This is a genomic window from Nocardiopsis sp. TSRI0078, assembly GCF_001905145.1.
Taxonomy (GTDB): domain Bacteria; phylum Actinomycetota; class Actinomycetes; order Streptosporangiales; family Streptosporangiaceae; genus Nocardiopsis.
The window spans coordinates 113,560-171,230 of the sequence record NZ_LWLB01000034.1 but is presented as its reverse complement, the minus strand read 5'-3'; the positions used below and the strand labels follow the sequence as shown (position 1 = coordinate 171,230).

Annotated in this window: 40 protein-coding genes, 3 tRNA genes and 1 pseudogene (2 of these 44 only partly in view); 8 read left to right on the top strand and 36 right to left on the bottom strand. The window is 69.4% G+C overall.

Features of this window, described 5'->3' with window-relative positions:
- On the bottom strand, positions 1 to 993 hold the 5' portion of the coding sequence (gene leuC / locus A6A08_RS21995; protein WP_073704529.1) for a 3-isopropylmalate dehydratase large subunit. It extends 414 nt beyond the left edge of the window; the window shows 993 of its 1,407 coding nt (coding positions 1-993); the start codon lies at positions 991 to 993; the stop codon falls past the left edge of the window.
- Positions 994 to 1,146: 153 nt separating this feature from the next.
- Between leuC and A6A08_RS21990 the strand changes: the two genes are divergently transcribed.
- On the top strand, positions 1,147 to 1,833 hold the full coding sequence (locus A6A08_RS21990; protein WP_073704528.1) for an IclR family transcriptional regulator: 687 nt from the start codon (positions 1,147 to 1,149) through the stop codon (positions 1,831 to 1,833).
- A 116-nt stretch (positions 1,834 to 1,949) separates the two neighbouring features.
- Here A6A08_RS21990 and A6A08_RS21985 read toward each other — a convergent pair whose 3' ends face one another.
- The 8 genes from A6A08_RS21985 to A6A08_RS21950 form a co-directional block, all read right to left on the bottom strand.
- Positions 1,950 to 2,870, bottom strand: coding sequence for an AlpA family transcriptional regulator (locus A6A08_RS21985; RefSeq protein ID WP_073704527.1), 921 nt, complete (start codon positions 2,868 to 2,870; stop codon positions 1,950 to 1,952).
- A gap of 161 nt (positions 2,871 to 3,031) precedes the next feature.
- The gene (locus tag A6A08_RS21980; protein WP_073704526.1) at positions 3,032 to 3,292 is read right to left on the bottom strand and encodes a hypothetical protein; all 261 of its coding nucleotides are present in this window, start codon (positions 3,290 to 3,292) and stop codon (positions 3,032 to 3,034) included.
- Positions 3,293 to 3,558: 266 nt separating this feature from the next.
- A tRNA-Glu gene (locus A6A08_RS21975) sits at positions 3,559 to 3,634 on the bottom strand.
- Positions 3,635 to 3,742: 108 nt separating this feature from the next.
- A tRNA-Glu gene (locus A6A08_RS21970) sits at positions 3,743 to 3,815 on the bottom strand.
- A gap of 50 nt (positions 3,816 to 3,865) precedes the next feature.
- Positions 3,866 to 3,937, bottom strand: a tRNA-Gln gene (locus A6A08_RS21965).
- A 152-nt stretch (positions 3,938 to 4,089) separates the two neighbouring features.
- A complete protein-coding gene (gene gltX, locus A6A08_RS21960; protein WP_073704525.1) occupies positions 4,090 to 5,544 on the bottom strand; it encodes a glutamate--tRNA ligase in 1,455 nt (484 codons plus the stop codon).
- A 64-nt stretch (positions 5,545 to 5,608) separates the two neighbouring features.
- Positions 5,609 to 6,634, bottom strand: a complete 1,026-nt coding sequence (locus tag A6A08_RS21955; RefSeq protein WP_073704524.1) for a GDSL-type esterase/lipase family protein — start codon at positions 6,632 to 6,634, stop codon at positions 5,609 to 5,611.
- A gap of 99 nt (positions 6,635 to 6,733) precedes the next feature.
- Positions 6,734 to 7,534: a fumarylacetoacetate hydrolase family protein gene (locus tag A6A08_RS21950; RefSeq protein WP_073704523.1), complete on the bottom strand. Its 801-nt coding sequence runs from the start codon at positions 7,532 to 7,534 to the stop codon at positions 6,734 to 6,736.
- A 353-nt stretch (positions 7,535 to 7,887) separates the two neighbouring features.
- On the opposite strand from A6A08_RS21950, the gene A6A08_RS21945 reads away from it, so the two are divergent.
- The gene (locus A6A08_RS21945) at positions 7,888 to 8,676 is read left to right on the top strand and encodes a DUF3152 domain-containing protein (RefSeq protein WP_073704522.1); all 789 of its coding nucleotides are present in this window, start codon (positions 7,888 to 7,890) and stop codon (positions 8,674 to 8,676) included.
- A gap of 128 nt (positions 8,677 to 8,804) precedes the next feature.
- Here the strand turns inward: A6A08_RS21945 and cimA are convergent, their stop codons facing one another.
- The 10 genes from cimA to gatB all read right to left on the bottom strand — a co-directional run bounded on the left by cimA (position 8,805) and on the right by gatB (position 26,109).
- On the bottom strand, positions 8,805 to 10,415 hold the full coding sequence (gene cimA / locus A6A08_RS21940) for a citramalate synthase (RefSeq protein WP_073704521.1): 1,611 nt from the start codon (positions 10,413 to 10,415) through the stop codon (positions 8,805 to 8,807).
- A gap of 206 nt (positions 10,416 to 10,621) precedes the next feature.
- Positions 10,622 to 11,701: a TSUP family transporter gene (locus A6A08_RS21935; RefSeq protein WP_242422802.1), complete on the bottom strand. Its 1,080-nt coding sequence runs from the start codon at positions 11,699 to 11,701 to the stop codon at positions 10,622 to 10,624.
- Between the two features lie 148 nt (positions 11,702 to 11,849).
- Positions 11,850 to 12,965 carry a branched-chain amino acid aminotransferase gene (locus A6A08_RS21930; RefSeq protein ID WP_073704520.1) on the bottom strand — a complete coding sequence of 372 codons (1,116 nt, stop codon included), beginning with the start codon at positions 12,963 to 12,965 and terminating at the stop codon, positions 11,850 to 11,852.
- A gap of 212 nt (positions 12,966 to 13,177) precedes the next feature.
- Entirely contained in the window at positions 13,178 to 14,242 is a 1,065-nt protein-coding gene (locus A6A08_RS21925) for a 3-isopropylmalate dehydrogenase (protein WP_073704519.1), read from the bottom strand.
- Between the two features lie 784 nt (positions 14,243 to 15,026).
- On the bottom strand, positions 15,027 to 16,616 hold the full coding sequence (serA, locus tag A6A08_RS21920) for a phosphoglycerate dehydrogenase (protein ID WP_073704518.1): 1,590 nt from the start codon (positions 16,614 to 16,616) through the stop codon (positions 15,027 to 15,029).
- A gap of 167 nt (positions 16,617 to 16,783) precedes the next feature.
- Positions 16,784 to 17,779 carry a ketol-acid reductoisomerase gene (gene ilvC / locus A6A08_RS21915; RefSeq protein ID WP_199867014.1) on the bottom strand — a complete coding sequence of 332 codons (996 nt, stop codon included), beginning with the start codon at positions 17,777 to 17,779 and terminating at the stop codon, positions 16,784 to 16,786.
- A gap of 73 nt (positions 17,780 to 17,852) precedes the next feature.
- Positions 17,853 to 18,377 carry an acetolactate synthase small subunit gene (ilvN, locus tag A6A08_RS21910; RefSeq protein WP_073704516.1) on the bottom strand — a complete coding sequence of 175 codons (525 nt, stop codon included), beginning with the start codon at positions 18,375 to 18,377 and terminating at the stop codon, positions 17,853 to 17,855.
- A gap of 20 nt (positions 18,378 to 18,397) precedes the next feature.
- Positions 18,398 to 20,158: an acetolactate synthase large subunit gene (locus A6A08_RS21905; RefSeq protein WP_073704515.1), complete on the bottom strand. Its 1,761-nt coding sequence runs from the start codon at positions 20,156 to 20,158 to the stop codon at positions 18,398 to 18,400.
- A gap of 1,285 nt (positions 20,159 to 21,443) precedes the next feature.
- Entirely contained in the window at positions 21,444 to 24,149 is a 2,706-nt protein-coding gene (locus A6A08_RS21895; protein WP_073704514.1) for a bifunctional diguanylate cyclase/phosphodiesterase, read from the bottom strand.
- A 463-nt stretch (positions 24,150 to 24,612) separates the two neighbouring features.
- Positions 24,613 to 26,109 carry an Asp-tRNA(Asn)/Glu-tRNA(Gln) amidotransferase subunit GatB gene (gene gatB / locus A6A08_RS21890; RefSeq protein WP_073704710.1) on the bottom strand — a complete coding sequence of 499 codons (1,497 nt, stop codon included), beginning with the start codon at positions 26,107 to 26,109 and terminating at the stop codon, positions 24,613 to 24,615.
- Between the two features lie 298 nt (positions 26,110 to 26,407).
- On the opposite strand from gatB, the gene A6A08_RS21885 reads away from it, so the two are divergent.
- Positions 26,408 to 27,592, top strand: coding sequence for a thioester domain-containing protein (locus A6A08_RS21885; RefSeq protein ID WP_073704513.1), 1,185 nt, complete (start codon positions 26,408 to 26,410; stop codon positions 27,590 to 27,592).
- 404 nt (positions 27,593 to 27,996) lie between these two features.
- Positions 27,997 to 29,217 (top strand): thioester domain-containing protein, encoded by a 1,221-nt coding sequence (locus A6A08_RS21880; RefSeq protein WP_073704512.1) that lies wholly within the window; start codon positions 27,997 to 27,999, stop codon positions 29,215 to 29,217.
- 147 nt (positions 29,218 to 29,364) lie between these two features.
- On the opposite strand, the gene A6A08_RS21875 is transcribed toward A6A08_RS21880, so the two are convergent.
- The gene (locus A6A08_RS21875; protein ID WP_242422798.1) at positions 29,365 to 30,198 is read right to left on the bottom strand and encodes a CPBP family intramembrane glutamic endopeptidase; all 834 of its coding nucleotides are present in this window, start codon (positions 30,196 to 30,198) and stop codon (positions 29,365 to 29,367) included.
- An 877-nt stretch (positions 30,199 to 31,075) separates the two neighbouring features.
- Between A6A08_RS21875 and A6A08_RS21870 the strand changes: the two genes are divergently transcribed.
- A complete protein-coding gene (locus tag A6A08_RS21870; protein ID WP_073704511.1) occupies positions 31,076 to 32,335 on the top strand; it encodes a thioester domain-containing protein in 1,260 nt (419 codons plus the stop codon).
- Between the two features lie 906 nt (positions 32,336 to 33,241).
- On the opposite strand, the gene gatA is transcribed toward A6A08_RS21870, so the two are convergent.
- The 7 genes from gatA to mnmA all read right to left on the bottom strand — a co-directional run bounded on the left by gatA (position 33,242) and on the right by mnmA (position 43,189).
- On the bottom strand, positions 33,242 to 34,741 hold the full coding sequence (gene gatA / locus A6A08_RS21865; protein WP_073704510.1) for an Asp-tRNA(Asn)/Glu-tRNA(Gln) amidotransferase subunit GatA: 1,500 nt from the start codon (positions 34,739 to 34,741) through the stop codon (positions 33,242 to 33,244).
- A 2-nt stretch (positions 34,742 to 34,743) separates the two neighbouring features.
- On the bottom strand, positions 34,744 to 35,043 hold the full coding sequence (gene gatC / locus A6A08_RS21860; RefSeq protein WP_073704509.1) for an Asp-tRNA(Asn)/Glu-tRNA(Gln) amidotransferase subunit GatC: 300 nt from the start codon (positions 35,041 to 35,043) through the stop codon (positions 34,744 to 34,746).
- Between the two features lie 85 nt (positions 35,044 to 35,128).
- On the bottom strand, positions 35,129 to 37,177 hold the full coding sequence (locus tag A6A08_RS21855) for a bifunctional diguanylate cyclase/phosphodiesterase (RefSeq protein WP_073704508.1): 2,049 nt from the start codon (positions 37,175 to 37,177) through the stop codon (positions 35,129 to 35,131).
- A gap of 584 nt (positions 37,178 to 37,761) precedes the next feature.
- Positions 37,762 to 39,978: an NAD-dependent DNA ligase LigA gene (ligA, locus tag A6A08_RS21850; protein ID WP_073704507.1), complete on the bottom strand. Its 2,217-nt coding sequence runs from the start codon at positions 39,976 to 39,978 to the stop codon at positions 37,762 to 37,764.
- Positions 39,979 to 40,031: 53 nt separating this feature from the next.
- On the bottom strand, positions 40,032 to 41,075 hold the full coding sequence (locus A6A08_RS21845) for a methionine synthase (RefSeq protein WP_073704708.1): 1,044 nt from the start codon (positions 41,073 to 41,075) through the stop codon (positions 40,032 to 40,034).
- Positions 41,076 to 41,283: 208 nt separating this feature from the next.
- Entirely contained in the window at positions 41,284 to 41,910 is a 627-nt protein-coding gene (locus A6A08_RS21840; protein WP_083609224.1) for a DedA family protein, read from the bottom strand.
- A gap of 190 nt (positions 41,911 to 42,100) precedes the next feature.
- A complete protein-coding gene (mnmA, locus tag A6A08_RS21835) occupies positions 42,101 to 43,189 on the bottom strand; it encodes a tRNA 2-thiouridine(34) synthase MnmA (RefSeq protein ID WP_242422797.1) in 1,089 nt (362 codons plus the stop codon).
- Positions 43,190 to 43,547: 358 nt separating this feature from the next.
- On the opposite strand from mnmA, the gene A6A08_RS21830 reads away from it, so the two are divergent.
- A complete protein-coding gene (locus tag A6A08_RS21830) occupies positions 43,548 to 44,711 on the top strand; it encodes a DUF695 domain-containing protein (RefSeq protein WP_073704505.1) in 1,164 nt (387 codons plus the stop codon).
- A gap of 254 nt (positions 44,712 to 44,965) precedes the next feature.
- Entirely contained in the window at positions 44,966 to 45,910 is a 945-nt protein-coding gene (locus tag A6A08_RS21825) for a hypothetical protein (protein ID WP_242422795.1), read from the top strand.
- 443 nt (positions 45,911 to 46,353) lie between these two features.
- Here the strand turns inward: A6A08_RS21825 and A6A08_RS21820 are convergent, their stop codons facing one another.
- The 9 genes from A6A08_RS21820 to A6A08_RS21785 form a co-directional block, all read right to left on the bottom strand.
- Positions 46,354 to 46,584, bottom strand: coding sequence for a hypothetical protein (locus A6A08_RS21820; RefSeq protein ID WP_073704504.1), 231 nt, complete (start codon positions 46,582 to 46,584; stop codon positions 46,354 to 46,356).
- 130 nt (positions 46,585 to 46,714) lie between these two features.
- On the bottom strand, positions 46,715 to 47,722 hold the full coding sequence (locus A6A08_RS21815) for an STM4015 family protein (RefSeq protein ID WP_073704503.1): 1,008 nt from the start codon (positions 47,720 to 47,722) through the stop codon (positions 46,715 to 46,717).
- A 115-nt stretch (positions 47,723 to 47,837) separates the two neighbouring features.
- On the bottom strand, positions 47,838 to 49,265 hold the full coding sequence (locus tag A6A08_RS27735; RefSeq protein WP_158069298.1) for a PQQ-binding-like beta-propeller repeat protein: 1,428 nt from the start codon (positions 49,263 to 49,265) through the stop codon (positions 47,838 to 47,840).
- 24 nt (positions 49,266 to 49,289) lie between these two features.
- Positions 49,290 to 50,843 (bottom strand): DUF262 and DUF1524 domain-containing protein, encoded by a 1,554-nt coding sequence (locus A6A08_RS21805; RefSeq protein ID WP_199867013.1) that lies wholly within the window; start codon positions 50,841 to 50,843, stop codon positions 49,290 to 49,292.
- Positions 50,844 to 50,859: 16 nt separating this feature from the next.
- Entirely contained in the window at positions 50,860 to 51,366 is a 507-nt protein-coding gene (locus tag A6A08_RS28320; protein ID WP_199867012.1) for a DUF262 domain-containing protein, read from the bottom strand.
- A gap of 637 nt (positions 51,367 to 52,003) precedes the next feature.
- Complete coding sequence (locus tag A6A08_RS21800) at positions 52,004 to 53,428, bottom strand: PQQ-binding-like beta-propeller repeat protein (RefSeq protein ID WP_143181820.1); 1,425 nt, start codon at positions 53,426 to 53,428, stop codon at positions 52,004 to 52,006.
- A gap of 38 nt (positions 53,429 to 53,466) precedes the next feature.
- Positions 53,467 to 55,950: a hypothetical protein gene (locus A6A08_RS21795; protein WP_073704502.1), complete on the bottom strand. Its 2,484-nt coding sequence runs from the start codon at positions 55,948 to 55,950 to the stop codon at positions 53,467 to 53,469.
- A gap of 39 nt (positions 55,951 to 55,989) precedes the next feature.
- On the bottom strand, positions 55,990 to 56,316 hold the full coding sequence (locus tag A6A08_RS21790; protein WP_073704501.1) for a hypothetical protein: 327 nt from the start codon (positions 56,314 to 56,316) through the stop codon (positions 55,990 to 55,992).
- 318 nt (positions 56,317 to 56,634) lie between these two features.
- The gene (locus A6A08_RS21785; protein ID WP_073704500.1) at positions 56,635 to 56,937 is read right to left on the bottom strand and encodes a hypothetical protein; all 303 of its coding nucleotides are present in this window, start codon (positions 56,935 to 56,937) and stop codon (positions 56,635 to 56,637) included.
- Between the two features lie 14 nt (positions 56,938 to 56,951).
- Here A6A08_RS21785 and A6A08_RS21780 point away from each other — a divergent pair.
- Positions 56,952 to 57,671 (top strand): annotated as a pseudogene (locus A6A08_RS21780) (type ISP restriction/modification enzyme); its annotated part runs 195 nt beyond the window's last position; the annotation flags it as partial.

The following is a 57,671-nucleotide window of genomic DNA, read 5'->3' as shown; positions in this document are numbered from 1 at the left end:
CCCGGCCCGGAGGTCCATGTAGGCCAGGGCCTTCTCGGCGGCGGCGCGGGCGGAGGGGTCCTCGAAGGAGGCGGGGTCGGGCACGGAGGCGTCCAGCGGCACGCCCTGGCCGGGGTTGGTGCCCCAGGTGACGAACGGGCTGAGCTCGTCGGCGTCCAGGACGACCTCGGCGTCGAAGACCGCGTCCTCGTCCGTGCGCAGGCTCTTCCAGTACTCGACGGCGGCGTCGAAGTCCGCGCCCTGCGGGGCGTGCGCGCGGCCCCTGACGTAGTCGAAGGTGGTCTGGTCCGGCGCGATCATCCCTGCGCGCGCACCCGCCTCGATGGACATGTTGCACACGGTCATACGGGCTTCCATGGACAGGGCCTCGATGGCCTCGCCCCGGTACTCGATGACGTAGCCCTGGCCGCCGCCGGTGCCGATCTTGGCGATGACCGCGAGGATGATGTCCTTGGCGGACACACCCGGCCTGAGCTGACCGTTCACGGTGACGGCCATGGTCTTGAAGGGCGACATCGGCAGGGTCTGGGTGGCCAGGACGTGCTCGACCTGGCTGGTGCCGATACCGAAGGCCAGGGCGCCGAACGCCCCGTGGGTGCTGGTGTGGCTGTCACCGCAGACGATGGTCATGCCGGGCTGGGTCAGGCCCAGCTGGGGGCCGACCACGTGCACGACGCCCTGCTCGATGTCGCCCATCGGGTGCAGGCGCACGCCGAAGTCGGAGCAGTTCTTGCGCAGTGTCTCGACCTGTTTGCGGGAGACGGGGTCGGCGATGGGGGCGAGCAGGTCCTGGGTGGGGACGTTGTGGTCCTCGGTGGCGATGGTCAGGTCCGGACGGCGCACGGACCGGCCTGCCAGGCGCAGGCCCTCGAAGGCCTGGGGACTGGTCACCTCGTGGACGAGGTGGAGGTCGATGTAGAGCAGGTCCGGCTCGCCGTCGGCACGTCGGACGACGTGCTCCTCCCAGACCTTCTCGGCCATCGTGCGTGCCATGGGCGGTCGCCTCTCTCGTGTCATCTCGGGCGCGTCTCGTGTTGGTGCCCCGCGCGGACTTCGGCTCGACTTGCATTCCATATTTCGAGACGGCAATATCAAGCCATGGACAACTCTAGCTCATCCAGCGGCGTCGGTGTCCTGGACAAGACAATGTCCGTCCTCGACGCCCTGGAGTCGGGACCGGCATCTCTGGCCCAGTTGGTACAGATCACCGGCCTGGCCCGGCCGACGGCCCACCGCCTGGCCGTGGCGCTCGAACGGCACCGCATGGTCACCCGCGACAGCCAGGGCCGCTTCGTCCTGGGCCCGCGCCTGGGCGAGCTCTCCATCGCCACCGGCGAGGACCGGCTGCTGGCCGTGGCCGCCCCCGTGCTGGTGCAGCTGCGGGACCTGACCGGGGAGAGCGCCCAGCTCTACCGCCGCCAGGGCGACCTGCGGGTGTGCGTGGCCGCCTCCGAGCGCAGCAGCGGCCTGCGCGACACGGTGCCGGTCGGCAGCGAACTGCCCATGAACGCCGGATCGGCCGCCCAGGTGCTGCTCGCCTGGGAGGACTCCGACCGGATCCGCCGCTCCCTCGTGGGAGCCCGGTTCACCGCGGCCAGCCTGGCCCAGGTGCGCCGCCGCCGGTGGGCCCAGAGCGTGGCCGAGCGCGAGCAGGGCGTGGCGTCGGTGTCGGCCCCGGTGTCGGGCCCCGGCGGGCGCGTGATCGCCGCCGTGTCGGTGTCCGGCCCGATCGAGAGGCTGACCCGCTCCCCGGGGCGCATCCACTCACAGGCGGTGCTGTCGGCGGCGGAGAAGATCAGCGAGTCCCTGCACACCTACGAGGGTGCCCGCTGAGGACCGGTACGGGCGCCGACGCGTCCGGACCCGCGGTGTGGGAGCCGGCGGAGACGGTCGGCCCCGGGGAGGGCGGGGCCTCCCGCCGAATCCGGCCCCGGGCGTGCGTCCGCCGGTCAGGCGCCGACCAGGTCCATCGGCGACCTCGCCGCGATCGTCGCGGCCCGCGCCGTCCCGCCCCCCGACGCGACGGTGAACTCGCTCTCGGGCGACAGGGCGATCATCCCCAGCCAGTCGCGCACGGTCATCCCGGGCACCAGCTCGGTGGTCTCCCCGTCCCCCTCCTCGCCGCTCTCCATGACCAGGGCGTGGATCCACTTGCCGTTCACCGTGGCGAGCACGACCGGGTGGGAGAAGGAGTCCAGCCGGCGGAACACGTCGACGGCCTCGTTGCCCGGCGAGCACACGAAGACCGTGTACTTTCCTCCCGCGTCGCGCACCTGCGGGTTCACGAGGAGGTAGCGGATGAACTCCGGGTTCGTGCGGGCGTGCTCCGCCAGGTGCCCCGCCACACGCCGCACGTCCGCGCCGTCGGAGTGGAGCGCCAGGTTCAGCCGGATCGCCCTGAAGTTCCTCAGTCCCCAGTCGATCTCGGTCATCTCGTCCCGGGTGGGCCAGTTCAGGCCGTCGTCGAGGCCGAGTCCGCGCAGCCACGCGTCGACCTCGGGCCACAGCCAGACGAGTGAGCGCCCCACCACCGCCTCGGGAGACGGGAAGGGCACGCCGTCATGCCTTTGCCCGCGGACCCACTGGGTGACGTTCTGCCGTGTCCGACCGGTGAGCTCGGCGATGTCGGAGACCCCGACCAGTTCCCGGTCGAGCCGGACGATCCTCATGGACGGGACCAGTTCGTAGGCGCGCTTGACCACCGCGAGCGCGGCGGAGACGGCGTTCTTCCCCTCGCCGGAGACGGACATCCTGGGAACCCCGTGGAAGGTGGAGACGAGCGCTCCCAGATCCTCGCTGAGGGACTGGACCGCGTCATGGTCGTCCAGGGAGATCCCGTCCAGGACGAACACGAACTCGTACTCGCACACAGCGCGGTCCTCCTTCCACGGCGCCGACGCACACGGCTCCGGGCGAACCCTCGTCCGCTGAACGTCCAGCATCACATCCGCCGTTGACATACGTCAACAGGATCGAGCGTACCCGTACGGCCGCCCACGCCCGCAGGCGGCACCGCCGACACCGCAGGCACCTAGGAGATGTCGCGGGGTCCCCGGCGCGGATCGTCCTCGGGCAGCGGACAGCGCCTCGTCTGCCTCCGGATACGGCGGGCCTCCCTGCCGGCGTTCCTGGGGGTCCCGGCCACCTGCAGCACGGAGCACCCGCAGTCGCAGTACAGGCGCCCCCAGTGCCCCTCCTTGCGCAGCGCCCACCCCGACTTCGTCAACTCCTTGAGTAATTCCCGCATCTCCTTGTCGGGGTGGTCCGCGGGACTGATCTCCTTGCCCGTCACCCGCTCTCTCCCCACAGGAGGCGGGCACAGGGCCAAAGGCCGGCATCCGGCAAAGCTGAACCCACTCTCCAGACGTTGACGGGACTGAGGAGCCCGGGGGGCGTCGTCCTCATCAGCATCCCAGAAGGGCGACCGCTCCACCAAGGGACCGCGGGGGCCACGGGGCCGCCCGGCACGGAAGGCCGGAGCGCGCGGGGCGCGGCGCGGGAGCGCGGGAACGGAGAGAAGAGACACGAAAGGCCCCGTCCCGAAGGACGGAGCCTTGCTGGTACCCCCGAGCGGATTCGAACCGCCGTTACCGCCTTGAGAGGGCGGCGTCCTAGGCCACTAGACGACGGGGGCCGGACTGGCCGAGCGGAACGCGGTCGCATACCCACTCGAACCGGACACCGGTGACACACACCGGCCAGAAAGAAAGCCCCCACACCTGTGGGAGCCTCTCCCTGTCTGTACCCCCGAGCGGATTCGAACCGCCGTTACCGCCTTGAGAGGGCGGCGTCCTAGGCCACTAGACGACGGGGGCGCATCTCGGGTCTTCAGACCCGTGCTGCTCGCGACTCGCGCGAACCTGCGCTGGGCTACCAGGACTCGAACCTAGACTAACTGAACCAGAATCAGTCGTGCTGCCGATTACACCATAGCCCAATGCTCTGGGAGAACCGGTCCGCTTCCGCTTCCCTGTCCCCCTCGGCGACGTGAACAACTCTAGCGGACATTGCGAGCGGTCGCGAATCGAAACGGGGCGGCCGGCCTGTGGCTCCGACCACCCCGGGTCCGCAGGCCGGCCACCCCGGGTCTCAGGCCCCGCTCGCGTCCTCCGCGCCCTCCTGGGCGCCCAGCTTCTCCAGGGCCGCCGCCAGCCGCGCCTGGACGCGCTCGCGCCCGAGCAGCTCCAGCGACTCGAACAGAGGCAGGCCGACGGTGCGGCCGGTGACCGCGACGCGCACGGGGGCCTGCGCCTTGCCCAGCTTCAGGCCCAGCGACGCGCCGACCTCCTCGGTGCCGGCCTTGAGCGCCTCGGCGGTCCAGGGCAGGTCCGGATCGGCGAAGCGGGCCAGGGCGGCCTGCAGCATCTCCCTGCCCACGCCCGGCTTCATCGCCTTGGCCCAGCTCTTCTCGTCCTCCACGGGCTCCTTCAGGAACAGGAAGTCCACGTTCGGCACGATCTCGCTGAGCACCGCCACGCGGCTCTGCGCGAGCGGGGCGACGGCGGCGAAGACCTCGGGGTCGTAGTCGGCGGGGTCCCACGGGACGGCGTCGCCGGCCAGCCACGGCCGGCAGCGCTCGACGAACTCCTCGACGCTGAGCGCGCGGATGTACTCGCCGTTGAAGGCGCGCAGCTTCTTCTCGTCGAAGAAGGCGCTGGAGCTGTTGACGTCCTCGATGCGAAAGAGCGGCTGCATCTGCGACCACGGCATGATCTCGCGGTCGTCGCCCGGTGCCCAGCCCAGCAGCATGAGGTAGTTGACCATCGCCTCGGGCAGGTAGCCCTCCTCCTGGTAGGACTCCAGGGCGACCTTGTCACGGCGCTTGGACAGCTTCTTGCGCTGCTCGTTGACGATGACCGGAAGGTGCGCCCACACCGGCGGGTTCAGGCCCAGCGCCTCCCACAGCAGCTGCTGCTTGGGGGTGTTGGACAGGTGCTCCTCGCCGCGGACGACGTGGGTGATGCGCATCTCGACGTCGTCGACGACGTTGGCCAGGACGAACAGCGGAGAGCCGTCGGCGCGGGCGATCACGAAGTCCTCGATGGAGGAGTGCTCGAACTCCACCCGGCCGCGGATCCGGTCGTCCACGACCGTGGGGCCGCCGTCGGGCACGCGGAAGCGCAGCGCCCGACCCGGGCCGGGCGCCAGGTTGCGGTCGCGGCAGAACCCGTCGTAGCCCAGGTTGGGGTTGTCGCGCCGTTCCTGCACCTGCTCGCGGGTGCAGTCGCAGTAGTAGGCGCGGCCGTTCTTGTACAGCTCCTGCGCGGTCTCCCGGTGCTTGTCGGCGTAGTCCGACTGGAAGTAGGGCCCCTCGAAGTGCGGGTCGTCCTCGCCGATGCCGAGCCAGGCCAGCGCGCGGACGATGCCCTCGGTCCACTCGGGGCGGTTGCGGGCGGCGTCGGTGTCCTCGACGCGCAGCACCATGCGGCCCTCGGGCCGCTGCTGTGCCAGCGCCCAGTTGAAGAGGGCGGAGCGTGCGCCACCGACGTGGAACATGCCCGTGGGGGACGGGGCGAAGCGGGTACGAATCGAAGTCTCAGTCACGCGCCCCAGGGTATCCGCGGTGCGCGGGGACCCGTGGGAATCCGCTGGTCCCCGCCCGGCCCGTTCACTCCGCGGTGGCCGCCGGCACCGAGGGCAGGGGGCGGGGATAGGCCTGGCCGAGCCCGTACGCCTCGGCCAGGACGTCGGCGAACGCGGCGGCGATCTTGACCTCTCCCCCGGCGCTGGGGTGGGTGCCGTCGTAGGTGTCGGCGGACACGTCCCAGTCCTCGTTGCCCGCGACGTCCAGGCTGGTCACCGGCGACTCCTCCGTGGACATGTCGGCCGCGACCTCGCGGACCAGCATGTTGTAGGCGTACAGGCGCAGGGCGAAGCCCTCGTCGGAGTCGGCGAGGGCGATGGGCAGGGACTCGGCCAGCACCACGCGCACGTTCGGGTTGCCCTTGCGGGCCGACTCCACGTAACCCCGCAGGCGGTACTCCATCTCGTCCATGCTGACCGGCCACAGCAGGTCGTTCACACCGAGCATGACGCACAGCACGTCGGGCTCGTGGACGCGCACCTCCTCCTGGATGGAGGCGGCGGCATCGCGCAGGGTGCGCCCCCACAGGGCGTTGTGCTGCTGGTCGAAGTCGGGGTCGCGGTACTCGGCGGTGTCCGGGCCACCGTTCGCACCGGGCCAGACGACGTCCCCCGCGTCCTCCGGCCCTCCCGGTTCCCCGGGCGCCGTCCCACCGGTCGGCGGGTCGGCCGCGCCGTCCTCCTGGTAGCCCTCGGCCGGGTCACCGGAGGGGCTCGGCACCTCCTCGTCCTCGGTGGTGGGCACCGGGAGGATCATGTCCCGCGTGGCGGGATCGGTGTAGGGGCCGACGAAGTCCAGCCCCTCCACCCGCGGGGCGAGGTGGTTCCACAGGTGGTAGCGCCAGGTCCGGTCGCCGTTGGCGCCCTGGGTGATCGAGTCTCCCGCCAGCATGATGCGGCGCGGTTCGCTCACGGGTGCCTCCGCTTCCGTGTCGGGGCCGCCGCCAGCGCGTACGGCCGTCCAGTAGGCGGATCCCGCGGCAACGAGCACGAGCACGAGCGCGGCGGCGAGCATGAGGGGGCCGGTGCGGCGTCGTCGGGGGATGGTCACGTGCCTTCCTTCCGCTCCTTCGCGGGGTCGGCGGCGCCGGGCGCCGCCGGCCCCGCGACCGGTCCGGACGCGGGCCCTCCCCCGCGCACGGACCCGGGTTCAGTCCCGGGCGACCACCCTGTTGCTGATGGTGCCCAGCCGCTCCACCGTCACCGAGACCTCCTGTCCGATCTCGACCGGTCCCACACCGGCGGGCGTGCCGGTGAGGACCACGTCACCCGGAAGCAGCGTCATGAAGGAGGAGACGTGGGCGATGATGTCCGGGATGTCGTGGATGAACTGTGAGGTTCGTCCCTCCTGCCGGGTCTGGCCGTCCACGGTGGTGGTGACGGCCAGGTCCTGCGCCTCCTCGATGCTCATGCCCGTGGTGATCCAGGGCCCGAGGGGGCAGAAGGAGTCGAAGCCCTTGGCCCGCGTCCACTGCTTGTCCTTCTTCTGCAGGTCGCGGGCGGTGACGTCGTTGGCCACGGTGTAGCCGAGGATGACGTCCTTGGCACGCTCGCGCGGCACCTCGCGGCAGGGCCGGGCGATGACGATGGCCAGTTCGCCCTCGTAGTCGACCCGCTCGGAGATCTCGGGGTGGAAGACCGGGTCGTGGGGCCCGGTCACGGCGGTGGAGGGCTTGAGGAAGACCACGGGCTCGTCGGTGGACTCCCCCGTGATGTCCTTCATCTCCTCGACGTGGTCGGCGTAGTTCTTGCCGATGCAGACCACCTTGGTGGGCAGTACCGGTGACAGCAGGCGGATGTCGGAGAGCTTCGCCCGCTCGCCGGTCAGCTTGATGTCGCCGAGGAGGGGGTGTCCGCTCAGTCGTGCGACGAACTCCTCCCCGCTGTCCGAATCGGTCTCGACCAGGCCGAACCCGACCTCGTCGCCGGCCGCGAACCGTGCGATGCGCACCTGATGCCTCCCAGCAGCCCTGTTGTCTCGCTTGCGGTTGAAGGGTATCGGCGCGACGGGCGCCGGCGGTGCCAGCCGGATCGTGTGGAGGTTTCGAAAGGCCGGGAGGGGCGTGCGGGACGCGTGAGAAACATCCCATGAGCACACGGACACCCGTCACCACTCTGATGTGGCACAAAGCGGCGAAGCCCTGCCACACCTGGCTTTCCCGGACACTGCCTTGGCTTTTCCTTGGGGCGGACTCTGGCATGCTGGGTCCGTCATCCGCTGTTGAGGGGTTGATCCTCGTGCCCACGTCCGCTTCGCCCACGGGTCGGTCCCGTGCCCGGCACCGTCGACGCCGCCGGTACCCGATGGGGCTGGCGCTGGGACTGTGCCTGGTCTCCGGGGCCACCACCGTGCTCATGGTCAGCGTGCCCGAACCACCGACCGATCCCGCCGAGACCTCGGCCACCGGCCCCGTGGGGGACGGCGTTCCCGGGAGCTCCGACGACCAGCGCACGCAGCAGTCGGCCGAGAGCACCGACGCCTCCCCGGCCCCGGGGAAGGGCTCCACAGACGGGGAGGAGCCTCCGGTCCTGCTCCGCTCGGTGGAGGAGGAGGTCGACAGCGCCGACGGCGACCTCGTCGTCATGGAGGGGGAGAGCGAGGTCATGGGCGAGGGCCCGCTGACGACCTTCGCCGTGGAGGTCGAGAAGGGGCTGCCCGGCGAGTCCGAGGACTTCGTGGCCGCCGTGGAGAAGATCCTGGGCGACCCGCGCAGCTGGCGCGCCGACGACGAGCGCTCCATGCAGCGGGTGGACGGCGACGACGCCGACATCCGCGTGCTGTTGGCCGCCCCGGACACCGTGGACCGGCTGTGCGCCCCGCTGAACACCAACGGGTACGTGTCCTGCGCCAACGGCAACCGGGCCGTCATCAACCAGAACCGCTGGGTGTCGGGCGTCCCCCACTTCGAGGACGACCTGAAGACCTACCGGATCTACCTGATCAACCACGAGGTGGGCCACACCCTGGGCCGCGGCCACGTGAACTGCCCCGGCGAGGGCGAACTGGCCCCGGTGATGCAGCAGCAGACCCTGGACCTGCAGGGCTGCGAGCGCAACGGCTGGGTCCACCCGGAGAACGCCCCCGAGGACTGACGGCTCCTGGTACCGGCCGCGGCGGGGCCCGGGCGGGCCCCGCCGCGGCCGGACCGGAGCCCGGACGGGGTCCGTGCCGGGCCCCGTGCCCCCGCTCCCGCCTCGCGGGGCGGGGGGCGGCCGAGGCCTCAGTCCTGCGGGTAGCCCTGCCGGAGCAGCCCGTAGGTGACGGCCTGTTCGAGCGCGACCCACGACGCGTCGATGACGTTGGGGCCCACGCCGACCGTGGTCCACTCCCCCGTCCCGTCGCCGAAGGTGATGAGGATGCGGGTGATCGCGTTGGTGCCGGAGGAGCCCTCCAGGATGCGGACCTTGTAGTCCGTCAGCTCCAGCCCGGCCAGCGCGGTGTAGACCCCCTCCATGGAGCTGCGCAGCGCCCGGTCCAGCGCGTTCACCGGCCCGTTGCCCTCCGCGGTGGCGATCACGCGCTCGCCCTTGACCCGCAGCTTGACGGTGGCCTCGGTGACGCTCTCGTAGTCGTTGGACAGGGGGCTGGAGCCGCTCCGGGGGCGGCGCTCGGTGATGACCCGCCAGGACTCGGTGTCGAAGTAGCGCACCGGTCGGCCCAGCTCCTCGCGCAGCAGCAGCTCCAGGGAGGCGTCGGCCGCCTCGAAGCTGTAGCCGGACAGCTCCAGGCCCTTGACCCGTTCCACGACCCGGCCCGACAGGGCCCGGTCCCCGGAAAGGTCCAGGCCCAGCTCCTGGGCCTTGAGTTCGATGGAGGCGCGTCCGGCCATGTCCGAGACGAGCATGCGCATGGTGTTGCCGACCAGCCCCGGGTCGGTGTGCTGGTACAGGTCGGGGTCGACCTTGATGGCCGAGGCGTGCAGTCCCGCCTTGTGGGCGAAGGCCGACACCCCCACGTAGGGCTGGTGGGTGTCGGGGGCGAGGTTGACGATCTCGGCGATGGCGGTGGCCACGCGGGTCATCTCGGCCAGGCAGCCCTGGGGCAGGACGTCCTGGCCGCGCTTGAGGGTGAGCGCGCCGACCACGGAGAACAGGTTGGCGTTGCCCACCCGCTCGCCGTAGCCGTTGGCGGTGCACTGCACGTGGGTGGCGCCCGCGTCGACGGCGGCGAGGGTGTTGGCGACGGCGCATCCGGTGTCGTCCTGGGCGTGGATGCCCAGGCGCGCGCCGGTGGCCTCGCGGACCTCGGTGACGATGCGGGTGATGTCGGTGGGGAGCATGCCGCCGTTGGTGTCGCACAGGACGACGACGTCGGCCCCGGCCTCGGCGGCGGTGCGGACCACGTCGAGCGCGTGGTCGGGGTTGTGGCGGTATCCGTCGAAGAAGTGCTCGCAGTCCACGAACACGCGCTGGCCGTGCTCGCACAGGTGGGACACCGTGTCGGCGATCATGGCGAGGTTCTCGTCGAGGGTCGTGCGCAGTGCGCGCTCGACGTGCCGGTCGTCACTCTTGGCGACAAGGGTGACGACCGGTGCGCCGCTGTCGCGCAGGGCGGCCACCTGTGGGTCGTCGGCGGCCCTCACACCGGCACGGCGGGTCGCGCCGAACGCGGTGAGTTGCGCGTGCTCCAGCGTCAGCTCTCGTGAAGCGCGCTGGAAGAACTCGGTGTCCTTGGGGTTGGCCCCCGGCCACCCTCCCTCGATGAACGCCACCCCGAACTCGTCCAGCAGCTTCGCGATGGCCAGCTTGTCGGAGACCCGCAGGTTGATCCCCTCGCGCTGGGCCCCGTCGCGCAGCGTGGTGTCGAAGACGTGGAAACTGTCGTCCCTCATGGGTGGAACTCCCGAAGGTGGATGCTGTGGTGTGGCCGACCGGGCTCCGCCAACAAAAAAGACCCCCCGTGGACACGAGAGGTCAGCGCGCTGGCGAGGTCCGATGGTCAGCCAGCGCGCCTCACGATAATGAGAACCTGAGACGGCATGAGGTCAGTGTGCCACACGGTGGCGGAGTTCCTGGTGCTCAGCGGCCGATTGTCCCATCATTCGAGATACGAATTCCTCACACCGGACATATCCGCTGCTCTGCCGGGGGCCCGGAAGGACACGCCCGGGGCGGAGGGGGCCATCGGGGCCGGTACCGCGTCGGGGGCACCGCGAGCCCCGGGGCCGGCGTAACGCGTCGTCCGGACGAACGCGACCGAGAGCAGGGTGAGGGCGATGAGGACCCCTCCGCTGGCCAGGGCCATCCCCGGGGTGAACGGGACGAACAACAGCGTGCTCACGAACTCGGTTCCGATCAGCACGAAGAGGAGTACACGGATGGTGAGCGGTGTGAGCCGGGTGCAGATCCAGGCCCCGAGCGGTGCCCCCACCACGACGACCGGCACGGAGGCGATCCAGTAGTCGTAGACCGGCCCCGTGAAGTCCCCGACGACGAAGGCATGGGCGAGGAAGGCCGCGACCGACACCACGGTCATCATGACCACCGTGGTCGGTGTCGCCACCTTCTCGGAGACGCGGAAGAGCAGGACCAGCAGGAGGAACATCACGCAGTTCTCGCCCACCCCGGCCACACCGCTGAGCAGGCCCCCCGCGAGGCCGAAGCCACTGACCAGCAACGCCTCGCGCGCTCCCCAGCGGGGGACGCGGGGGTGACGCCGGTACCCCCGCTGGCGCAGCTGCAGCGCCAGGGCGATCGCCAGGGCGACCAGCAGCATGGTGAACAGGGCCCGGACCGTCGGCAGCGGCACCAGTGGCGCGATGAGGACGACGCTGGTGAGGACGCCGACCACCCCGGCGGAGGAGCCGTACAGGATCACCCGCCCTTCGACGGGCACCCTGGAGCCCAGGATCGAGAGGGACGCGGCGCCCATGCCGAGCGACTGGATCGCGAAGGTGAAGACCCGGGCCCGGTCGGCGGGCACGTCCAGCACCTTGGTCAGTACGGGGAAGGCGATCGCCCCGCCTCCCTCACTCGTCCCTCCGCCGACGAGTGACCCGAAGACCATCGTCAGCGCCACGGCCCAGTGGTCGGCCAGGGCGTCGAGGTACCGGGGTCCCCACACGAACGCCCACACGGCCCACACCAGGAGTCCGACCAGGGCGTTGACGGCGAGCATACGGGGCCTCCGGAGGAGGCGTCTGCCGTCTTCTCTCATGGCACGAAGGTCGCACGCGCCGGAAGGCGGCGACCACTCCTGCTCTGCGGTCCGCGCTGTCCACGCCGCGGGCCGCCCGGATCCCGTCCGGGCGGCCCGCCGGATCACCCTAGAACCTGGTGATCCAGTCGTACTTGTCGGTGCGCAGACCCGTCTGCAGGCCCACGAGCTCCTCGCGCAGGCGCATGGCGACCGGACCCGGGGTGCCGTCGCCGATGGCGAACTCGCCGTCGTCGCTCTTGACGCGGCCGACCGGGGTGATCACGGCCGCGGTACCGCAGGCGAACACCTCGGTGATCTCACCGGCCTCGGCGGCCTCGCGCCACTCGTCGGTGGAGATCGGCGCCTCCTCGGCCGGGATGCCGAGGTCGGGGGCCAGGGTCAGCAGCGACTCGCGGGTGATGCCGGGCAACAGGGTCCCGGTCAGCGGGGGCGTGCGCAGCCGCGCGTTCTCGCCCGAGCCGAACACGAACCACAGGTTCATGCCGCCCATCTCCTCGACCCAGCGGTGCTCGCGGGCGTCGAGCCAGACCACCTGGTCGCAGCCCTGCTCGACGGCCTGCGCCTGGGCCAGGAAGCTCGCCGCGTAGTTGCCCGCGAACTTGGCCGCGCCCGTGCCGCCCGGCGCGGCGCGCGTGTAGTCCTTGGACAGCCACACCGTCACCGGCTTGACGCCGCCCGAGAAGTAGGAGCCGACCGGCGAGGCGATCAGCAGGTAGACGTAGGAGCGGGACGGGTGGTTGACGCCGAGGCCGACGTCCGTGGCGATCATGAACGGGCGCAGGTACAGGCTGAAGCCCTCCCTGCTCGGAACCCAGGCGCCGTCGTGCTCCAGGAGGAGCTCGATGGACCTGAGGAAGAGCTCCTCGGGAAGCTCGGGCATCGCCATGCGCGCCGCGCTGCGGTTGAAGCGGGCCGCGTTGGCCTCGGGCCGGAAGGAGGCGAGCGAGCCGTCGGGATGCCGGTAGGCCTTGAGGCCCTCGAAGATCTCCTGGGCGTAGTGGAGGGCGGCGGTGGCCGGGTCCAGGCTCAGCGGACCGTACGGCTCCAGCTTCGCGTCGTGCCACCCCTTCCCCTCGGTGTAGCGGATGCTCACCATGTGGTCGGTGAACACCTGGCCGAACCCCGGGTTCTCCAGCAGTGCCTCTCGCTCCTGCGGGGTCTTCCGCTTGTCGGAGAGCTGGATGTCGAACGCCAACCCGCTTGTGGTGGTGTCGTTGTTCATGTGTCGGTGGTCCTCTCGGGTGCATCAGGCCGGCAGCATCGCCGACCTGGAATCTAGTCTGGCGGAAGAGCGCACCCGGTGCCAGGGCAGGAGTCGTGCACACGAAGCGGCGACGGGCGCGCCCGGTTCTCCAGGCGCGCCCGTCGGCGGTGTTCGGTGGGGCCGTCAGCCGCGCCTCGAAAAGGGGAGGGCAGGGCTGTGGGCGCGTGGCCTCAGCCCTGCTCGGCTACTCGCGCGGCGAGGTCGTCGCCGATCTTGGCCGTGGAGCGGACCGCGCCGCTCTGGGCGCGGGTCTTGAGGTCCGCGGCGACCGCGTCCTCGATCCGGCGGGCCGCCTCGGGCACGCCGAGGTGCTCCAGCATGGTGGCGGCCGAGAGCACCGTGGCGGTGGGGTCGGCCTTGCCCTGGCCCGCGATGTCGGGCGCGGAGCCGTGGACGGGCTCGAACATGCTGGGGAAGTCGCGGCCGGGGTTGATGTTCCCGCTGGCGGCCAGCCCGATGCCGCCGGCGATGGCGGCTCCGATGTCGGTGATGATGTCGCCGAAGAGGTTGTCGGTGACCACCACGTCGAAGCGGGCGGGCTGGTTGACGAAGAACATCGACGCGGCGTCGACGTGGCAGTAGTCCACGGCGACCTGCGGGTACTCGGCGCCGACCTCGCGGACCACGCGCTGCCACAGCTCTCCGGCGAAGCTCAGGACGTTGTCCTTGTGCACCAGGGTGAGCTTCCTGCGCGGGCGCGAGGCGGCCTTGTCGAAGGCGTAGCGGACGACGCGCTCGACGCCGAAGCGGGTGTTGACGCTGTCCTGGGTGGCGATCTCGTGCGGGGTGCCCTTGCGCAGGACGCCCCCGGCGCCCGCGTAGGGTCCCTCGGTGCCCTCGCGGACCACGAGCATGTCGATGTCCTCGGGGCCCACACCCGCCAGGGGGCTGTCCACACCCGGGTAGAGGCGGACCGGCCGCAGGTTGACGTGGTGGTCGAAGTCGAAGCGCAGGCGCAGCAGCAGGCCGCGCTCCAGCACGCCGCTGGGCACCGACGGGTCGCCGACGGCGCCCAGGTAGATGGCCTCGTGTCCGGCCAGCTCGGACTCGACCGAGTCGGGCAGGGTCTCACCGGTGCGGTGCCACAGCTTGGCGCCGAGTTCGTACTCGGTGGTCTCGATGGCGAGGTCGTGCTGGGAGGCCGCGACCTCCAGCACCTTGAGGCCCTCGGCGATGACCTCGGGACCGATCCCGTCGCCGGGAATGACCGCCAGTTTCACGGTGCGCGCTGCCATACGGACTGCCTCTGATTCGGACGCGGCCCCACCGGCTTCTTCCCAGATAGTGAGACCAGGATGAACACTGAATGAGACAACCCTACCGCCCCGGCGGACCGGAGCCGCCCCGGCACCGGGCCCGCCCCCGGCCGGCGCGGCCCGCATCCCTCACGAGCCGCCGGGCCGCCGCGGCCCGGCGCCCGGGCGGGTCGCCTCAGGACCGGCGGTTGAGCGCGTCCTGCAGGGCTCGGTTGATCTCGTCCTGGGAGTCGGGCGTGGACGGGTACTCGGTCATGTCGTACATGCGATCCTCCGGATGCGTTGCGTGACCGGTCGCGGGAACGGTGCGGCCACGGGTGCTGATGCTCTACGCGGTGTGCCCTACCGGGTCCGGGGCGGATGAGCCGGACGGCGGTGGAGCGCGGAACGTGGGCGACGGTGTCCACGGAGGAAGGAGCACGCCCAGGCGGGATCGTCTGCCGTGGGACGCCGGCACGGGCCCCGGTCGGGGCGGGTGCGGCGCCGGGCTGCGGCATCGGACTGTGGGTCCGGTGCACCGCTGACTCCTAGGACTTCAGAATATCGGATGTCCAACTATATGACCAGGACTTCTCACCATGTGAGACTGGCGCGTGTCTCCCCTGGCCGGAGCAGGCCCGTTCCGGCCTCCCGGGGGAACACGAAGGGGCCGCACCGCACGGCTCCCACCGGTGTGGCGGAGGCGGCGCGTGTGCGGCCCCGGAACGCGGAACGGCTCCGACCGGGGCCCGCACACGGCGGAGGGCCCCGAGGAGGGCGCCGTCTAGTCCTCCAGGTCGATCTGGCGGCTGATGTCGGCCTCGATCTCGGCGGAGATCGAGCCGAGGATCTCCTCGGGCACGGCGGAGTCCACGGTGAGCGCGATCAGCGCCTTGCCGCCCTCCTCGTCCCGGATGACCTGCATGCCCGCGATGTTGACGCCCGCGTCGCCGAGCAGGGCGCCGACCTTGCCGACGACCCCGGGGCGGTCCTCGTAGGACAGGAACACCATGTGCTCGGCCAGGCCGATCTCCATGGTGTAGTTGTTGATCTCCACCAGCTTCTCGACCTGGCGGGGACCGGTCAGGGTGCCCGAGACCGACACGCGGGTGCCGTCGGCGAGCACGCCGCCGACCGTGATGAGGTTGCGCCAGTCGCTGCTGTCGTCGCTGGTGACGAGGTTGACCTCCACACCGCGCTCCTTGGCGAGCAGCGGGGCGTTGACGAAGGTCACGGTGTCCTCGACCACGTCGGCGAAGACGCCCTTGAGGGCGGCCAGCTCCAGGACCTTGACGTCGTGGGAGGCGATCTCGCCGCGCACCTCGACGTTGATGCGGCTGGCGATCGTGCCCGCGAGCGAGGTGAACACGCGGCCGAGCTTCTCGGTCAGCGGCAGGCCGGGCTTGATCTCCTCGGCCACGCCCGTGCCCTGGACGTTCACCGCGTCCGGGACGAACTCGCCCGACAGGGCCAGCTTGACCGAGCGGGCGACCTGGGTGCCCGCCTTCTCCTGGGCCTCGGCGGTGCTGGCGCCCAGGTGGGGGGCGACCACGACGTTCTCGAACTCGAAGAGCGGGCTGTCGGTGCACGGCTCCTTGGCGAACACGTCGATGCCCGCACCGGCCACACGGCCGTCCTTGAGGGCCCTGTAGAGCGCGTCCTCGTCGAGGATGCCGCCGCGCGCGGCGTTGATGATCCGCACGCTGGGCTTGACCTTGTTCAGGGCCTCGTCCCCGATCAGGCCCAGCGTGTCCTTGTTCTTGGGCAGGTGGATGGTGATGAAGTCCGAGCGCTCCAGCAACTCGTCCAGCGTGGTCATCTCCACGCCGATCTGGGCCGCGCGGGCGGGCTGCACGAAGGGGTCGTAGGCGATGACCCTGGTGCCGAAGGCCGAGAGGCGCTGCGCGACCAGGGCGCCGATACGGCCGAGGCCGACCACGCCGACGGTCTTCTCGTACAGCTCGACACCGGTGTACTTGGACCGCTTCCACTCGCCGTTGATCAGCGCGTTGTGCGCCGGGGCGGTGTTGCGGGCACTGGCCAGCAGCAGGTTGATGGCCTGCTCGGCGGCACTGATGATGTTGGAGGTCGGGGCGTTGACCACCAGGACGCCGGCCTTGGTGGCGGCGTCCACGTCCACGTTGTCCAGACCGACACCGGCCCGGGCGACCACCTGCAGGCGGGAGGCCGCGGCCAGCGCCTCGGCGTCCACCTGGGTCGCGCTGCGCACGATGAGGGCGTCGACGTCGGCGAGGGCGGGGAGGAGCTGGGACCGGTCGGCGCCGTCGACGTGGCGCACCTCGAAGTCCTCCTCCAGGAGCGCGATTCCGGCGGGCGAGAGCTTTTCCGCTACGAGTACGGCGGGTTTGGGCACAACGGTTCCTTTTCGGGTGGTGCGACCCGATCGCGCAGGTGATGGGCACTGCCCGGATCGGGGGTGACGGCCGGTCTGAAGTCTACTGCCGGAGTAGGGAACCCGATGGGGACAGGTGGCATGTCCACCTGTCCCCCGTGCGGTTCACCGGGTTCTCCCCGGTCCCCTCAGGCCTTGAGCCAGCTCATCAGGGGGCGCAGTTCGGCGCCCACCTTCTCGATCTGCTCGCCCTGCTCGGCCTCGCGGCGCTTGGTGAAGGTCGGCTGGCCGGCGTCGAACTCGTCCATGAGCTCCTTGGCGTAGGAACCGTCCTGGATCTCGCCGAGGATCTTGCGCATCTCCTCGCGGGTCTGCTCCGTGATCAGGCGCGGGCCGCGGGTGTAGCCGCCGTACTCGGCGTTGTCCGAGACCGACCAGTTCATCTTGGAGATGCCGCCCTCGTACATGAGGTCGACGATCAGCTTGAGCTCGTGCAGGCACTCGAAGTAGGCGATCTCGGGCTGGTAGCCCGCCTCGACCAGGGTGGCGAAGCCGGCCTTGACCAGCTCCTCGGTACCGCCGCAGAGCACGGCCTGCTCACCGAACAGGTCGGTCTCGGTCTCCTCGGTGAACGTGGTCTTGATGACCCCGGCCTTGGTGCCGCCGATGCCCTTGGCCCAGGACAGCGCCAGGTCCCAGGCCTGCCCGCTGGCATCCTTCTCGACCGCGACCAGGCAGGGCACGCCGCGCCCGGCCTCGTACTGGCGGCGGACCAGGTGGCCCGGGCCCTTGGGGGCGACCATGGCGACGTCCACGCCCTCGGGCGGGGTGATGAGGCCGTAGCGGATGCTGAAGCCGTGGCCGAAGAAGAGGGCGTTGCCCGCCTCCAGGTTCGGCGCGATCTCGGCCGCGTACAGGTCCCGGTGGATGTGGTCGGGGACCAGGATCATGATGACGTCGGCCTCGCGGGTGGCCTCCGCGGGGGTGAGGACGCGCAGGCCCTCCTCCTCGGCCTTCGCGCGGCTCTTGGACCCCTCGGCGAGGCCGATCCGCACGTCCACGCCCGAGTCGCGCAGCGACAGCGCGTGCGCGTGTCCCTGGCTGCCGTAGCCGATCACGGCGACCTTCTTGCCCTGGATGAGCGCGAGGTCCGCGGCGTCGTCGTAGTACATCTGTGCTGCCACTTGGGTTTACTCCTGTTTCTGAACGTTTCGTGGAACGCTTCGCGGGGCCCGACCGTGTCCGGGCCCCGGGCTCCTAGGCGCTGCGCTCGACCGCGCGGAGGGAGCGGTCGGCGATCGACCGGGGCCCGCGTCCCAGGGCGACCAGCCCTGATTTGACGAGTTCCCGGATACCGAACGGCTCCAGGTTCCTGACCAGGGCATCGAGCTTCTCGGGGTCGCCGGTGGCCTCGATGACGACGACGTCCGGGCTGACGTCCACGACGTTGGCGCGGAACAGCTCGGCCGTCTGAAGCACGTGGGTGCGGCTCGACGCGTCGGCTTTGACCTTGACGAGCAGCAGCTCGCGCCGGACCGACGCGGTGGTGTCCATCTCCACGATCTTGACGACGTTGACCAGCTTGTTGAGCTGTTTGGTCACCTGCTCCAAGGGGTGGAGGTCGCAGTTGACCACGATTGTCATCCGGGACAGTCCTGGGTGCTCGGTGTTGCTGACACTGAGCGAGTCGATGTTGAAACCGCGGCGGGAGAAGAGGGAGGAGGCGCGGGCGAGGATACCCGGGGTGTCCTCCACCAGAACGGAAAGCGTGTGACTGCTCATGGTGGTTCGGCCTTCTCCTCTTAGTCCTCGTGTTCCCAGTTCGGCGCCATGTCGCGCGCGTACTGGATGTTGTCGTTGCTGACGCCGGGGCCGACCATCGGCCAGACCATGGCGTCGTGGTTGACGGTGAAGTCCACGACGACGGGGGCGTCGTTGATCGCCATGGCCTTCTCGATGGTGGCGTCGATGTCCTCGGCGCGCTCACAGCGCAGGCCGACACAACCGTACGCCTCCGCGAGGCGGACGAAGTCGGGAATGCGGACCTTCTCGTCGCGCGGTGAGGTCTGCAGGTCGGTGTTGGAGTAGCGGCCCTCGTAGAACAGGGTCTGCCACTGGCGGACCATGCCCAGGTTGCCGTTGTTGACCACGGCGACCTTGATCGGGATGCCCTCGATGGCGCAGGTGGCCAGCTCCTGGTTGGTCATCTGGAAGCAGCCGTCGCCGTCGATGGACCACACCGTGCGGTCGGGGTCGCCCGCCTTGGCGCCGAGCGCCGCGGGAACGGAGAAGCCCATGGTGCCCAGGCCGCCGGAGTTGACGAAGGATCCGGGGCGCTCGTAGTCGATGAACTGGGCGGCCCACATCTGGTGCTGGCCGACGCCCGCGACGTAGGTGGCCTCCGGTCCGACGACCTTGCCCAGGCGCTCGATGACGGCCTGCGGGGACAGGCTGCCGTCCTCGGGCTCCTCGTAGCCCTTGGGATAGGTGGTGCGCAGGCGGTCGAGCTGCTGCCACCAGCCCCCGTAGTCGCCCTGGCGCCCCTTCTCCTGGTCGGCGCGCACGGCCACGACCAGGTCGGCGAGGACCTCGCGGCAGTCGCCGACGATGGGCACGTCGGCATGGCGGTTCTTGGAGATCTCGGCGGGGTCGATGTCGGCGTGGACGATCTTGGCCTCGGAGGCGAAGCTGTCCAGGCGGCCGGTGACGCGGTCGTCGAAGCGGGCTCCCAGGGCGACGATGAGATCGGCCTTCTGCAGGGCGCCGACCGCGGCGACGTCGCCGTGCATGCCCGGCATGCCCACGAACTGCGGGTGGCTGTCGGGGAAGACGCCGCGGGCCATCAGGGTGGTGACCACGGGGACGCCGGTGAGCTCGGCCAGGACGCGCAGCTCGGCGGAGGCGCCGGCGCGCAGGACGCCGCCGCCGACGTAGAGGACGGGGCGCCGGGCCTCGGCGATCATGCGGGCGGCCTCGCGGACCTGCTTGCCGTGGGGCTTGGTGACCGGGCGGTAGCCGGGCAGGTCGAGGCGCTCGGGCCAGACGAAGTCGGCGGAGGCCTGCAGGGCGTCCTTGGAGATGTCGACCAGGACGGGCCCGGGACGGCCGCTGGAGGCGATGTGGAATGCCTCGGCGATGGTGCGCGGGATGTCGTGGACGTCCTTGACCAGGAAGTTGTGCTTGGTGATCGGCATGGTGATGCCGCAGATGTCGGCTTCCTGGAAGGCGTCGGTGCCGATCATCGGGGAGGCGACCTGACCGGTGATGGCGACCATCGGGACCGAGTCCATGTGCGCGTCGGCGAGGGGGGTGACCAGGTTGGTGGCCCCGGGCCCGCTGGTGGCCATGCACACGCCGGGGCGGCCCGTGGCGTAGGCGTAGCCCTCCGCGGCGTGACCGGCCCCCTGCTCGTGGCGCATGAGGATGTGGCGCACCTTGGCCGAGTCGTAGAGCGGGTCGTAGGCCGGGAGGATGGCGCCGCCGGGAATCCCGAAGACAGTGTCTACGCCGACCTGCTCCAGCGACCTGATCAGCGATTGGGCGCCGGTCATCTGCTCGGTCATCTCAAGATCCTTCAGCGAGGGTCCAGAGCGGCACGGGGGCTCTGGCTGGGTGGGTCTGATTCTGGGTCTGGCAATAAAAAAACCCCCACCGCCCGTGGCGGTTGAGGGGTGGCGCGCAGCAGAAGTAACTCAGCGGGCTGCGCGCCGACCAAGTACGAGAATCAGGGAGTTGTTCTGCACGCTCACAACATTGGCCGACCGAGGGCCCCTCCGTCAACAAGAACGTCATATTGTCTCATCATTCGAGACGCACATGTCAGGATACGACTGCACGGACAGACACGGGCAACCTTGTGAGCTGGGAGAACGCGCGCAGAGACCACCACAGCGTGTAACACACGACACAGGGCGCGTCGGCGGTGTCCACGGTGTGGAACGCCGGGCGCGCCCCAGGGCGGTAGCCGCCGTGTCAGCCGAGGAGGTCCTCGACCCGGTCGACCGCCGCCGCCCTCCGGACCCACACGTCCAGCTCGTCGAGGTCGTGCAGGCGGTGATCCGCTCGCGCGCCTGGTCCGGCACCGCGACCCCCCGGGCGTCCAGCACCCCCAGGACCGCCTCCATCCGGCCCTCCACGCGGCCCTTGGCCTCGCCCTCGCGGAGGGGACGACCGATCAGCTCGGTCCGGAACTCGTCGTCACTCAAGGACATGATGTCCTCCAGGGAACCCGGGGCGGTCGCGGACAGCGCCGCGAGCACGTAGTCAGAGGACAGCGATGACGTGGACGTATCGAGGCTCTTCAGGGCCACGGACAAGGCCTCCGGGACAGCCCTGTCGTCCGTCGGATTCGAGGCCGGGGAAAGAACGGTGAGAACGGGGTGCGCGGCCGCCACGCTCTGTCCGGTGACCGGTCCGAGCGCGTCCAGGGCGAGGGCCGTGGTCGGGGTGAGGACCAACAGCGCGATCGGGCACCTGAGCCGATGTCGGACGTCGGCCACGTAACAGGGCCGGCTGTAGGGATTCCTCGGGTCCCCCGTGCCGGTACCGGCTCGTCCTGCTTCCCATGCGGCGGAGGAGGCCGTTCGCAGACCACGGACGAGTCGGTGATCAGCTGTGGCGGAGCGGTCCTCGTCGCCTCGGAGGCGTCACAGCGCACCCTGGTGTGCTCGGGCAGGGGCTTCCCGGTGACCTCCTGGAGCGTTCGGTGGCGAACTTGGGGTCGTTGCGGATGCGATCGACCGGAAGCTCGTGTTCTTGTGAGGGCATGCCGGAAAATTAGCGGGCGTGTCTCCATCTTCGCAGGTAGAAGAAGCAACGTCCGTATATGTCGTCTCCGAGCGGATGTGCCTAGAGGCTGGCCCCGGCCTCGCCGCCGACGAGCGCCTCCACACCGCTCGCGCCCATCGGGCGGGCCACCAGGAAGCCCTGGCCGTGGTCGCAGCCCATGGCGCGCAGCTGCTCCAGCTGCTCGGGGCGCTCGATGCCCTCGGCCACCACCTGCACGCCCAGGTCGCGCCCCAGCTGGATGATCGTGTGCGTGAGCAGCGTGACCGTGTCGTCGCGGCCCAGGTCCGCCACGAACGACGGGTCGATCTTGATCGCGTCCACGCTCAGCCTGCGCAGGTGCGCCAGGGACGCGTAGCCCATCCCGTAGTCGTCGATGGCCAGCCGCACGCCCAGGTCGCGCAGCTCCCCCAGGCGCTGTACGGCCTCGCCCCCGCCGTCGAGCAGGACCTCCTCGTCGACCTCCAGCGTGAGCACCCCGGCGGACAGGCCCGTCTCGGCGAGGACGCCCTCCACGGTCTCCACGAAGCGCGGCGAGAGCACCTGCTTCACCGACAGGTTCACCGACAGGCCGATGTCCCAGTCCGAGACCCGCCACACCGCGACCTTCTCGCAGGCCTCGCGCAGGATCTGCTCGCCCAGCGGCACGATCAGCCCCGACTCCTCGGCCGCGCCGATGAACGTCTCCGGCCCCACCGTCTCGCCGTCGCGGTTCCAGCGCACCAGCGCCTCCACCGAGGTCACCCGGGAGCTGCCCAGGTCCACGACCGGCTGGTACTCCAGGAAGAAGTCGCCGTCGGCCAGCGCCTGGCGCAGCTGTATCTGCAGCTCCAGGCGCGAGACGACGGTGTCGTGCATGTGCGCGGCGTAGACCTCCACGTGGCCGGTCCCGCGCTCCTTGGCGCGGGTCATCGCCACGTCGGCGTTGCGCAGCAGCTCACCGCTGTCGGCGGACGGCTCGGCGAAGGCCACGCCGATGCTGGCGGTCAGCAGGATCTCCCGGTCGGCGACCTGGAAGGGCTCGGAGGCGATCACCCTCCCCAGGCGCTCGGCCAGGTCCACCACCCGCTGGGCCTTGGGCACGTCCTCGATGAGGACCGCGAACTCGTCGCCGCCCCAGCGCGCCAGGGTCGCGTGGGACTCCACCTCGCCGCGCAGCCTGCGGGCCGCCTGGCCGAGCAGGTGGTCGCCGCGCACGTGCCCGGCGGAGTCGTTGACCGCCGTGAACCCGTCCAGGTCCAGGAAGATCACCGCGACGTCCCCGGTGGCCTCCTCGCTCATCGCACGGTGCGCCAGCACGTCGCTGGCCCGCTCCTCCAGGTAGGCCCGGTTGGGCAGCCCGGTCACACCGTCGTGGAAGGTCAGGTGCTCCACCTCGTCCTGCAGCGCCACCTGCGCGCTGATGTCGCGTGTGGTCACCAGCAGCCGGTCGGGCTCGCCCGGCTGCTCGTACAGCGAGATCGTCGACTCGGTGTGCCTCCAGGTCCCGTCGGCCGCCCGGACCCGCAGCCGCATGTGCACGCCCTGGGTGCCGCGCTCGGCGAACAGGTCCTCGACCGCCCTGGTACGGCCCAGGTCCTCGGGGTGGATGAGCGTGCTGACGGGCGCGGCGAGCACGTCCTCCAGCCGGTAGCCGAAGGCCTCGGCCGTGCCCGGACTGACGTAGTTCACGGCCCCGTCCCTGTCCAGGACGAGGATGACGTCGCCGCTGTTGCGCGCCAACTCGTGGAAGTGCCCCTCGCGGTTGCGCACCATCCGGGACAGGGTGGCGTTCTCCTCCAACAGGCCCACCATGCGCACCAGCAGCACCACGACGGCGGTGCCCGCGGCCAGTGGCAGCACCGGCGCCACCCCGGGCAGGCGGACCCCGGCCACGGTGAGCACCACGGCGGCGACGAACACCGCTCCGATCGCGGCGAACTCGGGCGCGAACCGGTACAGGCCCCGCCCGGTGATGCGGCGCGGCTCCGTCCCGGGACGGTGCCCCACCAGCCAGGGCAGGGCGCCCAGAAGGGCGAAGCCCAGGAACTTCACCGGGTGCTCGATCCCCCCGGCCACGGGCGGGCCGACCAGCCGGGTGAGCGCGCCGAGCACGTCCGAGGCGGCGATGACGAGGAGCGCCCCGATCGCCACCAGCACCGCGCGCCGCGTGCTGTGCGGCGACATGAACACCAGCGGCACGAGCAGGCACAGCACGACGATGTCGGCGACCGGGTAGACCAGCGCGAAGCCGAGGAACCCCGCACCCTCGCCCAGCTCCCGGTAGAGCGGGGAGAACAGCAGCAGCCACACCATGGAGAACACCGCGGCGGCGCACACGTAGCTGTCGGTGACGTGCCGCACCGCGGTCCGGACCCCGCCCGGCCAGGGGGCGAACCGGGTGAAGCCGACCACGAAGAGTGGCAGGGCGGCCAGGGAGAAAAGGTCACCGAGGGTGAGCGAAAGGACCGAGCCTGAGCTGAACAGGCGGATCAGAGCGTGAGTGAGACCACCCGCGCACCAGGCGAGCGCGGCGAAGCCGAGGTGCCGCAGGGCCGCGGCACCGTCCGCGCCGTCGGCGCGCGCGTCCTGGTCGGCACCGGTGGCCGCCCAGCGGCGCGAGGCGTAGAGCAGGGACAGCCCGGCGGCCCCGGCGGCGGCGGACGTCGGCCACTCCCCGAGTTCGGCGGTCACGCTGCTCTCCCCCACGGGGATGAGCGTCCCCGCGACGTAGAGCAGGAACAAGGCGCCCAGGACGACGGCCCACAGGCGGCGTGTCCGGGTTCCCATCACCGACCTCCCAGTGGGCGTGCCGTGGCTGACGCGGCGACCGGCCGCCATCACGCTCTCTCCTCGGACATGGAGCACCCACCTCGCGTTATTCGAGTCCGGGCGCGGCACAGCACCCGGCACCGCATCTCGCCCAGGGTCTCGCGGGACTGGGACGAGCTGGTGGCGGGAACGGTCCGAGGGACCGTACACGCCCCCGTGCGTCGCAACCCTACGCAACCAAGGTCACACAGCGATTGAGGCCCGGATGAGAGATGACGACGAAATCCTCACCCAGAGTGATGGTTCTCCGTGGCACGTGCGCGGTCCGCCCGGCGCGGCGCGGCGTCGGGACCGCCCCCGGCAGGGCCCGCCGCCCACCCGTCGTCCCTCGACGGGAGGCAAGGACCATACCGCGGAGACGGGCCGTCCGCTGACGGGGAGAGGGCCCTCGGGAGCGGGCCCCGTCCCCGGGACGGGCGGGTCAGCCCGCGCTGAGCCTCTCCAGGATGAGCTCGCGGGCACGGCCCGCGTCGGCCTGGCCCCGGGTCGCCTTCATGACGGCGCCCACCAGGGCGCCGGCCGCGGCGACCTTGCCGCCGCGCACCTTGTCGGCGGCGTCGGGGTTGTTCTTGATGGCCTCGTCCACGGCCGCGCCGAGCGCGCCGTCGTCGCTGACCACCTTCAGGCCCCGGGCCTCGACCACGGCGTCGGGCTCGCCCTCACCGGCCAGCACGCCCTCCACCACCTGGCGGGCGAGCTTGTTGGTGAGGGTGCCCTCGGCGACCAGGGCGATGATCCGGGCGACCTGGGCCGGGGTGATGGGCAGGGCGTCCAGCCCCACCTCCTGCTCGGTGGCGCGGCGGGACAGCTCGTTCAGCCACAGCTTGCGGGCCTCCGCCGACGGGGCGCCCTCGGCCACGGTCGCCTCCACCAGGTCGATGGCGTCGGCGTTGACCAGGTCGCGCAGCTCGGTGTCGGTGAGGTCCCACTCGGAGCGGACCCGGGCGCGCTTGGCGGCGGGCAGCTCGGGCAGCGTGGCGCGCAGCTCCTCCACCCACTCGTCGGAGGGGGCGACGGGGACCAGGTCGGGGTCCGGGAAGTACCGGTAGTCCTGCGCCTCCTCCTTGGAGCGGCCGGAGACGCTGCGGCCGGTGTTCTCCTGGAAGTGGCGGGTCTCCTGCACGACCCTCCGCCCGGCGTCGAGCACACCGGCCTGGCGCTCGATCTCCGAGCGCACGGCCCGCTCGACCGAGCGCAGCGAGTTGACGTTCTTGGTCTCGCTGCGGGTGCCCCACCCGGCGGCACCGCGCTCGTTGATCGAGACGTTGACGTCGCAGCGCATGGAGCCCTCCTCCATGCGCACGTCGGAGATGCCCAGGGAGCGGACCAGGTCGCGCAGCTCGGCGGCGTAGGCACGGGCGACCAGGGGCGCCAGCTCGCCGGTGCCGGTGATGGGCTTGGTGACGATCTCCAGCAGCGGGATACCCGCGCGGTTGTAGTCGACGATGGAGTAGTCGGCACCGTGGATACGGCCGGTGGCCCCGCCCACGTGCGAGGTCTTGCCGGTGTCCTCCTCCATGTGGACGCGCTCGATCTCCACGCGGAACTCGCGCAGGCCGTCGGGGGTGTCGACGGTGACGTCGAGGTGGCCGTCGACGCAGATCGGCTCGTCGTACTGGGAGATCTGGTAGTTCTTCGGCATGTCCGGATAGAAGTAGTTCTTCCGGGCGAACCGGCCCCAGGGGGCGATCGAGCAGTTCAGCGCCAGACCCAGGCGGATGGCGCCCTCGACCGCCTTCTCGTTGACGACCGGCAGCGAGCCGGGCAGCGCCAGGCAGACCGGGCACACCTGCGTGTTGGGATCGGCCCCGAACTCGGTGGGGCAGGCGCAGAACATCTTGGAGGCGGTACCCAGTTCGATGTGGGTCTCCAGGCCGAGCACCGGCTCGTACTTGGCCAGCGCCTGCTCGTAGGCCACCGGCACAGGAGCACTGTTGGTGGCAGGGCTAGGAGTTACCGCGTGGGCCATCGCCGCAAACCCGTTTCCGTAGAGGACATACCTTCCAGCTCAGCCTACCGAGCGCGCGGGGGTGGAGCGCCCGGGGCCAGGACACGGAAGGGTTAACGGACATCACGGCCAGTACACGATTGGGCCGCTGTCGAGGGAAGAACCGGGGTCCGGGAGCGCCTGGCCGTTAGCCTGGGTGCTCCAAGCAAGACGATCTCGCCGGTCGGCCCGTATAAGGGCCACCGCCCTCGCACAGGAGCGCAAGAGCATGTCCGGCATCCTGCGTCGATGCGCCGCGCTGCTTTCCTCCGCCGCCCTGGTCGGCACCCTGGTTGGCGTTCCCGCGGCGAGTGCCGACGACTTCTCACGTGTGGACCGCGACCCGGTCGCGGGCGCGGTCCTCGTCCTCGCCGACGGGCGGGAGGCCGACACCGCGCTGTTCAGCCTGCGCGTGGGCGCCCAGAACTCGGTACCGGCCTACACGGCCGCCTCCGACGGGGAGATGCTTCCGCACGCCGCCTACGTGGAGTCGACATGGTCTGACAGTCCGCAGTGGACCGAAACCCCCCAGAAAACGGACCCCCCCGACCGCGCGAACTGGATCGTCTCCCACTCCTATCCGTCGGTCGACCTGCCCGCCCTGGCGGAGAGGGCGGGCCTGCCCCAGCTGGACGAGCAGCAGGCGATCGCGGGCACCCAGGCCGCCCTGTGGCACGTGCTGGACGGGGCGGAGCCGGACCGTGAGGCCAACGACGCCGCGGTCGTCGCCCTGTACGACCACCTGGTCGAGGGCAGCACGTCGGCGTCCGACACCACCGCCTCCCGGTCCCTGGACGTGACCCCGGAGCACCTGGAGGCGGTCGCCCCCGAGGCTCCCCTGGGTCCGCTGACCGTGCACAGCTCCGGGGCGGACCCGGTGGAGGTGTCGGTGCGCGGCGCCCCGGTGTCGTGGCTGGTCGACGGGGACGGCGAGCAGGTGACCCGGATCCTCGACGGCGAGGAGGTCTTCCTGGAGGTGGACCCGTCGTCGGCTCCGGCCGGGGTGGCGACACTGCACGTGCGCGGCCAGGACGTGCCGCTTCCGCAGGGACGCCTGTTCACCGGGCGGGACGGCGTGCGCACCCGGCCGCTGGTGACCGCGGAGGCGGGCACGGCGACGAGTTCGGCCACCGCGACCTTCACCTGGCACCCCGAGCAGAGCGGGGAGCCGGGCACCGGGGAGACCTCGGACCCCGCCGCGGAGGCGGAGGAGCCGCCCGTGCTCGGCGAGGCCGAGCAGGAGTCCGCTCCCGAGGAGGAGCGGCAGCAGGAACCCCCGGCGGCGGAGGACCGAATCCCGGAGGACGGCCTGGCCCACACGGGCACCTGGTTGTCGGGGCTGCTGGTCATCGCTGGCGCCCTGGTGGTATCCGGCCTGATCATCCTGCTTCTGGGCCGCAGGCGACGCGACTGAGTGCGGGCGGGGACGCGCGAGCCCGCATTTGGTTGCGTGACGTACGGCCATAATCTGGCCTATCCGCACAGAATTTTTTCCCTGGCCGTATTGGGTCACATTTTCCGCGAACCGGGTTGGAAGTAGCCAAGGGGATCGCTAGTATCAGGCGGGCGTTGGCACACCACGGCAAGTGCGGCCAGTTCCCGCATCACAGAGCCCACACCGGACGACCGCGCCACCCCACATGGCGCCACGCCCCCGAACCCGACGTGGTGACTCCCCGGAACTGACGAACGCAGAAAGCGGCACACGTTTCCCAGTCGCCGCCGTGCTGTGGCCATCGCTTCCGCCCTCTCGGCTTCTCGCAGTCCTGTGGGCGGACGCCTCTATCCGGTTACCTCTAGAACACACCGGGACATGATTTGAGTATCTCCTCCCTCCCCCGCACCGTCGGGCGCAGCGGCCTCGCCGCCTCCGCCGCCGCGTTCCTGGCCTTCGGCCTGGCCGCCGCCCCCGCGGCCGCCGAACCGGAGACCCACGACGGCTCCGCCCGTGCCCAGTACATCGGCAACGCCGAGAGCGGTTCATCCGTCGAAATGGACGGCAAGGGCGTCGGAACGACCCTCTTCAACCTGAAGCTCGAAGACGGCACCGTCCTGACGACGTACTGCATCGACCTCGAGACCGGCATCAGGACCGATGCCTGGTACCGCGAGGACGACTGGTCCACCTATCCGGGCAAGGGCGAGTTCGCCGAGCCCGCCAAGGTGCGCTGGATCCTCCAGAACAGCTATCCCGAGCTCAGCGCCGCGGAACTGGCCGCGGCCGCCGGGGTGGACAACCGCCGCTTCGGCGACAAGCAGGCCCTCGCCGCGACCCAGGCCGCCATCTGGCACTTCAGCAACGGCGCCAAGCTGACCTCCGATGGATCCAAGGGGGTCAAGGAGGTCTACGACTACCTCGTCGGTGCGGCCAAGGACGTCAAGCAGCCCGCTCCCTCCCTGAGCATCACTCCGGGCGAGGCTTCCGGCACGGCCGGGGAGACCGTCGGTGAGTTCCTCATCGAGACCAACGGCAGTAACATCCCGGTGGCACTGGAGGCCCCCCCGGGCGTCACGCTGGTCGACCTGGAGAGCGGCGAACCCGTCGACGCGGTCGACGACGGTGACACCGTCGGCTTCTCCGTCCCCGAGGACGCCGAGGCGGGCCAGGCGAGCTTCTCCCTGGAGACCAGCGCGACCGTCGAGACCGGTCGTCTGTTCAGGGGTGAGTCGGACAAGGCCGAGACCCAGACGCTGATCACCGCCGAGGACAGCGAGGCCACCGTGTCCGCGTCCGCGTCCGCCTCCTGGACCGAGGGCGAGGTCACCCCGCCTGAGTCCCCCGAGCCGAACGACGAGCCGAGTGAGCCCGAGTCCCCCGAGCCGACCGAGCCGGAGTCCCCGAAGCCGACCGAGCCCGAGGAGCCCAGCGACAAGCCCTCCGAGCCCGCCGACGACCAGAACGAGCCCACCCTGCCCGTGACCGGCGGCGCGCTCGCCGGCCTGGTCGCCGCCGGTGTGGCCGCACTGGGCGCCGGTGGCGGCGCCATCTACCTCAGCCGCAAGCGCAAGGCCGCCGGCTCCGAGGACCTGGAGGGCTGACACCCTCCCGACCGCCTCACCGCGGTAGCGCGGTAGCGCCTGAGGGCCCGCCCCCGTGGAAGACCACGGGGACGGGCCCTTCGCCGTTCCCGGAGGCGGCGCGGTCGCTTCCGGAGACGGCGGTGGTCTTCCGGTGTCGTCGCGGCGTTACAGCGCGCTGAGGGCGATGACCGAGACCAGGGCGTTGTTGCAGCAGTGCAGCACGATCGAGGGGACGATGGACTCGTACCGGCGGTGCAGCCACCCCAGCCAGAGGCCCAGGACCAGGGTGTAGGGCATCAGCAGGGGAGCCACGTGGACGAGGGAGAAGACCAGGGCCGAGAGCGCGACCGCCGCCCACGGGGCCACGCGGCGGGACAGGGCACCGTGCAGCATGCCGCGGAAGACGATCTCCTCCAGGAGGGGGAAGAGCACCGCCGTACCGAGGACGATGGTGAGGCCCGCGGGGAGCGGCAGGTCCGCCACCAGGCCGGAGGACGCGGAGGGCGCGGAGTCCCCGGTGTCCTCCACACCCAGCAGGGAGGCCGCCCCGAGTGTGATCCCCGTGGAGAGCGCCGCGGACAGGATGGCCAGCGGAATCCACAGAACGAGGCCGACGGGGACGCGGTTCGGCTTCGCGAGACCCACGTCCTTCGGAGTCAGGCGGGGTCCACGGCGCATGAGGAGAGCGTGGCCCGCGGCGCAGGCCACCAGCGGGGTGAGCAGTACGAGGGGGCCGACCGCCAGGGCGACCCGGGCCGTCGGAGACCAGTCCGCAGCGGTGAGTGTGGTCGCCAGCAGTCCCAGACCGAGCAGCAGCGCCCCGGACCCGAGTGTGACCGCGCCGAGGAGGGCCGTGTCCCGCAGACGCACCCGGGTGCCCAGCAGCGGGACGGCGCGACCCTTGGAACGCTCGGGGTGCGTGGGAGGCGCGTCGCCTGTGGGGTGCGTGTCACCTGTGGGCGTGGGCTGGTCTCGGCTGTCGGCGTCTGGGGCGCGCACGTGTGTGTTCACTTCTCCTTTGCAGCAAAAGCGCCAATAGGTCACTTATTAGCACAATCTCCCCATAACACCCACAGACGATGGCGTTATCCGCCGAGCCGTCGGCGCGGGGCCGCAGGGTCGAAGGAGCAAGAAGGGTGGCGCACCGAGAGGTCGAGGGGATCGGGGTGCCGAAGCGGGGACCGTGGGGCCGAAGGGCCGAGAGGACCGGGGCGTCAAGGGGCGGGGGCGTGGGGTGGCCGGGGCCGCGGGGTGGAGAGCCGGGCCGCTGCCGGCCCGGGCAGGTGACGGGTGCCGGGTCCACGGACACGTGGGAGGCCGGAGGGCGTGGGGTGTGCCCTTGACGTTCTCCGAGAATTCACACTGCCCGGGAAAGGGAGTGCACCGTGCTGCGAGCGGCCGTTTCGAAAGGCCGGGCGGGTGAGGGCAGCACGAGGCCGAGGATCCCTGGGATCCCCCCGTTAACCACGTTAGACCTGCACGAATAGCCGCCACCAGATCGGCTCTGCGCCTGTGGACAACCTGGAACGGGGACTCGGCGTCTTCTGTGTGGGCTCCCTTCAGCCCCACCGAACACGGCAGAGCGGTCCCGTTGACGTGAGGTTGGAGGGGATGAGGCTCATCGCTAATATCGGACAGGCGATACCAGCCTTCCGTTGTGGCCCGCATCTATTTCCTCCCCGAAACCGACCGCTCCGGAGAGGCACACGCCCGGCCGGGTGCTTCCCCCGCTCCCCACTCCACCGTGGCTCTCCGCGTACCGCTGTTGACCCGGCCACCCGACGAGTCGACCGCCATCGGCCCGACGCCCGTCACACCCGGAATCCGGGACGGGCGGACGATCCGGTAGGCACACTGAGACCACCACAGGAAAGACGTGACGCACGTGTCCCTCCCCCGTTCCACCGGGCGCGCGACCCTCGCCGCCTCCGCCGCAGCCTTCCTCGCCTTCGGGCTCGCGGCCCCCGCCGCCGCCGACCCCGTGGAGACCTACGAGGGCGCGGTCCGCGCCCAGTACGTGGACCACGCACAGGACGGTCACCTCGTGACCATGCAAGGTGTCGAGGACTCCATCGGTACCAGCACGTTCAACCTGCGTCTGGAGAACGGCGACGTCCTCACGACCTACTGCATCGACTTCAGCACCGACATCCGTGCCGACGCCTGGTACCTCGAGGACCAGTGGGCCACCTACCCCGGCAAGGGCGACTTCGCCGAGCCCGGCAAGGTCCACTGGATCCTCCAGAACAGCTACCCGAGTGTCAGCGCCGCCGATCTCGCTTCCGCTGCCAGAACCGCGCGGCTGACCGAGGCCGAGGCCCTGACCGCGACGCAGGCCGCGATCTGGCACTTCAGCAACGGCATGGAGCTGTCCCGGGTCACCGCGAACAAGGAGGTCGACAGCAGGGTCGACTCCGGTGCCGTGACCAAGGTCTACCGCTACCTCGTGGACAACGCGCAGGAACTGCCCCAGGAGCCGGAGCCCACGCTCAGCATCACGCCGCACGAGGCCTCGGGCAAGGCCGGGGAGACCGTCGGTGAGTTCCTCATCGAGACCAGCGACGAGGACGGTATCGAGGTCAGCCCCGAGATCGCCGAGGGCATCGGGGTCGAACTGGTCGACATCGAGAGCGGCGAACCCGTCACCACGGTCAACAACGGAGACGTCGTGGGCTTCTCCGTCCCGGCCGGTGCCGAGGCGGGCCAGGCCGGCTTCTCCCTGGAGACCAGCGCCACCGTACGGTCCGGCCGTCTCTTCAAGGGCGAGGAGGAGCACCAGCCGACCCAGACGCTGATCACCGCCGAGGACAGCGAGGTCACCGTGACCGCGTCCGCCTCCGCCTCCTGGACCGGTGACGAGACCACGCCTCCCACCGACGAGCCCAGTGACGAGCCGAGCGAGCCCGAGTCCCCCGAGCCGACCGAGCCGGAGTCCCCGAAGCCGACCGAGCCCGAGGAGCCCAGCGACAAGCCCTCCGAGCCCGCCGACGACCAGAACGAGCCCACCCTGCCCGTGACCGGCGGCGCGCTCGCCGGCCTGGTCGCCGCCGGTGTGGCCGCACTGGGTGCCGGTGGCGGCGCCATCTACCTCAGCCGCAAGCGCAAGGCCGCCGGCTCCGAGGACCTGGAGGGCTGACACCCTCCCGGCCGCCTCACCGCAGTAGTGCGGTAGCGCGGTAGCGCCTGAGGGCCCGCCCCCGTGGAAGACCACGGGGACGGGCCCTTCGCCGTCGTTTCCCACCAGACACCCATGCACCTGCGGGGGTGGCTCGCCGCTGGATGCTCTAACCACGCCTCCTGGGGCGGGCCACCACCGGATTCTGCACGGTTGCATGGTGGCGCGTTACTGGGCGCTCTTCGTGAACCCCGTTGGGGCTACTCATCAGCCCGGGCTCTACGGGTGCCTGGTTTCTGACACCGGTCCCTCTACCGACCGGTGCCTGGTTGCTCCTCAGCCCGGGCCCTACGGGTGCCTGGTTGCTGACGCCGGTCCGCTCCCCAGCGTGCGTGTCCCGTGCGGTGTGCGGTCACCGCTGGGGGGCTTGCCGGTGACCGGTGTGCCCGCAGTCGTGCACCCCCCTCTGCGCATGGTGCAGGGCACGCTCCCGGGAGCGCTCTCCCGCGCGTGGTCGAGGGGCCCATGAGCGAACGCGCGGCTTCTTCGTGGTCCTGGGGTGAGCGGGGCCAGGGATCTCCCTCGGTTGAGTTCGCCAGACGAACTCGCCCATCGGTCGGTCCCACCCCCACTCCCGTCCGCTTCCGCCAGAACGCCCCACTCCCTCCACCCCCAAGGGCGGGCCACCGCTTCCGGCTCACCCAACCCCCTCGGGCGAAGCACCACTGTGAGCCCTACCCCCACCCCAGGGGCGGGCCACCGCCTTCGGCTTCCCAACCCCCCGGAGTGGGCCACCACCCTTGGTTACCCGAACATCAGGGACGGGGTACCGCAGTCAGTTCTACGGGGCATGTGCGGGCCCTCCGGACAGGGCCCGGACACACCGGTGCCCGCCGCCCCCCGGCGGGGCGACGGGCACTCACACTCCTACTCGGTGACCGCGTAGGGGCTGCGGACCAGCAGGGCACCGTCGCGCTCGTCCAGTGCGCGCTCGACCGCGGCCGCGACCCGGTAGGTGCGGTCGTCGGCCAGGGCCGGGGCCATGATCTGGAAGCCGACGGGCAGGCCGTCCTCCGGGGCCAGGCCGCACGGCACCGACAGCGACGCGTTCCCGGCCAGGTTGGACGGGATCGTGCACAGGTCGGCCAGGTACATGGCCATCGGGTCCTCGGAGCGCTCCCCGATCGGGAAGGCCGTGGTCGGCGTGGTCGGCGAGACCAGCACGTCCACGTTCTCGAACGCGGCGTCGAAGTCGCGCTTGATCAGCGTGCGCACCTGCTGGGCGCTGCCGTAGTAGGCGTCGTAGTAGCCGCTCGACAGGGCGTAGGTGCCCAGCATGATGCGGCGCTTGACCTCGGGGCCGAAACCCTGGGCGCGGGTCAGCGACATGACCTCCTCCGCGCTGCGCGTGCCGTCGTCGCCCACCCGCAGGCCGTAGCGCATGGCGTCGAAGCGGGCCAGGTTGGACGAGCACTCGCTGGGCGCGATGAGGTAGTACGCCGACAGGGCCGCGTCGAAGCTCGGGCAGGACAGCTCGACGATCTTCGCGCCGAGGGACTCCAGCAGCTCCAGGGTCTCGTGGAAGCGCTGGCGCACACCCGGCTGGAAGCCGTCGCTGTCCAGCTCCTTGACCACGCCCACGCGCAGGCCGTTGATGTCGCCCGTGCGGGCGGCGTCCACGACCGGCGGGACCGGGGCGTCGATGGAGGTGGAGTCGCGCGGGTCGTGCCCGGAGAAGGCCTCGTGCAGCAGGGCGGCGTCGAGCACGTTGCGCGCGAACGGGCCGGGGGTGTCCAGGGAGGAGGCGAAGGCGATCATCCCGAAGCGGGAGGCGCCGCCGTAGGTGGGCTTGGCGCCGACCAGGCCGCACACGGCGGCGGGCTGGCGGATGGAACCGCCGGTGTCGGTGCCGGTGGCCAGGGGCGCCTCGAACGCGGCCACGGCCGCGGAGGAGCCGCCGGAGGAGCCGCCCGGGATGCGGTCGGTGTCCCACGGGTTGCGGGTGACCTGGTAGGCGGAGTTCTCCGTGGAGGAGCCCATGGCGAACTCGTCCATGTTGGTCTTGCCCAGGAGCACCAGCCCGGCCTCGCGCAGGCGCGCGGTGACGGTGGCGTCGTAGGGCGGCTGCCAGCCCTCCAGGATCTTGGAGGCGGCGGTGGTGGGCATGTCCTTGGTGGTGAACACGTCCTTGTGGGCGACCGGCACGCCGGCGAGCGGGCCCAGTTCCTCACCGGCGGCGCGGCGGGCGTCCACCGCGCGGGCCTGCTCCAGGGCGGTCTCGCGGCGCACGTGCAGGAAGGCGTTGATCTCGCCGTCCACGGCCTCGATCCGGTCCAGGTAGGCGGTGGTGGCCTCCTCCGAGGAGACCGCGCCCTCCTTGATGGCCTCGCCGAGCCGGGCGGCGGTCATGCTGACGACGTCGCTCACCTTCACTCCTCCTCCCCGAGGATCCGCGGGACCCGGAAGCGCTGGTCCTCCACCGCCGGAGCACCGGCCAGGGCCTGGTCGGGGGCGAGGCCGGGCCGGGCCTCGTCGGGGCGGTAGACGTTGGTCAGCGGCAGGGCGTGCGAGCTGGGCGGGATGTCGCCCTGGGCGACCTCCTGCACCTTGGCCACGGCGGTGAGGATGTCACCGAGCTGGGCGGCGAGCGTGTCGAGCTCGCTCTCGTCGAGCGCCAGCCGCGACAACCGGGCGAGGTGTGCGACCTCATCGCGGGTGATGGCGGTCATGAATGCGAACCGTTTCTTCGGCGGAAGGACTATCGGCACCAATCCTATGGCTCCGGGGCCGGTCCCGGTGCCGGTCGGTGACGGGTCAGACCCGGGTGCCGGCCGCGGTACCGCCGTCGCGGGCGGCGACCCAGTCGGCGACCTCCCGCGCGTCCAGCGGCCGCGAGAAGTAGTGGCCCTGGGCGGCGTGGCAGCCGGTGTCGCGGGCGGCGCGGACGAGCTCGGCGCTCTGCACCCCCTCGGCGGTGGCGCGCATGCCCAGCGCCTTGACCAGGGCGATGGCGGCGCGGACGACGGTGTGGCCGTTGTCGGACCGGTCGACCAGGCGCGCGGTGAAGGACTCGTGGATCTTGACCTCGTCCAGGGGCAGGCCGGCGAGCTGGGCGAGGGTGAAGTGGCCGGTGCCGAAGTCGTCCAGGGACAGGCCGACGCCGAGGTCGCGGAGCCGGTGGACGGCCTCGGTGGCGGCGTCGGGTTCGGTGATCAGGGCGTGTTCGCCGACCTCCAGGACGAGCCGGCCGGGTTCCACGCCGTGTTCGCGCAGGGCCGCGGCGACGGTGCCGGGCAGTTCGGGGTCCAGGAGTTCGCGCACGCCGAGGTTGACGGCGACGGGCAGGGTCATGCCCTCGTCGCTCCACAGGGCGGCGTGGGCCAGGGTGATGTCCAGGACCTGGGCGGTGAAGGCGCGGAACAGGTTGGACTGCTCCACGACCGGCATGAACTCGTCGGGGGTGAGCAGGCCGCGGCTGGGGTGGCGCCAGCGGGCGAGGGCCTCCAGGCCGATGGGGCGCTCGTCGTCCAGGCCGACCTTGGGCTGGTAGTGCATCTCCAGGGCGCCCTCGGACAGGCCCCGGCGCAGTTCGCTGTACAGGCTCAGCCGGGCGGTGGAGTTGCGGTCCTTGCCGGGATCGTAGGACTCCACGCCGGTGCGGTCGGCCTTGGCGACGTACATGGCCACGTCGGCGCGCTGCATGAGGAGCGCGAAGTCGGGTGCGTCGTGGGGGAAGAGCGCGATGCCGATGCTGGCCTGCAGGTCGAACTCCATGCCGTCCATGCGGACGGGTTCGGTGAGGGCGCCCCTGAGGCGGGAGGCGACCTCCTGTGCGGCGGCGGCGCCGCGGATCTGGGGCAGCAGGACGGCGAACTCGTCGCCGCCGAGCCGGGCCACGAGGTCGCCGGGGCGGACGCTGTGGGTGAGCCTGCGGGCGACGGTCTGCAGGAGGCGGTCGCCGATGGGGTGGCCCAGTGTGTCGTTGACCTCCTTGAACCGGTCCAGGTCGAGCAGGAGCAGGCCGACACCGTCACCGCGCTGCCGGGCGTGGGAGATCTCCTGGCGGGCCCGGACCGTGAGGAGTTTGCGGTTGGCCAGCGCGGTGAGCTCGTCGTGGTTGGCCTGGTGGTCGCGTTTGACCGACAGCAGGGCGCTCGTGTAGAGCGCGCCGAGGGGAAGGGCGAACAGCGGGACGTAGAGCACCGAGTGGTTCATGGCCACGACCACGAGCGGGGCGAGGCTGAGCATGACCCCGTTGATGTAGGTCTGCTGGCCCAGCCCCCTGGACATGGTCTGCCGGAGGGGAACGCGCTCGTGCATGGCCACGGCGCACAGGACCAGCACGCGGTTGGTCACGAAGTAGGCGGTTCCGGCCAGGGCGACGGCGAGGAGCTCCCCCGCGGCGGGGAACCGGGCGCCCTGGACGAGCACGGGCACCAGGAGGCGCAGGACGGCGTCGGCGACGCCGAGGGAGAGGGTGTACTGGGCGGCGTTGAACGCGGCGCGGTGGGAGGCGTTGCCGCGCGCGAACCCGGCGACCAGGGTGGCCACGACCTGGATGAGGGCGGCCACGGGCAGCCCGTACTGGATGACGAGCGCGAAGGAGAAGGGCAGGGAGGTGGGCACGCCGTTGCCGGGCGGCTGCCCGGGGATGGAGACGGGCCGCAGTTCGCCGAGGACGATCATGCACAGCAGGACCCAGATGAGCGGCTGGATGGCGAGCGTGCGCAGGTCGTCCACGGACAGGCCGAGGGCGGAGAGCGCGAGCAGTCCCGCCCCGGCGGCCGTGGTGCCCAGCATGTACAGCCACAGCGGCGTTCCGACCCGTGGGCCGATGTCCCTCGTGCTGATCGGATCCTTCATGCCTGGTCCTCGTGAGGGGGCCGCGGAGCGGGGTCGCCGGCGGCACCGTCGCTCCTGATTGTTCGAAGTGTCCGGAACCCGGCCACCCCTCATGACCGAATCCTGGTTCTGGATGCGCCCACATCCAGGCCTACTACGTCCACCTTACGCGGTTTCGTCACCAAGTGTCGCGCAGCAGGGACTATCAGTTAACCAGGACGAAGACTGTGAGGGATGAGGAAGCGCCGAAAAGGGACCCAGACCCGGCACGTCCGCAGACCCGGCACGGTCGGGGTTCCGCTCACAGGCGAGGGGTGTCGGTCAGCTCTCCCAGGGGTGGACGTCCGGGCCGGTCAGCGCCGCGCATGAGCCGGAGGAGCTCCGCCCATCCGGTTCCCGTCCGGAAACGGGAGGTCCCGCCGGGCCACGGGTGCCTCCCGGGCCGACGGCGGGCCGGTACCGCCGTGGCCCTGGGCCCCGGCGGTGCCGGCCCCCGTCCTCGTTGTCCCTGTCGCGCTTGGGGGACCGCCGGTTCCGGCCCCCTCAGCCGTACTTCCGCCGGGTCCGGAACCGGCCTCCTCGGGCCTTCCCGGGCTCCGGACCCCTCAGGACTCGGTCTCCTCGGGCTCGGGGTTGATCCGCATGGCGGCGGCCGCGTCCGGACCGGCCTCCAGCAGCACCCGGAAGCCCTCCTCGTCCAGGACCGGCACCCCCAGCTTGACCGCCTTGTCGTACTTGGAGCCGGGGCTGTCGCCGACCACCACGAAACCGGTCTTCTTCGACACCGACGCCGTGGCCCGGCCGCCGCGCTCGGCGATCGCCTCCTTGGCGCCGTCGCGGGTGAAGCGCTCCAGGGAGCCGGTCACCACGACGGTGACCCCCTCCAGGTGGCGCGGCCGGGAGCCGTCGTCCTCGTCCTCCATGCGCACCCCGGCCGCGGCCCACTTGCGCACGATCTCGGCGTGCCAGTCCACGGAGAACCACTCGCGAATCGAGGCGGCGATGGTCGGGCCGATGCCGTCCACCGCGGCCAGCTCCTCCTCGTCGGCCTCGCGGATGGCGTCCATGGAGCGGAAGTGGCGGGCCAGGTCCTCGGCCGCACGCGGACCCACGTGCCGGATGGACAGCGCCACCAGCACCCGCCACAGCGGCTTGGACTTGGCCTCCTCCAGCTGCTCGAACAGCTTCTCGACCGTCTTCTTGGGCTCGCCCTTCTTGTTGGCGAAGAAGGACACCACCTTGGGCTCGCCGGTCTTGGGGTCGGTCTTGGGCTCGGTGGTGTCGGGGTCGAGCACGTAGGTGCGGATGGGCAGCAGCTTGTCGACGGTGAGGTCGAACAGGTCGCCCTCGTCGCGCAGCGGCGGCTCGGCGGGCTCCAGCGGCTGCGTGAGGGCGGTGGCGGCCACGTAGCCCAGAGCCTCGATGTCCAGGGCCTTGCGGCTGGCCACGAAGAACAGGCGCTCGCGCAGCTGGCCGGGGCAGGAGCGGGCGTTGGGGCAGCGCAGGTCGACGTCGCCCTCCTTCTGCTGGCCGAGCCTGGTGCCGCACTCGGGGCAGAACTCGGGCATGGTGAAGGCGCGCTCGGTGCCGTCGCGGCGGTCCACCACCGGGGCGACGATCTCGGGGATGACGTCGCCCGCCTTGCGCAGCACGACGGTGTCGCCGACGAGCACGCCCTTGCGCTCGACCTCGCGGGCGTTGTGCAGGGTGGCGAACTCGACCTCGGACCCGGCCACGACCACCGGCTCCATGACGCCGTAGGGGGTGACGCGCCCGGTGCGGCCCACGCCCACCTTGATGTCGAGCAGGCGGGTGGTGACCTCCTCGGGCGGGTACTTGTAGGCGATCGCCCAGCGCGGGACGCGGCTGGTGGAGCCCAGGCGCCGCTGGAGGGCGAAGTCGTCGACCTTGACGACGATGCCGTCGATCTCGTAGGCGGGCTCGTGGCGGTGGGCCGCGTAGTAGGAGACGTACTCGCGGACCTGGTCCATGGTGGTGACGACCTTGTAGCGGTCGCTGAGCGGCAGTCCCCACTCCCCCAGCAGCCGGTAGGCCTGCGACTGGCTGGTGAAGGCCACGTCCTCGCCGCCGTCCTTCGCCGGGGAGTAGGCGCCGACACCGTGCACGATCATCGACAGCGGCCGGGTGGCGGTGACGCGGGGGTCCTTCTGCCGCAGCGACCCGGCGGCGGCGTTGCGCGGGTTGGCGAAGGGGGTGTGCTCACCCGACGCGGTGATGCGCTCGTTGAGCCTGCCGAAGTCCTCCACCGGGAGGAAGACCTCACCGCGCACCTCCAGCAGCTCCGGGGCGGGGCGCACGCTCTCGTCCAGGCGCTCGGGGACGGCCGCGATGGTGCGCACGTTGAGGGTGATGTCGTCACCGACCCGCCCGTCGCCGCGGGTGGCGGCGCGCACGAGGCGTCCCCTCTCGTACACCAGGTCCACGGCCAGGCCATCGATCTTGAGTTCGCACAGGTAGCCGCTGACGGGCACCTCGGCGCTGGTCCGGTCGGCCCAGGCGTTGAGCTCGTCGACGTCGAAGGCGTTGCCCAGGCTCTCCATCCGCACCAGGTGCTCGACCTCGGCGAAGTCGGTGCTCAGGGGCGCGCCGACCTTCTGCGTGGGCGAGTCCTGGGTGACCAGGGCGGGGTAGGAGTCCTCGATGCCGACCAGCTCGCGCATGAGGGTGTCGTACTCGGCGTCGGAGATCACCGGTGTGCCCAGGTAGTACCGGTAGCTGTGGTCGTCCAGTTCCTGGCACAGTTCGGTGTGCCGTGCGCGTACCTCGTCGGGGATGTCGGTGGTGGTGTCGGGAGCGCTCACTCGCTGCCTTTCTGCTCTCGTGCTCGCCTGCTGCGGTCGCGGACTCCCGGCGCCTACCCGCGGGGCTCGTCCCGCAGGACCCGGGCGCCGTCGCGGGAGGCGGTCAGCGCCGCCCTCGCGTGCCCGGGCGAGGCGCCCGCGAGCCCGCACGTGGGCGTGGTGACCACCGCGCGGGAGAGCAGGTCAGGGGAGAATCCCAGCCGGTTCCACAACTCGCGAACAGGATCGACGGTAGCGGCGGGGTCGGACATTCGGGCGGTCTGCGCGGGGGTCCCGTCGTCGGTGGAGGGGACCACGCCGAGCAGGAGGCCGACCCCGGCCTCCACGGCGGTGCCGACCATCTCGTCGTGGTCGCGGGTCAGGAGCAGGGCGTTGAGGCTGAGCGCCTGCGCTCCGCTGCGCCGCAGGAGGTCGACGGGGACACCGGGGGCGCAGCAGTGCGCGGCGGGGACGGCCCCCGTCTCCGCGATCGCGGAGAAGAGGACCCGTAGGGAGGCCTCGGCCCGGACCCGGTCGACCGCGGGCAGGCGGCCGTAGCCGCTGGCGGTGGGCAGGGAGCCGAGCAGGACCGCGGGCAGGGAGGGCTCGTCGACCTGGACGAGGAGCCGGGCGCCGGGGACCCTCTTGCGCACCTCGGCCAGGTGGGCGAGGACGCCCTCCAGGTGGGACTCGGCCAGGTCGCGGCAGGCGCCGGGGTCGGAGACCAGGCGCTGGCCGCTCCGCAGTTCGATCGACGCGGCCAGGGTCCAGGGCCCGGCGACCTGCACCTTGAGGGTGCCGGTGAAGCCGTGGGCGTGCTCGGTGAGGGCGTCGAGGTCGTAGGACATGAGACTGGCCGCGCGGCCGAGGTCGCGTCCGGGGCTGTCGGCGACCCGCCATCCGCTGGGCTGGACCTCGATGGGGAACTCCACCAGGAGGCCGCCGGTGCGGCCGACCATGTCGGCGCCGACACCGCGCGCGGGCAGTTCGGGCAGGTGCGGAAGGTCGGGGAGCTCGCCGAGGACGGTGCGTACGGCCTCGTCGGGGTCCTCGCCGGGCCAGGACCCGACCCCGGTGGAGGAGGCGTCGGGCCAGGGATAGGGGTTCTGTTGGCTCACATCGCCCAAGGTTAGGGCAACGCGGGCCGGGTGGCGCGTCCGGCGGACCGCGTCGGCACGGCGTGGCGTGGCGCGGGCCGGCGCCCTTCCCCGGCCTTCACCGGTGGTCCTGGCCCCGGCGCCACTGCCGGGCGCCGGGAGTGCCGCTGGGAGCGGGGCCGGCGGGAGGAAGGGCGCACCCGCCACAGCGGCGTTCGTGGCCCACCCGTCAGCGTTGGCTCGTGGGTGCGCGGCGCGGGTGAGGACCGGCGGCGTCCTCGTCGGCGGTGCCTTTCTCTCCGGACGTGTCGGCGGTGCCCCCGGGCGCGGGGTCTGCACCCGTGGAAGAGGCCGCGGAGTCCGATGGGTCGGCGGGAGCGGCGGGGTCGGCTCCGGATCGGCGGGCGCGCAGGACCAGCAGGGCCACGGCCACCACGGCGAGCACGCCCGTGCCGAGCGCCGTCCACGGCGAGTGCAGGAACAGGGACCACCAGGTGCCCACCAGGCCGCCGATGACCACGCCCCACATGCCCGCCCAGACCAGCGAGCCGACGAGCATCGCGGCGAGGTAGCGCGGGAAGCGCATGCGCATGGCGCCCGCGGCCAGGTTGACGGCGGTCTGCACGCCGACGGTGAGGAAGCTCAGGGTGACCACGGGGGCGCCGTAGCGGTCGATGCGCCGGCGGGCGGCCTCCAGCCGGGATCCGAGTCTTCCGCCCACGCGGCTGCGGTTCACGCCGGCGCCCAGCACGCGGCCGATCCAGTAGGTGGCCTGGGCACGGCACAGGATCACGCCGAGAAGCGTGAAGTAGACGATCCAGAACGGCTGGCCGTCGAGAAATCCGAACTCCGGCATGGGCAGGCTCCCTTACCTCGCCCCGCAACTATGCTATGCCTTACCTAACCTCGGCAAGGGGTCGCGGGTGTCCGACCGGGGTGGCGATCCCCACTCCCCGGCCGCCGCGGCACGCGCGCGACCGGGCGGCGCCGGGAGGCCCCGGGAGGCCCCGGGGTGCCGGACCCGCCGGAGCGGGGCCTGGACGCCCTCATGCGGGGGCCTTCACCCTGGACGTGCTGGAGATCGTGGCCGAGCCCAGCACGGTGTCCCCCTCATAGACCACCACGGCCTGTCCCGCGGCCACACCCGTGGCGGGTTCGGCCAGCCGGACCACCAGCTCGGGTCCGTCGCCGCCCTCGTCCTGCCACACGGTGGCCGGGTAGACCTCCCCGTGGGCGCGCAGCTGCACGTGGCACTCGGTGGGCTCGGTCAGGGGCTCGCACCCGCTCCAGACCGGGCGCACGCCGGTGATGGAGTCCACCCGCAGCGAGGCGCGCGGCCCCACCGTGACGGTGTTCTCGACCGGCTCGATGGACAGCACGTACCGGGGGTGGGCGGCCCCGCCCAGCCCCAGGCCCTTGCGCTGGCCCACGGTGAAGGTGTGCGCGCCGTTGTGCGTACCCACCACGTTGCCGTCCTCGTCCCGGATCGGGCCGGGCCTCTCGCCGATGCGCCGGTTGAGGAAGCCCGCGGTGTCGCCGTCGGCGATGAAGCAGATGTCGTGGCTGTCGGGCTTGTCGGCCACGGACAGGCCGCGCCGCTCCGCCTCCGCACGCACCTCCTCCTTGGTGCAGTCGCCCAGCGGGAAGACCGCGTGCTCCAGCTGCTCGGCGGTGAGCACGCCCAGCACGTAGGACTGGTCCTTGGCCTCGTCCACGCTGCGCACCAGGCGACCGTCGACCTTGCGGACGTGGTGGCCGGTGGCCACGGCGTCGAAGCCCAGGGCCACGGCCCGGTCCAGGACCGCCTCGAACTTGATCTTCTCGTTGCAGCGCAGGCACGGGTTGGGCGTGTTGCCCGCCTCGTACTCGGCGACGAAGTCCTGCACGACCTCGCGGTCGAACTCCTCCGACATGTCCCACACGTAGAAGGGGATGCCGATGACGTCGGCGGCCCGTCGGGCGTCGTGGGAGTCCTCCACGGTGCAGCAGCCGCGTGCGCCCGTGCGGTAGGACTGTGGGTTCTTGGACAGCGCCAGGTGGACGCCGGTGACGTCGTGGCCCGCCTCGGCCACACGGGCCGCGGCGACCGCGGAATCGACCCCGCCGGACATGGCGGCCAGTACACGCAAAGTCATAGTGCGTCCAGCGTATGCGCCCGTCGGGGGTCGCCGCCACGCGAAGGAGCGGGGCCCGGGCCACACCGGGCGGATCCGTTCGCACGACCTGGCCGACGGCCCCGCCGGGGGCCCGACGGGGGTCTGGTGGCGCCCCGACCGGGGTCTGTTCGGGGCCTCGGCCACGGGCCCGGCCGGGGCTCGGCCGTGTCCGGCCGTGCCCGTTCGTGCCCGGACGCGCCCGGCCTGACCTGTCCGGACGGCGCCACCGCGCGCGTGCGGCGCTCGGGACCGGCTGTCCCCGGCACGTGGGTCCCCGGGGACCCACCCGGACCTCAATGGGCGAGGGTGGTCGTCCGGTTCTGCGAAAATCGGGGGTATGGCTCTGTTCCGTCGTCGCCGCTCCGCCGACTCCACCACCGCCTTCACCGATTTCTGGGACGCCTGGCCCTCCTTGCGCGAGGCGCTCGCCGGCGCGGTCGAGTCGGACCAGCCCGTGCCCCGCGAGGTCTCCGAGCGCGTCACCGACCTGGTACGCGCGGTCCACCCCGACATGGACTGGGAGGTGGGCCCCGCACCGAAACCGGGCGGCGGCCTGGAGGACCTCGACCTGTCGGCGGACGTCGACCCGGGCAAGCTCCTGGAGCAGCTGGCCGCGCTGGACGACCCCTCCCGGCTCGACAGCCCCGCCCACGCCCTGACCCTGCGCCCGGGGGCCTCGGACGAGGCGCGCATCCAGTCCGAGCGCTGGGCCCGCTCCGCCCCCGAGGACGACCAGTGGCTGTTCCAGCCGGTGCGCCCCGCCGACCACGACCGGCTGACCTCCACCGTCCGCTGGGACGACCACGAGCTCGACCTGTCGCACGTGTCGGTGTCCATGCGGGTCGACCACGCCAGCGGCAAGGTCGAGGTGGGCGTGTACCACCCGGACAACATGTTCCTGTCCGAGCAGACGCGCGACCGCCTGGCCGAGCACGTCGCCCTGCTGGCGCTGGGCGAGGACGACATGGTCAGGTGGATCGGGAAGGCGGCGCCGCTGGACGAGCCGCCGCTGGACCCGCTCCCGCCCACCTCGATGCCCGCCGTGGTGCGGCAGATGGCCGACATGCTCGGCGGCTCCGGCGGATGGGTGACCCTGCACGGCCGCATCCCGCTGCAGGGCGCGGTGGAGATCCTCCTGCGCCACCCGCTGACCCGGCGCGACCTCCCGGCGTTCTCGCTGTTCGTGCAGGTGGTCGTGCCGTACACGCACATGGACGAGGACAAGCTGCCCACCGACGCCTCCGCCTCGGCCCTGGACGACCTGGAGGCCCGGGTCACCAGCGTGCTGGGGGACAACGGCGCGCTGTTCATGCGCCAGACCGTGGGCGGCAAGCGCGACTACCGCTACTACCTGGATCCGGAGTCGGGCGTGCTGCCCGAGTTCGAGGCCGTGCTGACGGACTGGCCGGAGGGGGAGATCAAGCTGCGCAGCCAGATGGACCCCTCCTGGTCGCAGTTCAACGCCGCCCGCAGGCCGTTCCGCCGCCAGCTGGGCGAGTAGGGGGCCCTTCTCGGGGCAGGGGTACCGGGGGACCGGAACTCCCCCCGGCCAAGGGCTCCGGTGGGAAAGCCGTGTCCCGGGACCTCCCGGGTGGGAAAGGGGCGGGTGATCCGGTGGAGAACCGGCACACCGGCCGTTGACCCGTCGCCGACCCCGGGGTGTGAGGGTCAAGGTAAATCCCCTTCCCTGCCTCTGGTCCCCCAAGTCCCAACAGGCGTAACGTGTCATTCCCACCAGGAGGGTGATTCGGTCTGATGGACGGTGTGCCGCCACGAGCACCCACGGGCCGGCCCCGGGCCGCCGCGGTCGGCGCGACCCTCGCCCTGTGCCTGGTGGGCGCCCCGCTGATGTCCCTGTTCCCCGTGGGTGTGTGGGACACCGCCCGTGCGCTGACGATGAGCGGTGCGGGCCAGGGGATCCTGCTGCTCGCGCCGGTGGTCGTCGGGGTCGTGCTGCTGATGTTCTGGATCGGCTACCAGTGGCTGGAGAGGTCCGGGGCGGACCACCCCGCCACCTCGGCCGCGCTGGTGACGGCCACCGCCATGGTCACGCCCGCGGTCGTCACGTTCCTGGCGCCGGAGGTCATGCCGCTGCCCGGGGGGACGACCGTCAACACCGCCTTCCTGACCGGGGTGGTCACCACACTGGGCATGGGCGCGTCGATACTGGCCCAGCGGCCGCCGGACCGCTGGCAGCCGGGGGTGCTGCCCGCCCTGGCGGTGGTCGCGGCGCTGCTCACGGCGCTGCCCGGCCTGTCCGACCTGGTGCGCGCGCACGCCGCCGACGAGCGCTCGCGCGCGCAGATCATGTCGTACGGCCAGACGATCGCGGTGCTGGACCATCCGGACTGGTCGCCGGCCCAGGTGCACGAGGTGCACGAGGGGCTGCGCCTGACCTACCGCAACGCCCAGGGTGCGCCGCTCCACGTGCTGACCTGGGACGAGGGGCACTCGACGAAGGCGGGCATCCGTGCCGGGTGCGACTTCCCGGGAACGTGGTGCCGCGACCTGGAGGGGATGGTGGTCGTGCACCACTCCGACGGCCATCCCAGCGAGTTGCGGACGTATCTGGACGACGGCACGGTGGCGAGCCTGCTCCCGCAGCCGGGCACGGCCGCCGACCTGGTCGAGACGTCCCGGGCCCTGCGCCCAGAGCAGCCCGGTGAGCGCGGCGCCCTGGTGGAGTCCGTCACCGCGTAGGCGGCCACGGCCGGGGCCGTCATCCCCCGCGTGCGCGGGGAGCGGACTCGTTGTCCTGCGTGATGATCCAGCGACATGGCTCGAATCTGCATGTTGCCGAAGATCAGGCACAGAGAACATATGCCCCGCAGGTGCTCACCGAACGAACACCTCGCGTCCGGCAGCGCCCTTCTCCGCTTTCGCGGGAGTCGCCTCGCTCGTTCCTTTCGCGGAACCAGGACACCACACCAGGGTGAAAGGAGCTCTTGGGGCGGCTGGAGCCGGGCACGCGCCTACCAGCGGTGCCGCAGGGCGTGTCCCGTGAGAGTGCCGACACGCGGAAAGGCGCCCCCGGCCGGAACCGGGGGCGCCTTTTCATCTCCGGGTCCAGGCGGCGTCGGCGGCGCCGTCCGGAGCGGGAGGACGGGCCGGGTCGACGACTGCCTGCCCGGCAGGCCGTGCCCTTAGCCGTTCTCCTTCTGGATGCGCTGGACGAGCATCTGCTTGCCCTGCTCACCGGCCTTCTGGTTGTTCTCCTGGATCCGGCGGAACCACCGCGCGAGCTCCTCGTCGCCCTGGCTCTCGGCGTCCTTGATGTAGCCGTCCAGGCGCCAGACGTTCTCCAGCGACTGGTGAACAGCCCAGACCAGGTTGTAGTTCTTGTCCTTGAGCGGGCTCTCCGGCTCCGAAGCCATGACGACCTCCTCGGTGTCGTGCTTTCCCCTGCCGGGATCCCACTGCCCGAACCCACCCGCGAGTACACACAGCGACGGGCGATGACTCACAGCCCTTGCCTGCTCTTGGTCTGGACCGGATGCGGGCGGACTACTCGGACGCCGCGGTGTAGTAGTAGGGCTCGTCACTCCAGGAGTGGTAGGAGGGCTCCAGCCGTTCGGACAGGTCGACCTCGACCCCGGTTCCGGCGAACGCGACCCGCACTCGCCCCTCCATCTCCTCGCCCAGGTAGTGGTGGTGCAGGTCGAGCCCGCGCAGACCCGAGAAGGCCTCCGCCCGGTCGACGAGCACCCGACCGCCCTCGTCCGTGAGACAACCCAACGACAGGTCGAGCACCTCCAGGCGCCGGACGACGGGTGCCTCGGCCAGTACCGGAATCCACGCGTCCACCTTTTCCGCGTTACGCACACCCAGATACCGCAGTCGGGGAAATCCCTCACCCGAGAGCACCGGCGCCAGGTCCGACGCAGAGCTGTCGCCGCCGTACTCCTCCACCCCCAGCCACAGCTCCAGGTGCTCCAGCGCGGGCAGACCCGAGGACACCACCTCACGCACGACCCGCCCCGGCAGACCACCGGTCTCCAACATCAGGGAACGCAGCGAGGCGTGCTCGGGCACGTGCAGCTCAAGCTCGCCTTCCATGCCCACCGCGCCCTTCACCGACAGCTTCTCCAACCGGGGGAAGGCGGCCACGAAGGGCGCCAGGTCCCCGTGGCTGATCCAGGAGAGCTCGCTCTCCTCCAGTTCGATGTCGCCCACGAAGACCGAACGCAGGTTCGGTAGCTTGTCAGCGTGTTCGATCAGCGACTCCAGGAACTCCTCCGGGCCTCCTTCGGTGGGGTAGCCCCAGGCGCCGAGGACCAGCGCCCCCACCTGCTCGGTGTCCACCACGGACAGAAAACGGGCGACGTGCTCCCCGCACCGGTCCTCCGCGTGGGGATACCCGTCGCCCTCATGGGTCCGCAGCCGCCAGGCCACGGAAGCGGGGGCGTGCGGGTCCCCGCCCCGCTCGCGGATCCGTTCGAGCCGCTCCTCCGTCGTGCCGCTGGCAGGGAACTCGACCACGGGCAGACCCGCGAACTCGGTGAGCTCAGGCATAGGGACTCATCTCTCAGGGGGGCAGGACGTCCCCCATGCCCAGCAGCCCCGGGAGACAGAGCGGCATGCGGTGACTCTGGGACATCAACCAGCCTTCACGAGTTCCCGACCTTGTCTAGGGCACAAGACCAACAAGACGACGGGATGGCTCGTTGTCCTCCCCATCCAGGTCCTCTGTGATCACCAGGGCACCTGGGGCGAGAAGCATGGATGCTGGAGGGGGCGTCAGTGCCGGAATAGCACCTCGCATTCCATCCATATCCGGACGCCTCTGAACCTCGATTCCCAGGTCAATCACACGCGATTCACCATCATCCCAATCAGTGACCATCAGCTGTGCTGGGTTCCAGGACAAGTCATCGGTCGCCTGTTCGTTGACGTCCAGCCATGCGATCGAGTCCTCCATCGCCAGGGTGAAGCTGTCCTCCCGCCGCTCCAGAGGCGCCGGAACAGTTACGGACTGCTGGACTTCACCAGACAGATCGGAATATGAGTACTCGTACTCCTCCCCATCAGAAACCTTGCGCACACTCACAATGGCTTCCCCAAGGATTCCGACCGCCGTGTCGTCCTGACCAGTGAAGAAATCCGTGTCCGTAAGAACTTCTCCGGCCACCGGATCCAGAATAAACTCCTCATAATAGTCATATCCATTAGCGACTGCTGCCACCATTCCTGAACCCCGTTCAACTCCAATATTGAACGGGTTGGTCTCTATAGGGCCATGCACCTCAATTTCATGCCGCCATAGCTCAGATCCAGTTTCCCCATCGATCCCAATCAAGGCAATCATGTGGCCCTGAAGCTCATCCGCATCAGCTGAGGTTACGACACTCTTATCCATGAAAGTGCTAGCCAGGATCAGCACACCACGGGATACCACAGAATCCCTGGGAACAAAAACCCTACTCTCGCTTCCATCACTCTGAATCGGTGTTACACTCCACAACTCTTCACCACTTTCCAAGTCAAAGGAAACGATATCCGCGCCAATTCCTTCATTTCCCCTGTAGATGATACGAGAATCATTGAAAAGGACACCGAACCGTTTTCCCACTGACGTGTACGAGGAAACTTCGTCTTCAATGCGATTCATGCTGGCGAACTCTACGACTTGAGTCCCCTTGATCTCTCCGGTGGAAGAGTCAAGAAGCACGACCTCATGAAGAGGAGGGGGCTCCTCCTCGTCTTCGGTTTCTCCGTCGTGAGCGCTGTACGACACAGCCACGGCCTCCCCGTCCGGAGTGACACTCGCACCTGTCAACCGTTCACCCAGACGCCTGTACCTCCAGAGCTCCTCCCCGGTCTCTCCGCTCACCCCGACAACACCGTCGGAGATGGATACCACTAACCCATAGGAGATGGGGCTGACGTGCCTGACGCTCGTTTCTCTCGGAGAACTCCAGGTCCAACCCACAGAACTCACGTTCGCCGGAACATCGAGGGATTCGGCGGGCCCGGAGAGAGTGACATGATCAACCTCAGGCCCTCCCCGACCAGGAAACACGGAACACGAGACCAGGAGGGGAAGGATGATCAACACAAGAAGTGGACTTCTTTCCTTCATTTATTCGCCGACCTGGTACTCGTATGCCTGGCGGACGAGGCCCATGACGTACGTGAAGTCCGCCCTCTCGTCCAGCCTGACCTGTACGTCCCCGTTGCCCCACTTCCCCTTACCGGTCATGTCCGACGCGAAGCCGCGCTCGTCGTGCAGCGCCTCGAACGGCATATTCAGGACGAGCCACAGGAGTTCGGTCCGCGGAACCACGTCGACGAAGTTGGTCTCGGCCTTGTAGGCGACGTAGTTCTTCAGGAACGTCTCACTGACGGCGTCGTCGAGGGCGAGCACCGCGTTCCTGAACTTCTCGAAGAGCACCTGCGGCATTCCCCGCGACAGGTTCGGGTGGTCCTCGATGGAGTACCCCGAATCGGGCTTGGGCCGTCCTGCGGTCGGCACGCCCTCGGGCAGGACGGGGCGGGGCCAGATCCGTACGGCCTGCGCGGCCAGCCTCTCCGCACGCTCCACGATCGCGTGCTCGTCCCAGGCCTCCAGGTCGCCCAGCCCCTTGTTCAGGTGGAGCGGACTCTCCCGGAATCCGCCCTTCATGTCCCGCTTGTCGGCGAACGGTCGGTCGCCGTACTCGGAGTTGTAGCCGGTCAGCGTCAGGTTTCCGAGCGTGTGCAGGTAGCGCGCCCGCACAGCCGCCCAGTCCTCACCGAGGTGCTCCCTCCAGTGCTCGGGAAGGTTCTCGTTCTGCGGCAGGATGTGCTCGATCGTGTAGTCCTCGATCGACACGTGCTCCTTGCGGCCGAAGTTCTCCAGCCGCCGCAGCAGGTACGACCGCCGCTTGAAGTGGTACAGGTCGCCCGTGGTCAGGGCGGCCGTGAACTCCTCGTCGGTGGGGAAGGCCCGGTAGGTCTTCAGGCCCAGCAGGTGCGCCTCGACGCTCCGGACGTACCGCCCCTTGTCGATCGACCTCGTGAACGTGCTGAACGTCCTGTTCAGGGAGTTCGTCGGTACGCGGCACACGGCACGGCGGAAGATGTAGGAGGTGACCATCCCGACGATGGAGACCAGGTCGTCCCGGCTCAGGACCCCGAGCTCGTAGTCGGTGTAGAGCTCCAGCAGCAGCGGATAGACCACGTCCGCCTTGATCTCCCGCAGGTCCCGGAACGCCTCGGCCAGTTCCTTGTCCTGTTCGTGTCCCAGGGCGACGGCGCAGTACCGCCGCGCGTAGGCGCGCAGTTCCTGCACCAGGGACTCGATCGTTCCCGCTCCGGCGGTGAGGCCGCGCGCGTACTCCTTGAAGGCCCCGTAGACGTCCCCCATACGCGGGATCTCCCCCGTGACCACCGTCAGGTAGTGCCGAACGAAGTCGTCGAACTGCCTTTCGTAGGCGGCCTGGCCGAAGTCTGCCTCCATCGGCCGCCAGTAGGCGGTGTAGAGCCTCTCCTGGAGGGCGGGCTTCAGCCCCATCAGCACGAAGTTGCGGATCAGGTCGGCCTGGGACAGCCGCAGCCCGGTCGAGTTCATGGACTCGAAGATCAGTTGCGGGTTGTCGTGTGTGCGGTCGAGCCGGATGTCGACGACGACCAGCTTCGCCAGCCCCTGGCACACCGCGGCCAGGTCCGTGTCAGCCCTGCCCAGGTGGTTCAGGAACCGGTCGAAGTTCTGGTGTACCCGCTCCGACGCCTCCGACGATCGCCTTCAGCGTCTCCTTGTCTTTCTCCGAGAGCAGGAGTTTGAAGTAGTCCTCGCCGTCCTCGTCGTCGTTGACCAGGTAGCGCTTGCGCAGCTTCGGGGGCGAGAACCCCTTCCACGGTTCCCGTTCGCCGTCCGGTTTCCCGTCCAGGACACGGGCCAGGGCGGCGATCAGCAGGGTCACCGTGGTCATCCGCTGCTGGCCGTCGATGACCAGGTTGGGCTCCTGTGAGGTCAGGTTCGACAGGCCCTTCTCCACGTGCACGATCGACCCGGTGAAGTGCGAGTTCAGTGAACCGTCGCTCCCCGCGCGCTCGATGTCGGCCATCAGCTGATCGCACTCCGTCGAGGACCAGGAGTAGGCACGCTGATAGATCGGGATCACGAACTGGTGTCCCTTGGCGAGCAGGTCGAGCAGTCGTGTCTCAGAAGCCTTCACTGTGCCAGAGCACCCTTCTCCTCACCGGCTCGGACCCGCCGCCGTGGCCGCGGCGTGCCCTGCCGGACCGGCCGTCCCTCTCGTGGTCTGAGTCTTCCAGACAGAGCAGAGCACCGGATCCGGGTATCGGGCGGACGGTTGGCCGGGATCGGCCACGCGTTCACCCCGGCCCCGCAGGCCGTCCGAAGCGTCCCCGCCCGTCCCCGAGGCCGCGGCCGCCGCGGCCCAGGGCACGGCCCGGTCTCGGATCCGCGCGAGCCCCCCACCCGGTCGTACCGGACAACTAGTCTGACTCCGGCAATCCGATACGGGTACGGCACGCGTGCGCCGTACGGGCACGGCACGCTGTCAGCGGATACGGGAAGCAGGGCGCAGTGACCAGTACGACCGGTGCATCCAGGACGGTGCACGGCATCGGCTATGCCAAATCCCACTGAGTTCCACAGGAGTCCGGTTGCCCTGGCTGATTCTTTATCTTCCACCACATCGGGATTGGTGAAGTATTCGTACAAACTATCCTGTGCGTAATTTTGCGCAGCTTCGTACATGCGCCCCATAGCTGCCCCGTCACCAGCACTGATACCTCACCGCTCCGACTTTGAAACAGCCCTGGACCTCCACGAGTTCCCGAAGTCGCCTAGGGGACAAGACCGACAAGGCGACGAGAGGGCTCGTTGTCCTCCCCATCCAGGTCCTCTGTGATCACCAGGGCACCAGGAACGAGAGCCATGGACTTCGGGGTGGGAATCAGCGAAGAACCATCCAGTGATCCATCACTGTCCGGGCGCCGCTGCACCTCGATGCCCAGATCGATCACACGTGATTCCCCGTCGTCCCAGTCAGTGACCATCAGCTGTGCTGGGTTCCAGGACAAGTCATCGGTCGCCTGTTCGTTGACGTCCAGCCATGCGATCGAGTCCTCCATCGCCAGGGTGAAGCTGTCCTCCCGCCGCTCCAGAGGTGCCGGGACAGTTACGGACTGCTGGATTTCACCAGACAGGTCGGAACAGGAGTACTCGTACTCCTCCCCGCCAGCAACTTCTCGGACACTCACAATGGCTTCCTCAAGGATTCCGAGCGTCGTGCCATCCTCCCTCGTGAAGAAGTCCGCGTCCGTGAGAATTTCACCGGTCGTCGGGTCCAGCAGGAATTCTTCATGGTAGCCATCACCTCTGGCGACTGCCGCAACCATACCCGTCCCATGCGCAACCCCGAGTTCGAACGGAGTGAGGTCGATAGCTGAGTTCGCTTCAAGCTCATGCCGCCATAGCTCAGACCCGGTTTCGACGTCAATTCCGATCAGGGCAAGCGTGTGGCTCTTGGCCCCGTTCAAACCCCCAGGCTCCAGAACACTCTCGTCCACAAAATTACTGGACGTCACCAGCACACCGCGGGAGACCACAGAGCTCCTGGCGACGAAAAACATTCTCTCGTCTCCGTCACCCTGAGTCGGGGTTACACTCCAGAGCTCTTCGTCGTTTTCCAGGCCGAGGGACACAATCTCTCCCTCCCCCTGGTCATCACCCCGGTAGATAATCCGAGAACTATTGGTTAGAACACCCAGCCGTTCGTCCACTGACGTGTAAGAAGAAACCCCGGAACCGGTGAATGGCATGTTCGCGAACTCCACAGTTTGAGTCCCCTTGATCTCTCCGGTAGAAGAGTCAAGGAGCACGACCTCATGAAGAGGAGGGGGCTCCTCCCCGTATTCGGTTTCTCCGTCGTGAGCGCTGTACGACACAGCCACGGCCTCCCCGTCCGGGGTGACACTCGCACCTGTCAACCGTTCACCCAGACGCCTGTACCTCCAGAGCTCCTCCCCGGTCTCTCCGCTCACCCCGACAACACCGTCGGAGATGGATACCACCAGCCCATAGGAGATGGGGCTGACGTGCCTGACGCTCGTTTCCTCCGGAGAACTCCAGGTCCAACCCACAGAACTCACGTTCGCCGGAACATCGAGGGATTCGGCGGGCCCGGAGAGAGTGACATGATCAACCTCAGGCCTTCCCCGACCAGGAAACACGGAACACGAGACCAGGAGGGGAAGGATGATCAACACAAGAATCGGTTTTCTTATTTTCATTCTCGTAAATCCATTCACCCCGAGACGCGCAAAGCGCCTTCCATTGCTTCCGTGAATTCATCGAAGTGCGATCCGATGTCGGGACTCTCCGACGCAAGCGGAATATCTTCGCCCTTGACATCTTCCCAAGTGCCATCCCTGAGAGAGCGGCTTGCAGTGTCCCCCAATCCCCACCCACTCCAATCTCTGATAAACTCTCCATTTTCGTCAACCATGTCTCCTGGAATGCCTGGGACATCCTCGTCGACACCAACTTCACCGCCCTCCCTAATTGAGTCATAGTAAACTTCGAGAGCAGCATCCTTGAGGGTTGCGTCGAGCATAAATTCGATGTTATTTCTAACTTGCTCTGTACTTGGCAAGGACATTGCACCGTCATCCAACGTTTCTTCCCCGAACATTCCTTTGAGGAAGATCTTTACTGGCTCCGCAACAAGCGGTTCAGGGATCCCTGCCGCCATCACGTTGACAATATCACTCATAGTTGCGTTCTGTTGAATGATTGCGTCATTGTGACTATCAAAACGAGTATGCACGGCATCGGCTATGCCAAATCCCACTGAGTTCCACAGGAGTCCGGTAGCCCTGGCTGATTCTTTATCTTCCACCACATCGGGATTGGTGAAGTATTCGTACAAACTATCCTGTGCGTAATTTTGCGCAGCTTCGTACATGCGCCCCATAGCTGCCCCGTCACCAGCAATCAGGCTTGTGAACGCTGTGCGGTCACCTAGACCTATTACCAGACCCTGACCCGAGTTGTAACTAGTCTCCACATCGACACTGACGCCTTGGCCGCCAGTCATGATGGTAGGGTCAGCAAATTCATCGATGTAGGTTTCGAAGATCCCGGCAAAGCTATCTGAGATCTCGGGATTCAGGAGTCCCATCGGCGCGTTTCTCCAGATGAACTCTTCCCCGTCCGGCCCCTCACCCACCACGTCGTACTCGGTACTGCTGAGCTCCTCCTGGGCCTCCGGGTCGATGATGATGTTGATCAGGCCTTCGAATGCCCGGTCGGCTCGCTCCTTGATTTCCTCATCGCTCGACCCTCCGTCTTCGGCAAGCCAATCCGTCAAACTCCTGACGGCTTCGCCGCCGTGGTCCCAGTCATGACTGAGCAGGGCCGCTACCAGTGCCGCCTCGTCAGTCCCCGATTGACTTCCGGGACCCACGAACTCCACCGGGTGCTGGTAGCTCTCTCCGTCGGGATACTCACCGGTCAGGATCGTGTAGTTGGCGTCCCTGTTCTGCGTGGCGAACTCCAGCATGGTCCGAAGAGTCTCCTCCTCGGCTCCACCCGTGTTCGTGCTCTCGACAGCGCCCGCGATGGTACCGATCAGGTTAGCCGACAACTCCGTGCCGCCTTGGATCGGATGACCGGTCTCTTCCCTCGTCACCTGGTTGGCGCTTTCGAACATCTCTGTCAGCGACTCGAAGTCCCCTGCCCAGCCAGGTGAGTAACCGTCGCTCAACTCCGAGCTGGGACTGTGCCTTCTTGGACCTTCGATCGTTTCCCTGACGATCTCGGGGATGTTCTCGTACTCGCCACCCATGTCTTCGTCGGAGGCCGCAAGCAGGGAACCACCGATCATGGCCAGCAACTGTTCCCGCTGTTCCTCTGACAGGTGCTCGCTCTCACGAATGGCTTCGACCGAGTCGAAGAACTCGTGTTCCTGTGCGCCAAGGTTGGAACCAGAACTTGTTCCCCGACCACTCGTCTCTGACGCGTCCTCGTCATTCAGGTGGGCGTTCAGGTCATTCAGGACCTCCAACTCACGCTCGGTGAGTTTTCCACCGTTCTCCTGTTTGCGTGCGAGGTAGGCCATGAAGGCGTTCATCAGCGCGAGGCTTTCGTCAAGCCTCTCCAGAGCTGCCTCGTCGCCCTCCGCGGCGAGCTGGATGGTTTCTCCTATCTCGGAACCGTCCATTTCTGGCGGGACCGCGAAGTAGTTCTCATCCCCCGTAACGACATACAGGATCCCACCAGGCACATTACCCAGGTGCCCCGCTTCGGTGAGGGTGCGAATATGTTCAGGGGTCGGCCCGTCCACGAGCATATCGGACACTACTGCGGCCTTTTCCTCTAGCGTTCCCCACGCCTCGTCAGCCTGCGGCTGATATTTGTCGACTGCGGCTTGCTTTTCTGAGTCACTCTCCGCTCTGGTTATGTCATGTCTGAAGTTCTCTTCAATTTCTTCAGACCGATCATTGTAGTTCTGGACTGCCGCGCGGTAGGTCGAAATAACCCCTACGGCGTGGATGCAGGCCGCCAGAGCGCTGCTCCATGCCTCTTCGTTCTCTTCCACCGCCGATTTGATGTCCTCAGATATCAACTCGGAGAACTCCGTGGCGGTTGTGTTGGCCACAGCGTTGTAGCTGGCAGAGCGTCCACAGATGTTCGAGTACATCTCGTCGAACCTCTGCTGCTGATTCTGAAGAACAAAGACGCTGACGTCGCACTCTTTGATGGAGATCTGGTAGTTTTCATCGGCCATGAAAGCGGCTTTCAGTTATGGGGGAGAGGGGAACAAAGGCTAGAACTGGCGCCCGTTGACAGCTCGGTTGAGGATGGGGGAACTCGACGTCGAGCGATAGTATTCGGCGGACTCGATGTCGGTCTGTTCGCCTTCTGAAGCCGCCGCCTGGATGTTCGTGGCGAGGGTTCGAGCATGGTCCTGGACATCCTGCATGTGCGTCTCCTGCTCGGTTCCGAAGGAGCTCCATCCCGTCACACCCGGTAGATGGCCCATGGTGATCTCGACGTCTTCCACGGCTTCGGACCAGTCATCAGCGAGGTCACGGAGCCGGGAGGCAGCGGTAAGGGACGCGTCTCCGCCCGCATAGGCCTCAGTGGCGTTCATACCGACTGTCATGGTCTCTCCCGAGCCTCTCTCTGAACTGACCTCACACGAGAAGGGCCAACGCGCAGGGATGCCGTTGGCCTTGACATACTCGACGCTTCCAACGCGCACACCGAGGTGGAAACGGTGGGTAATGTCCTGAATGCCGGATGTCGATGACACTATAGCTTTGTGAGGACAATCTGCGACGCGGTGCCAACCAGGAGGAGCAGGGTTGCCGTGGCCACATGCGGACAGGTCTGGTGGACACAGCCTGGAAGCTCACCGACCTCCCCGGTCTGCTGAGCCGAGCCAACCAGGGTTATCGCAGTGCCGGGATCAGACGGAGATCGTCCAGTCACCGTCGATGCACAGCGGCGGCTCATGCACGAACCGACGCCCGTCCTGGGACTCGACTATCAAATAGAGGTCATCCCAGCACGGAGTCTCCGCCCAGCGGCTGAACGGCCAGAATTTCCACGGAAATCCGGACTCGTCCAGCCCCAACACCACCGTTTCGGAGCCACCGGGCTCGATTCCCACGTCCTCGAAGGCCTCAGGTTCAAAGAGGGCGGGAACCCCCTCCAGAGGAGTATCGTCGGTCATCGTCAGGATGGGCACGTCCAGCTCGTTCCTGACCACGAAAGGAAAAGTATGGATTCGACCCCGGGTCCATCACCACAGGCACCTACCGCCCCTTCAACAAGCAGCTGGTCTACTTCAACAGCAAGCTCAACGAGCGCACTTACCAGCTCCCTCCCATGTTCCCCTCGCCGGAGGAGAAGAACTTCGGGTTCTACCTGACCGGTGCGGGATCAGACAACCCCTTCTCCTCGTTCATGGTCGACCAGATCCCGGACCTCGCTTTCTGGGGATCCAGCACTGGCCAGTTCTTCTCGCGGTACACCTACCGGGAGATCGAGGACGACAACAGCCTGTTCAGCGGCGTTGAGGATCCTCGGGTCGACAACATCACCGATGCCGCTCTCGCCGACTACCGGAAGACCTACGGCCCTGAGGTCACCAAGGACGACATCTTCTACTACGTCTACGGTCTCCTCCACTCCCCCGACTACCGCAACCAGTTCGCGGCGGACCTGAAGAGGTCCCTGCCGCGCATCCCCAAGGTCACGGACTTCCCCGCCTTCGTCGAAGCCGGGCGCAAGCTCGCCAAGCTGCACATCGGCTACGAGAGCGTGCAGCCTTACCCGCTGGAGGAAAAGGTCACCGGCCCGACTCCCACGCCGCTCGACGAGCTGTACCGCGTGCAGAAGATGAAGTTCAAGAGCAGGGACGACCGGTCCACGATCGTCTACAACAGCCGGGTCACCGTCAGCGAAATCCCCGAGCGGGCCTACCGCTACCAGCTGGGCGCG

What these genes read in the sequence shown, in the direction of transcription:
- A6A08_RS21990 (WP_073704528.1), top strand. Translation starts at nt 1,147, where the DNA reads ATGTCCGTCCTCGACGCCCTGGAGTCGGGACCGGCATCTCTGGCCCAG.
- A6A08_RS21945 (WP_073704522.1), top strand. Translation starts at nt 7,888, where the DNA reads ATGGGGCTGGCGCTGGGACTGTGCCTGGTCTCCGGGGCCACCACCGTG.
- cimA (WP_073704521.1), bottom strand. Translation starts at nt 10,415, where the DNA reads ATGAGGGACGACAGTTTCCACGTCTTCGACACCACGCTGCGCGACGGG.
- A6A08_RS21935 (WP_242422802.1), bottom strand. Translation starts at nt 11,701, where the DNA reads ATGCTCGCCGTCAACGCCCTGGTCGGACTCCTGGTGTGGGCCGTGTGG.
- A6A08_RS21930 (WP_073704520.1), bottom strand. Translation starts at nt 12,965, where the DNA reads ATGAACAACGACACCACCACAAGCGGGTTGGCGTTCGACATCCAGCTC.
- A6A08_RS21925 (WP_073704519.1), bottom strand. Translation starts at nt 14,242, where the DNA reads ATGGCAGCGCGCACCGTGAAACTGGCGGTCATTCCCGGCGACGGGATC.
- ilvN (WP_073704516.1), bottom strand. Translation starts at nt 18,377, where the DNA reads ATGAGCAGTCACACGCTTTCCGTTCTGGTGGAGGACACCCCGGGTATC.
- A6A08_RS21905 (WP_073704515.1), bottom strand. Translation starts at nt 20,158, where the DNA reads ATGACCGAGCAGATGACCGGCGCCCAATCGCTGATCAGGTCGCTGGAG.
- A6A08_RS21895 (WP_073704514.1), bottom strand. Translation starts at nt 24,149, where the DNA reads ATGGGAACCCGGACACGCCGCCTGTGGGCCGTCGTCCTGGGCGCCTTG.
- A6A08_RS21885 (WP_073704513.1), top strand. Translation starts at nt 26,408, where the DNA reads ATGTCCGGCATCCTGCGTCGATGCGCCGCGCTGCTTTCCTCCGCCGCC.
- gatC (WP_073704509.1), bottom strand. Translation starts at nt 35,043, where the DNA reads ATGACCGCCATCACCCGCGATGAGGTCGCACACCTCGCCCGGTTGTCG.
- A6A08_RS21855 (WP_073704508.1), bottom strand. Translation starts at nt 37,177, where the DNA reads ATGAAGGATCCGATCAGCACGAGGGACATCGGCCCACGGGTCGGAACG.
- A6A08_RS21840 (WP_083609224.1), bottom strand. Translation starts at nt 41,910, where the DNA reads ATGCCGGAGTTCGGATTTCTCGACGGCCAGCCGTTCTGGATCGTCTAC.
- mnmA (WP_242422797.1), bottom strand. Translation starts at nt 43,189, where the DNA reads ATGACTTTGCGTGTACTGGCCGCCATGTCCGGCGGGGTCGATTCCGCG.
- A6A08_RS21830 (WP_073704505.1), top strand. Translation starts at nt 43,548, where the DNA reads ATGGCTCTGTTCCGTCGTCGCCGCTCCGCCGACTCCACCACCGCCTTC.
- A6A08_RS21825 (WP_242422795.1), top strand. Translation starts at nt 44,966, where the DNA reads ATGGACGGTGTGCCGCCACGAGCACCCACGGGCCGGCCCCGGGCCGCC.
- A6A08_RS21820 (WP_073704504.1), bottom strand. Translation starts at nt 46,584, where the DNA reads ATGGCTTCGGAGCCGGAGAGCCCGCTCAAGGACAAGAACTACAACCTG.
- A6A08_RS21815 (WP_073704503.1), bottom strand. Translation starts at nt 47,722, where the DNA reads ATGCCTGAGCTCACCGAGTTCGCGGGTCTGCCCGTGGTCGAGTTCCCT.
- A6A08_RS21795 (WP_073704502.1), bottom strand. Translation starts at nt 55,950, where the DNA reads ATGGCCGATGAAAACTACCAGATCTCCATCAAAGAGTGCGACGTCAGC.
- A6A08_RS21790 (WP_073704501.1), bottom strand. Translation starts at nt 56,316, where the DNA reads ATGAACGCCACTGAGGCCTATGCGGGCGGAGACGCGTCCCTTACCGCT.